Source organism: Pseudoalteromonas luteoviolacea NCIMB 1944 (assembly GCF_001625565.1).
GTDB lineage: Bacteria > Pseudomonadota > Gammaproteobacteria > Enterobacterales > Alteromonadaceae > Pseudoalteromonas > Pseudoalteromonas luteoviolacea_F.
This window is the reverse complement of the sequence record NZ_AUXS01000053.1, coordinates 57,672-115,342: the sequence shown is the minus strand read 5'-3', so window position 1 is coordinate 115,342 and position 57,671 is coordinate 57,672. Positions and strand designations below refer to the sequence as shown.

The window sequence follows — 57,671 nt, the reverse complement described above, 5'->3', positions numbered from 1 at the left end:
TTTGGATTAAGATTGTAGGGACTAGTACGATAGCAAACCCGATCACTAGGTGAAGTATTTTAGGGGGTAATTGTTGTCGACCTATATACCACGCAACCATCATAGGAACGGCTAACTTCATAATTTCTGATGGCTGAAAACGCGTAACACCAATATCTAGCCAACGCTTTGCACCATTGATGGTAATGCCAAAAAAGAATACCCCAATGAGCATAACCAACCCCACTGTGTACAGTGGAAAGACCAACCTTTTTAATGTGTTAGGGGAGATTTGGGCCATTACAAAAAGGGCGATAATGGCACCAAGCATCCGTGTTGCATGACGAGCCATCATGTCCATGTTTTGGCCGCTGGCACTGTAAACGACGGCTAAACTACCAATCATCATGACAAGCAGTGCAGCTAGCAGAGGAAAATCAATGTGAATTCGTTGCCAAAATGAACGGCGCTTTCTCAATTGGTTCATTTACCCTCCGTGTCGCTTGGGTAGGACTCAAAATAATAATCCATAAGTTTACGTGCGATTGGGGCCGCAATAGTTGAACCACCCCCTTGGTTTTCAACAATAACGGTGACGACAATTCTGGGGTCATTAAAAGGCGCAAATCCTACATAAATGCCATTATCTCGATGTTTTTCTTTTAAGCTTTCAGCATCATACTTTTCACCTTGCGCAATACTCACTATTTGTGCAGTACCTGTTTTACCAGCAGGATCATAGCTTGCTCCTTTAAATGCTTTGTGTGCTGTACCAGTCGCTTTTTTGACTGTGTTATGCATGGCATCAAGGGCAATTTGCCAATTATGGGGATCTTTTAACACGACAGGTGGTTTTTCCTCAGTATACATCTGCTCCACGTTGTTATTTTGTTTTGCAACTTGCACTAAGTGAGGCGGACGATGAATGCCTTTATTGACCAAAATAGAGACCGCATTGGTTATTTGCATTGGTGTCGCGGTCCAATACCCCTGGCCGATGCCGACAGAGATGGTATCTCCTGGCCACCAAGACTCTTTGAAGCGTTGTCTTTTCCATTCAGTGGTCGGCATGATCGCTGGGGTTTCTTCATGTATATCAATCCCCGATAAATCACCAAACCCAAACTGGCTCATAAAATTGCTAATTTTAGTGATGCCAAGTTTGTAAGCAGTTTCATAAAAGTACGTGTCACATGACTGCTCAATGGCTTCGTAAACATCCACATGGCCATGCCCCCAGCGCAACCAGTCACGCCAGCGGTGTTCTACATTGGGTATCTGGAAAAATCCAGGATCCCAAATTTTTGTGTTCTCTTTGACCACCCCTTCCTCTAAAGCCAAAATAGCAAGGTGAGGTTTGACAGTGGAAGCTGGTGCATATCGCCCCTGAGTTGCGCGATTGATTAGTGGCCTATCTGGATTAAGCAGCGCGCGATAATCTTTGCTACTGATACCATGAACAAATAAATTGGGGTCGTAACTAGGGTTTGAGTAGAGCGCTAGGATCCCACCATCTTTGGGATCCATAACGACAATGGCCCCACGCACGCCCTCAAGCACTTCTTGGGCAATTTTTTGTAGTCCAATGTCTAACGTCAATACCAAGTCTTCTCCAGGCTTTGGGTGCTCAATGCTCAACGAACGAATAATTCGGCCGCGATTATTGACTTCTACGCGTTGAGAGCCCACTTGGCCATGGAGGCGTTGCTCATAAAACTTTTCGATCCCGAGTTTGCCAAAGTCATGAGTGGCACGATAATTTTTGGCAAGCCCTTGAGATTCTAGTTCACTGAGTTCTTTTTTGTTGAGTCGAGATACATAGCCTAAGGCGTGGGTCAGTGCGTCACCATAGGGATAATGTCGGGCTAACCTCGCTTCAATACTAAAACCGGGAAAGCGATGCTGATTGACCGCGAAAATTGCGACCTCTTGTTCGTTGAGACGTGCCTTAAGAATTTGGCTTTTAAAGCGCCGAGAGCGTCGATTACTTTTTTTTACAGCTGCTTTTTGCGCTTCTGTAATATTGATAATTTCACCGAGTTGTTCCAGCGATAATGTCAGGTCGTCAACTTGCTCAGGAATTACTTCTAGATTATAAACTGGCCTGTTTTCGGCTAACAGGACGCCATTTCTATCGTAAATTAATCCGCGGTTAGGGGCGATAGGAATAACTTTAATGCGATTATCATTTGAGCGGGTTTGATAAGTTTCGTGCTTTTCAACTTGTAGCGTATAGATGTTGTTAAGCAGCACACCAATAAGAATAACGACAAAAACGAAGCCAACAAAAGCGCGTCGTGCAAACAGGTTGGCTTCAGCGCTATGGTCGCGGATCGTTGGCCGGTTTTTTATCATGGATGGCTTATTCTCTGTGATACGGGTGGTTGTTATTTAAGCTCCAACCTCGGTATAGACTTTCAGCAACGACAATTCTTACCAGAGGGTGGGGCAATGTTAGGTTGGAGAGCGACCATTTTTGCTCCGATGCGGCAATACATTCTGGTGCCAGCCCTTCAGGTCCACCGATCAGTAAACTGACGTCACGACCATCGAGCTGCCATTTTTCCATGTTAGTTGCTAGTTGGTGTGTATCCCAAGGTTTGCCAGTTACTTCTAATGTAACGATGCGATTTCCTTTCGGGATGGCCGCCAGTGTTTTTTCGCCTTCTTGTTGTAAAATGCGCTTGATATCTGCGTTTTTACCGCGCTTACCTGCGCTGATCTCGATCAAGTCTAAAGGCATATCTTTTGGAAAGCGACGTTGATACTCTTTGAAGCCAGTTTCCACCCACGCTGGCATTTTTGTACCAACCGCAATTAACTGAATCTTCACACTAGCCCCAAAGCTTTTCTAGATCATAAAAATCGCGAGTTTGGTCTTGCATGACATGCACAACAACGTCTCCCAAGTCAACAAGTACCCACTCACCTACATCTTGACCTTCGTGGCCTAGCGGTGTTTCACCGGCATGACGAGCTTCTTTGGCTACGTGGTCTGCAATTGATTGAACGTGGCGTTTCGAGTTGCCTGAACAAATGACTAAATAATCAGTGATTGAGGACGTTTCGCGGACATCTAACTTCACAATGTCACGGGCTTTCATATCATCGACTTTATCTAGGGCAAAGTCTAAAAGTTGTTTTGAATCCAAATCAGAATCTCTTTACTGTGTACACTACTAATAAGGGCGCAATTCTAACATGTTTTCTAGTAGAATTATCAAGTCGATCAGTGGCAGTTAAAGTGTGTACAGTTTATTTTTATTAATATAGGTTATGACCGACTCTGGCAGCCAAGGTTCAACGGACTGGCCGGATTTTATTACCGTACGAATTTCGCTCGATGCGGCGGAAAAAGGCTCGCCGCTCAAAAAGTAACATTTCCCTGCTTGAACTAGGTGCAATGAGTCTGGGCAGGTTATCTTGGCTTGCTCTAGGTACTGGGCGAGCTGCGAGCACGGCGTTAATTTATCGCCCGGCCTTGCATATACCACTATATGACATAGTTGCGTGATTGTTTGCCATTGATACCAGCTGCTAAGGCTATTAAAAGAGTCCATACCCATCAAAAAAGCGATGGGGGTATTGGGGTACTCAGCCCTTAGCTCTTGTAAAGTTAAGACGGTATACGAGGGCTCAGTGCGTGTAATTTCCCTAGTATCGATGTTAAACCTTGATTCCTCTTTAGTGGCCAATTTTAACATCGCCAAGCGGTGCTCGGTGGCTATGCTTGGGCCTTTTTTATGCACAGGTGTTGCGTTTGGCATAAAGGATACAGAAGTAAGGGATAATTCCTTTAAACACTGTTTGGCCATGTTGATGTGCCCTAAGTGGATCGGGTCAAAGGTACCGCCAAAAAGTGCAATCATCAGTGCTGAGCTCCTAGTTGGTTAGAATTGTCAGTAAAGGGCATAGGGAAGTTTATCGGCTGACAAAAACTTAATGCGATATGTGCAAGACCTTGGAATGGGGCGCTAAGCCCATTGCTTTTGAAGGCTGAATCAAACTGTGCGAGCAGCGATATAATATGTTCTAGCTGGGCGATCGTGAGTCTATCTAAAGCTTGTTGAGTCGACTGCTGCTGGTTTTTCCAAATATTATATTGCTTGTACAGTGGCGCAATGGCTTGGCCCTGTACCAATGCGCGCTTCATAGCGAGTAAAGTCTGCGCTTGGTTTTGTATTGTCCAAGCAACACTGGTTGGTTCAACATTGTCAGTCGCTAACTTATTGAGTATTTTCACGATATATTTTGCATTGCCCTTCAACAAGCCATCATTGAGATCGAAAATATCGAACTTGGCTTGATTGAGTAAGCCACTCATAAGTTGCTGTTGATCAATCAAAGCGTCTTTATAGAGCAGCGACAGCTTTTCAAGCTCTTGATATGTGGCAAGCAAGTTACCTTCTGTTGCCAAAAGTAAGCTGCGTTTGGCGTCGCTTTTTAAATTGACTTTTAAACGTTTGCATTCGTCATCTAACCACCTTTCTAAGTGGTAGCCTGTGAGGGCATAACAAGGTACAAACAAACCTTGTTTGTCGAGTGCTTTAAACCAGGCTGAGCGTTGAATATCTTGGCCCGCCTTTGCGCCCTTTATTATCAATATGACATCTGGGTTTATGTTTGCTGCCAGCTCTTTTAAGATGTTGACACCTTGCGTAGGAGGCTTTTGTTGGTTTAGATCAAGTTCGATAATTGTACGAGCACTAAAAAGCGACATACTGTTGTATTGGGCAATGAGTTCTTGCCAGTCGAAGCCGGGCAGCAGCGCAAACTTGATGACTTCATCAAACCCTTGCTTTTTAGCTACTTGACGGATATTTAAAACACAACTTCCTTCTTGGAAAGGCTCTTCACCAAAAACAAGGTAGAAAGGGTGCAGGCCTTTACTTAACTGGCCTGCTAGTTGATTTGCATAACAGCGCATTAGAGTTGTGACAGTTCGCGAATAATTCGTTTAGTGGCTAACTTGCGCATCTCAGATAGGATGATTTCCATTTCTTTGGATTTGGCAAGTGAGTTAGTTGGATCATCTTGGTAGTTGCGATAAAGCTCGAAACTTTGTTCAAAAGGCTCTTGATCCGGGCGAGATAGGCGGTAGGAAACTTTATATGCAAGCTCATACTGTGCAACTTGGCCATTTTGAAATAGGCTCAGTGGCTGCCTGCTCAGCGCATCTCTATATAAGTGAAGCTCCGCTGCATTTTTACTATCTTTACCTGCAATCTCATCGTTAATTTTGACTTGTGAGCGCTGCAACTCGTATTTCAGTTGCTCGTATAAAGCTGACTTTTGGTCCTCTCCTGTTAGATGCAACACCCTCAGATCTTCAGGGATATACGATGCTTGTTTTAGATGAAAGCCACAGCCTGTGACAGTCAAACAGACTAGCACAATTGCTAGCCCATTTTTTATGCCAGCAAGCGCGCGCATAGCAGCCAAGCCGGTAAGGCTTGCTGCTAAAATGACTCGCTTAACTAAGCCAATCATTAGTTGGCAACCACATTTAACAGCTTACCCGGCACATAAATCACTTTACGAATGGTTTTGCCATCTGTGAATTTAGTGACGTTTTCTTCTGCAAAGGCTTTTGCTTCAACTTGCTCTTGTGTTGCGTCGGAAGCAACAGTTAATTTTGCACGCAGTTTACCGTTTACTTGAACAACAATCAGTTTCTCATCTTCAACCAAAGCACTTTGGTCTACTGTTGGCCAAGCGGCATCCAATACTTCACCTTGGTGACCAAGTTGTTCCCACAACTCGTGACACATATGTGGTGTAATTGGTGCAAGCATGATGATAATTGCATTTAGCGCTTCATTTGCAAGCGCAATGTCTTGGTCGTTTTCTAGTGGCGCCTTTGTCAGTTTATTGGACAATTCCATAACTGCTGCAATCGCTGTATTGAATGTTTGACGACGTTCAACATCATCAGTGACTTTTGCAATGGCTTTGTGGATTTCACGGCGCAGTGTCTTTTGACTACTAGATAGTTTGCTTAGATCTAAATCTGCAGTACCTGCATTTTTAACATCAACTGCATACTTCCAAACACGACGTAGGAATCTTTGTGCTCCCTCAACACCTGAATCAGACCACTCAAGGGTTTGCTCTGGTGGGGCTGTAAACATCATGAATAAGCGTACTGTGTCGGCACCGTATTGTTTGATAACCGTTTGTGGGTCAATACCATTGTTTTTAGACTTTGACATTTTTCCCATACCAGCTGATATAACCGGTTCACCATCGTCTTTGTGCCAAGCTTTGATGATACGACCTTTGTCGTCTTTTTCGGTTTCGACATCCAGTGGAGAGATCCAAATATCACCGCCTTTCTCATCTTTACGATAATAAGTATCGGCAAGGACCATGCCTTGACAAAGCAGACGTTCAAACGGCTCGTCTGAGTTAACTAAACCGAAATCTCTTAACAGCTTGTGGAAGAAACGAGAGTATAGTAAGTGCAAGATAGCGTGTTCAATACCACCGATATATTGGTTTACAGGCAACCAATAGTTGGCAGCACCAGGTTCTAACATGCCTTCATCGTAGCGCGGGCTACAGTAACGAGCATAATACCAAGATGATTCCATGAAAGTATCAAAAGTATCAGTTTCGTGGAATGCAGCTTCGCCATTTACAGTGGCTTTAGCCCATTCAGGATCTGCTTTAATTGGAGAAGTTACACCATCCATTACAACGTCTTCAGGCAAACGTACTGGTAGCATTTCTTCAGTTGCAGCTAGTTCTGAACCATCTTCTTTACTTAGCATTGGAATTGGTGAACCCCAATAACGCTGACGGCTAACACCCCAGTCACGAAGGCGGAAGTTTACTTTGCGTTTGCCAGCATTGATGCTTTCTAACTTATTTGCAATCGCGTTGAAAGCGGCTTCAAAATCAAGGCCATCGAACTCACCTGAGTTGATTAGTACGCCCTTTTCAGTGAAGGCTTCAGAAGTTAGATCAGCTTGTTGTTCAGCATCAACCGCAGGGCTGATAACTTGTTTGATCTCTAGGCCATAAGCTGTCGCAAATTCATAGTCACGTTGATCATGGCCAGGTACTGCCATGACCGCACCTGAACCGTAGTCCATTAGGACAAAGTTAGCGATCCAAATTGGTACTTCTTTGCCTGTTAATGGGTGGATGGCGCTCAGGCCTGTTGCAATGCCTTTTTTGTCCATAGTAGCTAAATCAGCTTCAGCTACTTTGGTGTTTTTGCATTCTTCGACAAATGCAGCAACATCTTCATTACTTTTCGCCGCTTCTAAGGCAATTGGGTGGCCTGCTGCGACAGCAACATACGTTACGCCCATAAATGTGTCTGGGCGAGTTGTATAGACAGTAAAGTTTTCATTGTTGTCTGCGCGTTTGAAATCGATCTCTAAACCTTCAGAGCGGCCGATCCAGTTGCGTTGCATGGTCTTAACTTGCTCAGGCCAGTGATCTAACTTGTCTAAGTCATCAAGTAGCTCTTGAGCATAGTCAGTGATTTTAATGAACCACTGTGGAATTTCTTTTTGTTCAACAAGCGCACCTGAACGCCAGCCTCGGCCATCGATTACCTGCTCGTTCGCAAGTACAGTTTGGTCGACAGGGTCCCAGTTGACAGTTGACATCTTTTTATACACTAAGCCCTTTTCGTATAACTTAGTGAAGAACCATTGTTCCCATTTATAGTATTCTGGGTGGCATGTTGCGATTTCGCGATCCCAGTCATAACCAAAGCCGAGTTGCTTCAACTGACCACGCATGTAATCGATGTTTTCGTAGGTCCATTTTGCAGGTGCAGTATTATTTTTGATTGCTGCATTTTCAGCAGGTAGACCAAATGCATCCCAGCCCATTGGCTGCATGACATTTTTTCCTTGCAAGCGCTGGAAGCGCGAAACAACGTCACCGATTGTGTAATTACGGACATGTCCCATATGGAGCTTACCACTTGGGTAAGGGAACATAGACAAGCAATAGTATTTTTCTTTGCTTTCGTCTTCGACTACTTTAAATGTTTTATTTTCTTCCCAATAGGATTGAACCTTGGGTTCGATTTCTTGTGGGTTGTATTGCTCTTGCATTGACGTTTCCAGACTTCTTGCAAACTGATTGTAAAATTGGTCAATAGCATACCCGAAAACTTAGCCTGATCACAGCATATGATGGGCAATTTGCACGGAATAATCATATTTATGTCAATTTAAATTGCCCAACAATAAAAGACGTTGAAAATGTCTTTTATTGTTGGGCTCGTGGCCCTTTTGGCGGAGTGCTCTATACTCTGAATATGCAATGTGAAAGTGTTCAACAGGTGTTGTATCAGCGTCGGCAATCATGGGTTTCGTTTACGTGTTTGGCTGGACACGATAACGCAAATACGTGACGTAAGAGGTTGGGGCTTCCCGCTGTGACTAGATGTAGATGAACAGGAGGCAACATGGCAGATTATAAACATTGGCTTGATGATTTTTCCAAATGGTTTAAAGATGTGAAAGAGCACGAGCTGAAAAAGATGGCCGATGAATTTATTAAGGAAGAGCAGAGGTGGCGTGAATTTGGCAAAAACAAGCTCAATGACTACAAGCATTATTTCAAACGTGATCTACAGCATATTTCACAGCATCGCGATCATTACCAAGGTGTTGCTTGGGAAGAGTTTAAAGAATCAATATTATACGAGTTAGCTTATTTAGAAGACAGAACGCAGCTTGAGTGGCAAGCTTTGATGTCTGATTTTGCACACGATGGCGTTTATAAAGAAGGTGAATGGATAGCATTGGGGCAATTAGTGTGTAAGAATTGCGGGAATAAAACCGATGTTTATCACACTCTTGAGATAAAGGCTTGCAGCGAATGCGGACACGATACATTTTTGCGCAAGGCGCTGACACCTTAAACAACACAACATTGTATTTCGAAGTGTGAACAATAAAGAAACCAGGAATGACTAAAACAATTAAGCCACTGTGTTCGGAGCAGCTGACACCGACTGTTTCATTGCAACATATTCGATCATGTATGCAAAACCCTTATCCCGAGTCTTTACCTTTTATAGGACAACAACGTGCTCAAAGTGCGCTCGATTTTGCCCTTGGTATGGAACTGCCTGGATACAACGTATTTGTCATGGGCGAAGCAGCTACAGGCCGCTTTACTATGGTCAAGGACAAATTAGAAGCGCATAGCAACACACGTCCGACACCTAAAGAGTGGCTATACGTCAATAATTATGACGACCACAGAGAGCCTATCACTATGTTCATGCAGCCGGGCGAAAGCCGCCAACTTGCTGATGATATTGATGCGTTTTTGGACGAAGTTGTGGACACCTTTCCCGCTGCATTTGACAACCCTGGCTATCAGCGCAAGAAAAAGTCAATCGATAGAGATTTTGACAATAAGTACAATACGGCATTGACAGCGGTTGAGCAGCTGGCGATGAATAAAAGCGTGATTATGCTAGAGGAAAACGGGGCCGTCAGCTTTGTGCCTGTGGTCAACGGTAAACAGCTAGATGAAAATGAATTCGCAGGACTTGATGAACAAGTTCAGACGCAGTTTTACGAAGCCATTGACGAGTTAGAAGATGGCTTAATCGAAGCGCTTATCGAGCTACCTCGGTGGAAGCGAGAGTCCTCAGAAAAGCTCAGAAAATTGAAAAAGACCACGATTGAGCTTGCGACTAAGCCGCTGCTTAAAGCGCTTGAGCATAAATATGCCAGCCACATTGGAGTGATCCGTTACTTAAAAGATCTTCGTGTTGAAATAGTTGAAGCAGTTTTGGATTGGCTGGATGATGACTCGGCAGGCTCTGACGAGCAAAAAGAAGATTTCGATGCCAAAGGCATGCTGACGGATTTCTTTGCACCAAATATTTTAATTGAATACAAAGAAGGGGCGCCTGCACCGGTGGTGTATGAACCCAACCCAACATTTGGCAATATATTTGGTAAGATCGAATATGAAAGCGCACAGGGTTCGCTGATCACCAGCTATCGCTCTATTCAAGCCGGCGCTCTGCATCGGGCAAATGGCGGATATTTAATTATGGATGCGGATAAAGTATTAGCGTCTCCGCAAGTGTGGGACGGCCTCAAACTGTCATTAAAAACACATCAAATTAAAAATGATTTGCCATTTCAAGATAGCTCTGTGGGAAGTAGCTTTACCCTAAAACCTCAGTTGATCCCCATGGATGTGAAAATTATCTTACTGGGTTCTCGAGATCTGTACTACACCATTAGTGAGTATGATGAAGAGTTTGGAGAACTTTTTAGAGTGCTTGCTGACTTTGATTATTATTTGCCTTCTAGCGATAGGTTGCAGTACCAGTTTGTAACTAAAGTTCAAGAGTATTGCGAGCAAACTTTAAATTGCGGCCTGACAGCAGAAGCGCTAGTTAGACTCTTGAAGTTTAGCTATCGCCAAGCTGAGCACCGCAGCAAATTATCTGCACGCTTTGCAGATGTACTTGAGCTGGTGGCAGAAGCTAGCTATTACGCTAAACAAGATGGTGAAGAGATGATCGACGACCATCATATTACAGAGGCCTTACTGGGCAAACAATACCGCACCGGCCAACTTAGCGAAAATATGCTAAGTGATATAGAGGAAGGACACACATTAATCGCCACACAAGGTCAAGCGGTCGGTAAGGTAAATGGACTGACCGTATTGCACATAGGCGATACGGCATTTGGTACACCAGCACGGATCACGGCAACAGTTTATGCGGGCTCAGACGGTGTGATTGATGTTGAACGAGAAGCTGAACTTGGCAAATCAATTCATTCAAAGGGCGTTATGTTGCTGACAGGTTATCTGGGTAATAAGTATGCGCAGCAGTTTAGTTTAACTTTGAGTGCAAATATAGCGATTGAACAAAGCTATGGCTATATAGATGGGGACAGTGCCTCACTGGCTGAATTATGTGGCTTGATTTCTGCCATTACTCAGTTACCTATTGAGCAGTCTCTGGCGTTGACGGGCTCTATTAATCAGCATGGTGAAGTGCAGGCGGTCGGCGGTGTTAATGAAAAAGTAGAAGGCTTTTTTAAACTCTGTAAGATGCGAGGCCTGACGGGCAATCAAGGGGTGATAATTCCCCATTCTAATTTAATAAACTTAGTGTTAGAAGATGAAGTTGTTGAGGCAATTGCAAGCAACAAATTTAATTTGTTTGCGGTTAAAAGTGTTGACGAAGCGCTAGAGATTTTAATGAATGTGCCCGCTGGAAAGGTTAATCAGGGGAAATATCCTAAAGGAACCATCAATCAACTAGCATTAGCGAGACTTGAGCAGATAGCGCAGGTAGTAAACGGCGAAGAAAAAGAATCATCTGAAGACACTGAGTAGGAGTAGTTATGTCTATAACCAGTATTTTGGTCGCCATATTAGTCTTTGGACTGGCATGGTTTATTTTTAATAATAGTCAAAAGCAAAATCAAATTGCGCAAATAAATCGCTTGGATGCTGAGAAATTTTTAGTATCGAATGCAAAAAAAGAAGGTGTGATCACAACAGAAAGCGGTTTGCAATATGAAATATTAGAGAAGGGAGATGGAAATACTTTCCCGACAATCAATGATAGTGTACGTGTTCACTATCATGGAACTTTAATCAATGGAATGGTTTTTGACAGCTCTGTAGATCGAGGGCAAGCCATCAGCTTTAGCCCTAAACAAGTAATTGCGGGCTGGACTGAGGCACTGCAGCTTATGGTAGAGGGTGATAAGTTTCGACTCTTTATTCATCCTGATCTAGCCTATGGAAATAGAGCGACAGGTAATATTGGTGCGGGTTCGCTGTTGATTTTTGAAGTTGAACTTATTGCAATTAATTAGCACATAAAGGTTTAAGATTTGTGTAACTTGTATTATTTTTAGCTTGCATTTTATCTACATTGTGATTTAAATGGGAACAGGTATCGTCATGGCAAGGAGGTGGTACTTGGCATATCTGTTTCTAATAGTATGTAGTTTTGCTGGGGCATTATTTTGTAGAAGAGTGAGTAACAATAAACTCATGAGAATAGAAAGTTACGTTTCTTCTACTTACCCTGGATTTTATAAACAACTTTCACTTGATCGGTTTGATATCGGTAGACAAGCGGCGTTTGTGAACAATTTAGCAGCATTTTCGTCGTTAGGTGAATTGACGAAGTTAGAGGATGTAACATTAAGGGAGCTTCTATGTGATCGGTTTTTAGCTGATATGGGAGTAATTTTCTTCTCTTTGGGTACCGTGATTTTTTCAACTCTAATGATATTCGTTATTTAATTTAAACCCACTTTGTTCAACAAAGTGGGTTTTTTATAGGTGAAATTAGCTCCAGCCATCGTATCTTTTTCTACGCGACAAGAATAATGTCAGGAGTACACCCAAGATCAGTCCTGACAGCGCAATAATACCGCCATAAGACAGCAGGGTATGCTGCTCTGCTTTAATTTGGTTTTGGTTTTCTTGAGCTTGTTGTGTCAATTGTGTATTGAGATCTGCGATTGTTTTTTGTAACTCAGTATTTTGGGCTTCCAGTAAATCGTAGTCATTTTGTAATTGAGGGACCGACTCTTTTAGGGCGTTAAGCTGTTGCTCTGCTTGAGCTAAAGAGCTGCTTAAATCACCAACTTGCTGTTTGAGTCCAGCTTCAGCAGTGACAAATTTTGACTCGACCCAGCCACTTCTATTTTTACTATCTATTATACGGACAAAGTCGTTCTCTTGTTCATTGGTGATTTGCACTGCAGTACCGGCTTCTACGGAGCCTAAAATACGGTAATTTTTGCCAGGGCCTGAGTGTAAAAATAAGTAAAGGTTATCAACAATAAAGCCATTTGGCGTGTTCTGCTGTGCCGTTTGCTCCTGGGGTGCTGCATCATCGACTTCTTGTGCACAAAGCGTAAATGGTGCAAAAACAAACAAAAGCGGCAGTGCGAGGTGTCTTATCATTCGCGAGCCCTTATTTTTTTAAGGTTTATATGAATTTATCAAAATAGTATGGCTTTCAAAAGCGCTTGGCAAGAGCTTAAAGGACAATCGCGATTTTTTATTTGTTAGCATTCGTAACTACTGATTTCCCAGTCCCGAATGTTGCGTTTATCGCAGCGGTGGTTTGCCTTAATCGAATGGGGCGAAATAATGATCCAATTAACAGGTCGCTGAATAGAAAAGATTGAAGTATGTGATCAAAACATCGAAGTTTGCGCTTATTGGAGGTAAAAAGATTGCAAAATTAGGTGTCATTGTATATTTTGAACGTTCTCATTTTATAAAGGTAACCTACCCCCTAATGGACACTGAAATAGAACTGAAGTTTTTGGTTTCAGATAATGAAGTTCCGCTTATTCCAGCATTGATCACACAGTTTGCGAAGCGGGTTAATAATAAGCCGGCGAAAAATCTTGAAAATGCATACTACGATACGCCCAGCAGAGAGCTAAGAGCGCTTGATATTGGTTTGCGTACGCGATGTGTAAATGACGAATGTGAGCAAACAATCAAACTTTCGGGAGAAGTGTTGGGTGGTCTTCACCAGCGTCCAGAGTACAACCTTCCGCTAAATGGTAGAAAACCAGATATTTTTGCATTCGACACGGCTATTTGGCCGATGGGAATGCGTTTAGAGCCTATTTCAGAAAACCTCTTTCCTATTTTTACGACCAATTTTATTCGTCGAACGTGGCTAATCGAAACTGACGCTGGCAGTTTGATTGAGGTGGTATTGGATAAAGGAGAGGTCTCTGCAAGCGGTAAGTCAGAGCCTATTTCTGAACTTGAAATTGAACTGGTTGAAGGTGAGCGTACGGACCTCTTTTTATTGGCAGAGCAGCTTGTGTCACAAGTTGGTATGCGATTAGGTTTTTATTCGAAAGCGGCAAGAGGTTACAGGTTGGCAGATGATATGCCACTGCAACCAAACAGTGAAATTGGTTTTGTGCCTTTGTCTGGTGACATGAATCAAGAGCAAGCATTTATAAAAACAGTTAACTATGCCATTGAACTTGTGCAAAAACATGAGCAATGCTACGTCAACGAGCCGAGTTTAAAAACGTTGAAGCGCATTATTGATGGGGTACGTTTAGTCAGACATGCTTTTTGGCTGTTTGAGGAATTTGTAGCAAAGGAAACCACGGATAGTCTTCGCAAGGAATTAAAATGGCTGTTGGGTGAGCTTGAGTGGGTTGAGAGTGCTATTTATTTGAAAACATACACCTCTAAACGTCACGCTTATTATAAGCGCATCCATAATGCGCCTGAATTGTCGCAAATAATTGATGATTTAAAGAGCGTACAACCGACAAAAACTGATTTAGAAGATCTGTTTCACTGCCCGCGTTACAACAAATTGTTGCTGTCACTCACACGATGGCTGATAGAGAAAAGCTGGCGTCAAAACTGGGATCAAAATGCAATTAAGTCGGCCCAAAGCAGTGTTCGTGGTATGACCAAAAAAACATTTGACCAAGAGTGGAAAAAACTCAGGGGCATGTTTCCGGACAAACAAGCGATGGCAGTCGAACAATATGTACAAACAAGACCTCATATTGAGGAAATGTTGCTAAGTGGCAATTGCTTTGGTGCACTTTTTGAGGAAGGGGAGAGGCATAGCTTTAGAGCGCCTTGGATGGATATTCTTGCTGGTATCTATGAATTAGAAACGCTGCACTATTTGAAGCGTTTGTGTGAGGGCCAAGATGCTCAGTCATTTTCAGATATACTTACTTGGCTTCAGCAAAAGTCAGATTTTTTAATAAGTGCCATGGAGCAAAGTAGACAAGCATCTATCAATTGTGAACCCTATTGGTAGACTGTTAATTCCGTGATAAAGGTAGGGTGTGTTCTAGCACTCTACTTTCAAACTTACATGCTTAGTAAATTCGCAAGCGCTTTGATGTTTTTCTCGTGTGAATTTGCCCCCCTTTAAAAAAAGCGCGAATTTTCAAACCAATAGATAGTAATTTAAATTTTATCCCTGTGTATAAATACTGCATCAATAGTTGGTTAAATGGTTTGTAGCAAAGTGACTATCGGCCGTTAATCGGAGATTGTTGGAGTTTATTAAATAGTCGCGACAGGTCAAATTTCATCTACTACACTAAAATCAATGCCACCACATAGGTGACCTATGATAGATATTGATGACAAAGTCTTAGCTGACTTACGGTCTGGTTTCAATTTGCCTGCCAAACCGGAAATACTGCAAAGTTTACAAAATGAGCTGAATCAAGATGAACCTGAGTTAAGTCGTGTAGCAGAGATCATTACAGAAGATGTTGCGACTTCTGCTGCTGTATTGAAAGTCATTAATTCCCCAGCTTATGGCATGTCGAGGACGATAACAGATATAAAGCAAGCTGTGATGTTTTTAGGCATGAATTGCATTACACAAGTCGTGACAGGGCATCTACTCAAGAGTGCATTTGAGCAAGATGATTGCTGTATATCACTGCAGCGCTTTTGGGATAGTGCGTCCGACATATCACAAGTGGCCATGCTCATTGGAAAACAGACTAAAACACCTGTCCCCATCGAAGATTTACAGTTGCTTGGACTATTTCACGATGCAGGGATCCCTGCAATGGCTATGCGATTTCAGGATTACAATGACGTTTTAATGCGCGCAACACAGCGGCCTGAACACTCATTGATAGAATACGAATCAGAACAATACCCCACAAATCACACTGTTGTAGGGTATTACTTGGCGAGTTCGTGGCACCTGCCCAAAAGGGTATGTCAAATTATATTGCGTCATCATGATGCGCACTTCTTCCAAGATAGTGATTCTGATCTTGAAAAGAAAATCCTCGCTACATTAAAACTTGCAGAAAACTTCTCTTTTGAAATTAAACACTTTAGAAGTTGTGCAGACTGGCATGCTTTCAGAGATGATGTGATGTTGGCATTGGATTTGAGTGACGATGATTACACGGATATGAAAGAGGATGTTGAGGAATTTTTAATTGGTTAAGATATATAAAAGGCGCCTTAACAAGCGCCTTTTTACTAACATAGTTTAGACTATTAAAGTCCAGCAGCTGCTTTAAGTGCTTCTGCTTTGTCAGTTTTTTCCCAAGGGAACTCTTCACGACCAAAGTGACCATATGCAGCAGTAGGCTGATAAATTGGACGCTCTAGATCAAGCATTGTGATTAAGCCGTATGGACGAAGGTCAAAATGCTCACGAACTAGCTCAATTAGGCGTGTTTCTTCAAGTTTACCAGTACCAAAAGTATCAATGCTGATAGAAGTTGGTTCAGCTACACCGATAGCATAAGAAACTTGGATTTCACACTTATCAGCAAGGCCTGCCGCTACAATATTTTTAGCAACATAACGACCTGCATATGCAGCTGAGCGGTCTACTTTTGATGGATCTTTACCTGAGAAAGCACCACCACCGTGTCTTGCCATACCACCGTATGTATCTACGATGATTTTACGACCAGTTAGACCACAGTCACCCATTGGACCACCGATAACAAAGCGTCCAGTTGGGTTGATGAAGAATTTTGTCGCTTCGGTAATTAGCTCTTCAGGCAGTGTAGGCTTAATGATTGTTTCCATTACAGCTTCAATCAGATCATCTTGTGATACTGAATCACAGTGCTGAGTTGAAAGTACAACTGCGTCGATGCCAACTGGTTTACCATTTTCGTATGCAAAAGTTACTTGTGATTTTGCATCTGGGCGTAACCACGGCAGAGTGCCATCTTTACGTACAGCTGCTTGGCGCTGTACAAGACGGTGAGAATAGGTGATTGGTGCAGGCATTAAAACGTCTGTTTCATTACACGCATATCCAAACATCAGACCCTGGTCACCAGCGCCTTGCTCTTCTGGACGAGAGCGATCTACGCCTTGGTTGATGTCTGGAGACTGTTTACCAATGGTGTTTAAAATTGCGCAAGAGTCAGCATCAAAGCCCATATCAGAATGGGTATAACCAATTTCACGAACTGTTTTACGTGTTAATTCTTCAATGTCTACCCAAGCGCTTGTGGTTACTTCACCACCAACCATGACCATACCTGTTTTAACGTAGGTCTCACACGCTACGCGTGCCTTTGGGTCTTGCTCAAGAATTGCATCTAATACTGCATCTGAAATCTGATCCGCAATTTTATCCGGATGGCCTTCAGAAACTGACTCTGAAGTAAATAAGTGTTTCGCCATTATTTATACTCACAAAAAAAGCGCTTCGCGAACATGCGTAAAACAGCGCGAGAAAATTTTAGAAGAGATATTCTAACGAAAACAATTTTATATGCATAGTTTTTTTACGCCTAGACGTCTATTTTTAGATACTTGCAATTTACGCATTAAAAACAAAGTGAATTTATAACTTTTCTTGTGATTTTAATTGCAGTGGTAATTTTATTAGGTAAAAATGGGCCTTTAAAAACACTCGTGCAAACACTTAAAGGTAGGAGAATCCATGCCATCTCGCAAAGAACTTGCAAACGCAATTCGCGTTCTATCCATGGACGCTGTACAAAAGGCTAAATCAGGCCACCCAGGGGCACCAATGGGCATGGCAGACATCGCAGAGGTACTTTGGCGCGATTATTTAAAGCACAACCCAAACAATCCAGAATGGGTAGATAGAGATAGATTTGTATTATCAAATGGCCACGGTTCAATGTTAATTTATTCGTTATTACATTTGAGTGGCTATGACTTGTCTATTGACGATTTAAAGAACTTTCGTCAAATGCACTCTAAGACACCTGGCCACCCAGAGTATGGGTATGCGCCGGGCATTGAAACGACCACTGGTCCATTAGGCCAAGGCATTACTAATGCAGTAGGCATGGCAATTGCTGAGAAGGCATTAGCGGCGCAATTCAACCGCGATGAATATGACATTGTTGATCACTACACTTATGCGTTTTTAGGTGACGGCTGTCTTATGGAAGGTATTTCTCATGAGGCGTGTTCTTTAGCTGGTACATTAGGACTAGGCAAGCTAATCGCGTTTTGGGATGACAACGGTATTTCAATTGACGGCGAAGTGGAAGGCTGGTTTAGCGATGATACGCCACAGCGCTTTGAAGCATACGGCTGGCACGTAATTCCGGCGGTCGACGGTCATGACAGTGAAGCAATTAAAGCTGCGATTGAAGCTGCACGCGCAGAGACGGGTAAACCAACATTAATTTGTTGTAAAACTGTGATTGGCTACGGTTCACCAAATAAATCAGGAAGCCATGATTGTCACGGCGCACCTTTAGGTGATGACGAGATCAAAGCAGCTCGTGAATTCCTAGGCTGGGAGCATGGTGCTTTTGAGATCCCTGAAGGCGTTTATGCTAAATGGGATGGTTCGGCACACGGCCAGCAAATCCAAAGCGAATGGCTAGTTAAATTTACGGAATACCAAATGCACTACCCTGAATTGGCTGCTGAGTTCGAGCGCCGTACAAAGGGTGAATTGCCGACAAACTGGACTGAGCAAACAGAAGCTTATATTGCTGAATTGCAAGCAAACCCAGCAAACCCGGCAACGCGTAAAGCGTCACAAAATGCATTAAACGCATTTGGCCCAATTTTACCAGAGTTTATGGGCGGATCAGCAGACCTTGCAGGTTCAAACTTGACGCTGTGGGAAGGTTCAAAAGGCCTGACAGCAGATGATGCATCTGGTAACTATATCTTCTACGGCGTACGTGAATTTGGCATGTCAGCGATTATGAATGGTATTGCTTTACACAAAGGCTTTATCCCATACGGTGCGACTTTCCTGATGTTCATGGAATATGCACGTAACGCTGTACGTATGGCCGCGCTTATGAAGCAGCCTAGTATTTTCGTTTACACTCACGATTCCATTGGCCTAGGTGAAGATGGTCCAACGCACCAACCTGTAGAACAGCTTGCAAATATGCGCATGACACCAAACCTTGTTAGCTGGCGTCCATGTGATCAGGTTGAGTCTGCAGTTTCTTGGCAACAAGCAATCGAGCGTAAGGACGGTCCAACGTCGCTAGTTTTCACTCGACAGGGCCTTGCACAGCAAGCTCGTACAGAAGAGCAAGTAGCAGCAATTAAACGCGGCGGCTACGTGCTTAGCTGTGATTCAAACCCTGATGTGATTTTGATTGCAACAGGCTCAGAAGTGCAACTTGCGGTGGAAGCGGCTGAACAACTTCGTCAAGACGGTAAGAAAGTAAGAGTGGTATCTATGCCTTCTACTGATGTATTCGATGCACAATCTGCAGAGTACAAAGCGTCTGTTCTACCAGCTTCAGTAACACGCCGTGTGGCAATCGAAGCGGGCATTGAAGACTTCTGGTACAAGTATGTTGGCTTGAATGGTGCGATTGTAGGTATGAGCACATTTGGTGAGTCAGCGCCAGCAGGCGAGCTATTTAAACATTTTGGTTTCACAGTCGACAATGTGGTGGCGAAAGCTAATTCGCTATTTTAATTGACTGATAGCAGTTATAAAAAAATCGCCCATAAGGGCGATTTTTTTTGCCTGAAGATAAAGTTACAACAGGCAATTACAAGATTTGGGTTGACCTTGCAGTATTAAACTCTAAATTGAGACACTGACAGTCGTAGTTCCTCAGCAAGCTTAGCAACTTCAGAACTTGAAGTTGAGGTTTGATTAGCGCCCTCAGCAGTTTGTTCTGCAATTGCGACAATCGACTCCAGTCGCTCGCTGATCTCTTGAGAAACTTGTTGTTGCTCATTGGCTGCTGTGGCAATTTCTTCACTTACATCATGAGCTCTTGATACCGCATCGGTAATGCAATTCAATGCTTCATTGGCTATATCACTTTGTGACACACAAGACTCAGCTTGCTGTTGACCTTTGGACATAGCTGTTACGGCTTCTTCTGCACCAGCTTGCAATGATTCGATCATCGATTGGATTTCTTGCGTCGACTCTTGTGTTTTACTTGCAAGAGATCTTACTTCATCAGCAACTACCGCAAAGCCTCGACCTTGTTCACCTGCTCGGGCAGCTTCTATAGCCGCGTTCAGTGCAAGCAAGTTGGTTTGTTCAGCAATACCGCGAATAACATCCAAAATACCACCAATAGCGGAGCTATCTTGGTGCAGCTTATTGATCACGGTAGATACCTCTTCTACTTCGTGAGCTAGCTGTTCAATAGTGCGTTTATTGTCATGCGAAATCCCTTTGACACGCTCAGCTTCTTGATCCGCATTTTTAATTTCTTCAAGCGCTTGATGAGCACTATTGCTCACGCCATGTGCCGTGCTGCTCATTTCTGTAGTTGCAGTTGCCGCCTGTTCAACTTGAGACTGCTGGCTTTTAATTGCTTGGCTTGATTCAGCTGTGATAGCTGATGTTTGTTCTGAAGCCGCAGCAAGTTGAGTCGAACGAGACACAATACCTGTAATAAGCTCTTTCAGGCTAGTGATAAGTGTATTACAACTTTGCGCTAACTCACCAAATTCATCTTTTGCAGACGCATCTAAAGAGTGTGTCATGTCGCCTTTTGCAACGATATCAAGTACACGGTTTACTTCAGCCAGAGGTTTGGTAATGCGGCTGACTGTAAAATAGGCAATGCCGATGGCCAATAAGGTCGCAGCAATCATACCGGTCCATGTAGCGATGTTGGCAGATGACACGTCTTCAGTCACTTCATTTTGGATTTCAAAGGCCAATTGTTTGGATTGGGCTACCAGCGCACCAAGTTGGTCGAGTGCTTTCTTTGTTGCTTGCTCGGCGTTATTTAGCTCATTTTGAGTGCTAATACGTGCTGTAATTAACTTTTGGCGGTTGTTGGCAATGCTGTCACTACCCTGAAGCTGATCTTTCAACGCGCTGTAGTAAGCGTCCAGATCATTGAGTAAGTCTTCATCTAATTGGGCAACAGTACTGCGCATTAATTCTAGGTTGCGGTCAATGTCTTCAAACACATAGCTTTGTTCTTTTTTAACAATATCTAATGTACTGGCTTCATTAATTGTCAGTATGTCCGCGCTACTTGTAGCCAGAGAGCTAAATGAGTTCTCCAGTTTATTTGCCGCTTGATATGCGCGGGCATTTAATGACTCGAAACCTTCTAAATCAAGAATATCGACAACCACAGTCGCAGCATCATCTGCGGCAATTTCAGCTTCTTCAAGTTGAGCGACAAGCTGTTTGTTGAGGCTAAGTTCTAGTGATTTATCAGCGAACAAGGCGTTAACCGATTTGGAAAATGATCCAAAGCTTGCAGATACATCTTTGCTACTATCATAGAGAGTAGGCTCATCTCTGACAACTTGATTGAGCGCAGAGTAGCTTTTTTCAAAAGTACTTTGGCGAGTATTAAAAGTTGCCTTTAAGTTGTTTAGATCACTGCTAGATTGTGTGAAGTAACTCGCCTGAGCTATTTTACTCATCTGCGTAAACTCGATTTGCAATGCGGCACTTCGGTCTAGCGCTGGCAGTGATAAGTTGTTGACCAATTGAGTGGAACTATCAATATTTGCAATCCTAAGCAGTGAGTTCACTCCAATTAACAATAAAAGCAGGGTAATTATTATAAAGCCACCCCAAATACGTTGGCTAACGGTTAAATTCATACAGACATACCATCAAGTTAAAGCAGTACAACCACTTATCGGATTTATTGCGCATTAGTTAAGTATTTTATAGCAGATGTGAATATAAAATTCAGTAAAAACGGATGGTTTTTGACTATTTGCTGTAAATTTGTTCATTTGTGGACAGATTTATCATTGTCATTGGACCACCCCATACACATCCTGTATCCAAAGCAACGACATTGCTCACAGATGTTTTTCCTTCGAGTGCAGCCCAGTGACCAAATACGAAACGCGTGCTGCTCGTTTTAAATCTTGGGTGACTAAACCAAGGCTGTAAATGATCAACATCGTTTTGGCTGCCTTTACTCTCGAAATCTAGTTGCCAATCTTTAGTCAAAAATCGCATTCTAGAAAACACATTGACGATGGTGTTGAATTTAGTTTGCGGATTGTCGTGAGTAATTTCTATCGCAGGCTCTTTGCCATACATACCTGACAAAAAGTCTGCAGCATGTGGGCTCTGGTAACAAGATTGTGCCCATTTTGATAACTCAAGTGCTTGTTCTATATGCCAAAATGGGTGAATTCCAGCATGAGAGATAAAACTATCAAATTCTGGCAAATAGGTGCATAGGGGCTGAGATTGTAAAAAAGACAAATAGGTCGGTAATGCGCTACTTGCTAAAAGAGTGTCTAGTTTATCTTTGGGATTAGGCGCTCTTTTATTTAATACTGTCGACAGCAGGTGCAAATCGTGGTTACCAAGCGTTACAGTAACGGAGTTTTGCAAAGAGGTGACGTGTTCCATGCAAGCCAGTGAGTCTGGTCCACGAGCAACTAGATCACCTACCAAATACAAATGATCTTGGCTCGGGTTAAAATCAACGGCTTCAAGTAGTTTTTTAAAAGGGGTATAACACCCCTGTAAATCACCTATAGCGTAACTTGCCATGTTATCAGTGCAGAATATCTGGTCGGTTGAGCCTGAAGACTTTTATTGGAGCCTTGAACTCCGAACCAAACTCATTACGCATTAAATAATAGCCTTCCATTGTACCTACGGGAGTATCTAATACAGCACCACTGGTGTATTGATAGCTCTCACCAGGTCGGATTGTTGGCTGTTCACCCACAACACCGTCGCCTTCAACTTCAGTCTCTTTGCCATTGGCGTCGGTGATCAACCAATAGCGACTTTCCAATTTTGCACTACACAGGCTATGGTTCTTTATCGTAATAGTATAAGCAAAAACGTATTTGTCTTTTTCTGGTTGAGATTGAGCTTCAACATAAAATGTCTCAACAGATACCTTTATCGGTGATCCTAATTCACTGTTTGTTGTCATAAATCCAGTTGGCAATTTCGATAAATTGAGAAAGAGAGATATTTTCCGCACGAAGTGACGGGTCTATCCCAAGTTGAGTTATTTCTTCTACCGTTAGTAAATTTGATAGGCTGTTGCGCAGCGTTTTACGTCGCTGATTAAAGGCCTCTAAACAGACGGTATTTAGTATTTTCGTGCTTTTAGCGCTGCGTTGACTGGCATCCTTTGGGATCAATCGAACAACGGCTGAGTCCACTTTAGGAGCAGGTTTAAAGCAAGTTGGCGGAACTTCAATAACCGGCATCGCATGGCAGTAGTATTGCGTCATCACACTTAGTCTGCCATATGCCTTCGAACCAGGCCCTGCGACCATACGGTTAACTACCTCTTTTTGCAGCATAAAGTGCATGTGCTCAACTTGATCTGCAAACTCAAATAAATGAAAAAGCAGTGGAGTAGAGACATTATATGGTAGGTTACCAAATATTTTTAGCTTAGCTGTTTCACTGACTAGGTTAGCAAAATCAAACTTCATTGCATCGCCCTGATGGACTGTTAACTTGCTTCCCATCGTGGGATGCGCAATTAAGCGCTCTGCAAGATCTCTGTCCAGCTCAACAACTGTGAGTTTGCCACTTAGCTCAACTACGGGCTCTGTAATTGCCCCTAAGCCAGGTCCAATTTCCACTAAGTTGTCGTTCGGAGTAGGGTCAATCGCTGTGACAATTTTATCAATGATGCTATCGTCATTTAAAAAGTTTTGACCAAATCTTTTGCGGGCGCGGTGGCCCAAATGTACTTTATCTGTCATGAATTCTGTATTTTCTTGCTTGCAAGCTTGATTGCTTCGTGAATTGCTAATTCAAAGCTACCTACTTCCACATCACCAGATGCAGCGAGATCAAGTGCAGTGCCATGATCTACCGAGGTTCTTATAAACGGCAATCCCAAAGTAATATTAACTGAGTTTCCAAATCCTTTATATTTTAACACAGGTAATCCTTGATCGTGATACATTGCCAGTACTGCATCCGCATTATCTAGGTATTTGGCTTGAAAAAGTGTATCAGCAGGAAGAGGGCCTATGAAGTTCTTGCCTTCATTGTTGAGCTTTTCAAGTACTGGCGAAATTGTATCAATTTCTTCATTCCCTAAATGTCCGCCTTCTCCAGCGTGAGGGTTTAGGCCGCACACTAAGATCCTTGGGTCTTCAACACCAAATTTAGTTTGCAAGTCATGGTAGAGAATGTTTGCAACCTTAGTCAGGCGCTCTTGTGTTATTGCCTTTGAAACATAGGCCAGAGGTATGTGAGTAGTGGCTAAAGCAACTCTTAACCCTGTCGTAGCGAGCATCATTACCACATCTGGTGTGTTGGATTGATGAGCAAAATATTCGGTATGACCACTAAATGAGATACCTGCTCTATTAATTATCCCTTTGTGGACAGGCCCTGTGACAACAGCATCAAAGGTGCCATCCATATTTTTCTCGGAAGCTATACGCAGCGTATCTAGCACATATTGACCGTTTTGTTCATCAAGCTGTCCTGGAACAACGTCACATCCCTTGTCTACTTGAAGGTAGTACAGTTGTTTAGGTCCTGCGGGCGTTACATCTTGTTGAGGATCAAATGGGAGTAATTCAATCTCTAAACCTAGCTCACTGGCTCTTTGTTCCAGTATGGTACGGTCTACAACTGCAACAAGCTGGGCAGGCCAGCTTTGTTGCGCTAACTTAATCACTAAATCAGGGCCAATTCCAGCAGGCTCACCAGGAGTAATAGCTATTCTCAAGCTCATATACACTCTTCTTATTTGCTCTCTAGTACTTCAACGTGAGCTTGCTCTCGCATTTCTCTCATCCATTTGAAGCTTTCTTCTTTGAATTTTCTTCTAAACAATAGTTGGTGCGCTCTATTCATTTTTGCTTGTTCAGTTTTATCTGCAACGCGCTTATCTAGAAGCTGTACAATATGCCAACCAAATTTACTGCGAAATGGTTCACTGATCTCATCTTGCTCAAGGCTTAACAGCGTGTCTCTAAATGCTGGCACATACGTAGTTGGATCTGTCCAATCGTATTCACCGCCTTTGAGTGCTGAGCCTGGATCTTGAGAATGCTCTTTTGCAAGTTCGGCAAAATCCGCTGTGCCAGCTCTTAAATCTTTGACGAACCCTGCTAACATATCACGGGCTTTTTCTTCGCTTAGAATAATAGACGGTTCTAATAGAATGTGTCTTGAGCGAACTTCAACTGTTTCGACAACCTCACGCCCTCTGACATCCTGAACTTTAACTATGTGGAAGCCAGCTCCTGAACGCAATGGACCAACTAATTCGTCTTTCTTTTTACCTTTGATGGCTTCGGCAAATAGCGTTGGCATCTCATTGATACCCATCCAGCCTAGCTGACCACCGTCAAGTGCATTGGCGCCACCTGATGAGGCGATTGCAATGCGCTTAAACTCTTTTCCGTCGTTTAAGAACTTAATGACGTTTTCTGCACGCTCTCTGGCTTCTGCAATTTCTTCAGGGTTTGCTTTGCTTTCTACTTTTATCAGAATGTGGCCGATATTGTATTCCTCGCTTTGACCTGTTTGTTGTGCGAGGATTTTATTCAAGTTATCGATTTCTTGTGGACTTATGTAAACTCTTCTATCAACTGCGCTGCGCTTAACTTGTCCGACCGTGATCTCTTTTCGTATTTCCTCTCGATAAGCTTGGAAACTGTCACCAGCTTCTTCAATTGAGTTGCGAAGGTCAACAATGGTGCCACCTTGCTCTTTTGCGATATTTGCTAAAGTCTGATCTAAATGGGCGTCAGAGATAGTTAGACCCATTCTATTTGCAAGCTGCAAAATTAAGGTTTCATCAATCAATTTATCAGTTGCTTGAATACGCAATACTTTGTCCGATGGTAACTCTGTACCTTGTTGACTTGCTTGTTCTTTGACTCGATTTACGATTTGATCTACTTCACTTTGAAGTACAACACCATCATTAACAGTGGCAACTACTTTGTCTATTTGTATGCGTTCAGCTAGCGCCGGCTGACATAGTGCGGCACTTAGTACGGGAATGAGTAACAGCTTTTTGAAATTCATAAGAGTCTTTGTTGTTAATTATTTAAAAAATAAGGTCTTCTATAACCAAATATACCTTGTTTCAGTAATTGGCTTGCATCGTATCTCGACTTGCTCCCCAACCCTTTTAACACAAAATTGAAATTTATGCTCGAGTCGAAAACCGGGTCTTGAAAATTTGTAGACTGATTCAAGTCCGTTTCTATGGTCCGGTTGCCTGTAATTTGAACAGCCCAGCAACACGATTCGTATTGCACACCGGCAAATACTTCAATACTGCGCTTACTTGTCAAATCGCGGTGGTAACTTGCAACCACTTGCCAATTGTCATCAATTGGTAAGCTGGTGAAGATACCGACTTGATCTATCTCATTACCTGAGACATCGTTAGCATAGTGATGGTTCAACTGTACCAGCTTTTTATTGTTGCCTCGATAGTCAATTGTCATATGCGAACGGATCAGGTCCTTTTCGTCGGCATCATATTGTATACCACCTGAAAAGTACCATCTTGGGTGCCAGTGTATTTTGGTCTCCGCTGCAAAAAGTGCATTGTAGTTATTGTCACCAAAACGTCCATCAAGCGTATTTTTTGTTGGTTTGACCGAGTCACTTAGATAAATGATTTGACCCATGCTAAAACTGAATCGCTCAATATTTTTATTGTCAAGCAAGCGAGTAGTTGCACCTAGAGTAAATTGATTTGCTTCAGAGATATAGTCGACGCTGGAAAAGCGACGTTCTCTAAACAAACCAAAAAAGTCATCCTGCATCTTTACAGTATCGTACTGGCCGATTTTGCTTTGATCCTTTTTAGGTGTGTATAAATATTGGATCTGAGGTTCTAATGTTTGCGTACCATCGGCGAGTAAGAAATGTGTGCTTCGCTCCAAGTTTAATTGTCCGTGCAAACGGACCTTAGGTAACGTGCGTGAAGTTGATTCTGCGTATTCACTCTCACTAAAATGACCATTTTGTTCATAATGCGTATGCAGAAGAGCAAACTTTGAGTCGAATGACCAAGCGTAATCACTGAGGTTGTAGGTTACACTTGGCTCAAGGTGAAGACGGGTTGCGTCCGTGATTTGAGCATCACTGTTCTTAAAGTGACTCATTTGTCCAGTGAAACGCCAGTCAGCGCCTAGGTACTCTTCTGGAGTACGGTTTTTAATTGTGATTTCTGGAAACGCAGAGTAGGATTCTACGTGGTTACCCAATACTTCAAAATTTTGTACCTGCAAATCGACAAGCCAATCTTCTCCAAGATAGCTTAGTTGGCCTTTTCGCGCCAAATGAGTATCCGTTTGATTTGCGTAGTTTGATCCTAAGTCTGTTAAGTAATTGTCATCACTCACATTCGTTACATCAATATTTGCACGCCAAAAATCGTTAAAATAACTTTTTTGCTGCCAATGAACTAAATAACGTTCATCTAAATTTGCTTCTGATTTGTCGTTGCTCAATATCTCAGCTGCGATAGTTCCGGTATGTTGTTCTGTTAAATAGCGGAATTCGCCCTGCAATTGCAGCCCTTTGTTTGACATATACCTAGGAGTCAGTAATGCGTCATAATTTTCTGCAAGGTTGAAATAATAAGGCGTGACGATTTCTAGACCATATCTATTTGAACTAGATAGCGTCGGGGTGAGTAATCCAGACTTTCTTTTATCGTCAATTGGAAATGTGAAATAAGGGATATAAACAACAGGCGTATCGAGTATCTTTAAAACGGAGTTATATGTTTCTCCCCAGCCTTTTTCTTTGTCCAGAGAAATTGTACTTGCTTCGAGTTCCCAAAAAGGGTTGTCGCTTGGGCAGGTTGTGAAGCTTGAGTTGAACAGGTCGACTTGGGTTGATGTTGCACGAAGTTTTTCAGCTTTCCCTTTACCTTGTTGTTGAGTCAATTGATACTGTGCGCCGAGCAAGCTAAATTCACTTTGACTGAGATCGGCATACATACCTGAACTATTGACCATGGTGTAGTCATCTTGAAAGAGCAAGGGGCCCGAAGCATGCAGAAGCCCTTTCTGCTTATCTATCAGTGCGCTCTCGGCTGTGACGGTCATGGTGTTGGTACTAACAGCAACATCCCCTGAAAACTCAGCACTTTCTTTACCCTGAAGTTCGACTTTATTGGCTTGAATATCGATGGTGTCGGGTAGCAAACCGGTCATAGGTTGCCAGTTTTTTGGCTGAAGATAGTCTTTACAGAGCCCGCTAACAGTGTTCGAATTAGCTATAGCCTGTGTACTAATAAGGGGTAGGACTAAAATGCCCCAGTTTTTGTTCATTTATCGACCTTGTCTACCTAGCACCACGATTCAGCCAGACATAATAAATGAAAACAGTGTTAAATACAGTAATTAAGATCAGTAATTGGTGAAAATATGGCGAGCCCAACTCTAACACTTGCATTGCAACGAAAAGAACAAAGAATACGCTTTGTCGAGACACATATTAAACAACTTAAACAAGATGATGATGAATTGAACATCTCTGCTATTACAGGAGATGCAAGCTTTAGATTATATTTTCGCGTTCGCACAACACAGTCTGAGCATATCTTAATGGATGTACCACCAGAAAAAGGCTCGATTGAAGCATTTGTTCACCTCAATCATGTTTTTTCTCAAGGTGGATTGGCTGTACCAGAGATATTGGCTTTCGATATCGAGCTTGGGTTTGTGCTGTTGGAAGATTTGGGGTCGGTCCATCTTGCAGATATTATTGCTCAGCAAGGGGATTACAGTTGTTACAGTGAGTTACTTGCTTGGTTGCCGCAAATTGCAACGCTTGAAGTATCTAAATGGATGAACACTTATGACGCAGCGTTTATCGAGCAGGAGATAAACATTTTTAAATCTTGGTTACTGGAATCTTGGCTGAATTATAGGTGCACCGCTGAGGTAACGCACAATTGGCAACTATTAGTTACCCGCCTTAGCGAGTCTATGGTAGCGCAGCCTCAAGTTGTAATGCATCGAGACTTCCACAGCCGCAATATTATGTATAGCCAAGCCCGTGGGCGTCTTATTGACTATCAAGACGCAGTAGTGGGCCCTGTTTGTTATGATGCTGTTTCGCTGCTAAAGGATTGCTATCTTAAGTTGCCGTCACAACAGTTTGAGCAATTGAAGAGAGAAAGTTATCAGCACCTTTCAGACGCCGGATTACTCCCTGATATGTCTTTTGCACAATATGAAGAGTATTTTAATTTAACAGGACTACAAAGGCATTTAAAAGCGGCAGGTATTTTCGCTCGGTTACATTTGCGAGATGACAAACCTGGCTACTTACCAAGCATATTACCAACTATAAATTACATCGTGGAAACTGCGGAGATGTTTACTGAGTTTCAATGGCTTGCAACTTGGTTACAATCCGAGATAATACCTATGATAGAAAAGAAATTAACAGAATCATTATGAAAGCAATGATCTTAGCCGCTGGTCGCGGGCAGCGTATGATGCCCTTGACCGCAGATATGCCAAAACCTTTATTAGAAGTTGGCAATAAGCCATTAATTGAATACCACCTCGAAAGATTAAAGTTGGCAGGTATTACGCAAGTGGTGATCAATTTAGCGTGGCAAGGCGACAAAATAGAACGCTATTTTGGTGATGGCAAGCGTTTGGGTATGCAAATTGACTACAGTTACGAGCCCGAGGGGGGGCTGGAAACCGCCGGTGGAATTGTTAAAGCAATGCCGATGTTGTGCAAAGATCATGATACTTTTATTGTGATTAATGGTGATATCTTTACCGATTATGATGTGCATGCGTTAAGTCAGTTACAACTTATGCCCGCAGAAGCACACCTAGTTTTGGTGGAAAACCCACCTCACAACCCCGCTGGAGATTTTCGTTTAAGTCACCAACCAGCCAATGAGCAAACTTATACATTTTCTGGTATCGGGCTGTATCATAGGGCATTTTTTGACAACCTTTCAGTAGAAAAAATTCCACTTGGACCAATGTTAAGATCTGGAATAGAGGAAGGGGTGGTTTCTTGTGAATTGTACGTCGGGGTATGGCATGATATAGGTACACCAGAGCGACTGTCTGAGATCAACGCAGCCTTGGAGGCTAGTAATGTGGGGTAAAATTCTAGGTACTGGGTTTGGTTTTTTGTTTGGGAAATGGCTTGGAGCTGCCCTTGGATTTTATTTGGGCCATTTGTTTGATAAAAGCTTAAAGCAAGACTTTGACAAGGCTGGTGGGTTTCAAGGTTTTTTTAGTGGCGATGACCTAAATGAACGTCAAGCACTGTTCTTTTCTAGCTGCTTTGCGGTTATGGGCCATATCGCGAAATCTAACGGTAGAGTGAGCGAGGTGCATATCCGTGCCGCTTCAGCTTTTATGGATGAGATGGCTCTACATGGTGACGACCGCAAAGAAGCACAAAGTGCCTTCAACTCTGGTAAGCAAAGTGACTTTTCTATTAAAGAAGCTGTAGGGGACTTTAAAGAGGCATTTGCACGACGCTATGATTTATTGCAGCTGTTTTTAGAGATTCAAATTCAAATGGCGTTTTCAGACGGCCACCTTTCCAGCAAGGAGTTGGAACTGCTGAAATTGGTCAGTAAATTTTTAGGTATTGGTAACAAGCACTTTAATTTCGTATTAAAACGCTATCAAGCAGAATTTAAGTTCAGACAGCAGCGGGCTCAATGGCAATCGCAGCAGCAAAGTCGTCATTCACAAAGTAGTTTTAGGCAAGAGCGTGAACAGTCGGGTAACTACCGCCAAAACACAGCCGCTAGCACTGATGTATCCAAGGAGCATGCATTAGCCGTGTTAGGACTTGAGCAAGGTGCAAGTGATAAAGAGATTAAACGTGCATACCGTAAATTGATGGCACAGCATCATCCAGACAAATTGGTATCTCAAGGGTTACCTGAACATATGATGGAAGTTGCAAAAGCCAAATCGCAAAGTATTCAAGCGGCCTACGAAGTGCTTAAAAAATAGCACGTCTAGAGCTGTCTTAAAAAACCAGAAAGTTCTTTTCGCAATCTATAATGTTGGTTTTGTTGGGAGTTTTGGCCGAAAAGCTCCCTTTGACGATAATCGTATTTACTATTTCTTTTTGCCCATCGACGTCTATCTTTGATTGTGTGAAGCACAGCAGGGTTATCGTATGAATAAAAAACGTCTAGCAGTGCTGGGCTTACCAGCGATAAACTTGCTGCGAGGTGCTTGTTTCTATTTGGGTTTGCAAGTTGAGCGCTGACAGTGACCAAAGCATCCACACGTATTTTGGGCAGCGTAGCTAGATACTCGGCAAATAACCCCGCACTGTTGCCAAACGCAACAATGGCAATGTGCTCATGTTCACGTAGCGCCAAAGTTTTATATAGCGCATCAAAGCGTGCCACAAGTTCAGTTTTGTAATCATTTAGGGCGGATTCGCTTATCGCAGAGATAACAGTTTGTCGCGGTGCGTTTGATTCGCTTTTGGCTGTATTTGCAATGGCGTCTTGCATTAAGTCGGCGTTGGCATTGAAACCGGGCGAGGGGATCACATAGGTGTCGTAGCCATCATCATTGAGTGCCTCACGCAAGTAACTCAGACCGTTTCCTTGTAAAGGCGACTGCTCTATGCCTGGCAGCATGACAATAATACCTCGCTTGCTACCACTCATATATTCGGAGAAAAGCACAGGGATCTCTCTGTCATCGTCTTTGATAGTAATGAAAGAGTCGCTGGGCAACCAGTAACTCAAATCGGCTTCTATTACTTCGACTTTGGCTACAGGTGCAATGTGCTCTATTGCTAAACTCTGGTTTTTGAATGCGGCGATAGTGCATAAAAAAATAATTAAATGTGAAATTATCGTATGTTTCATCGAGTATTCGTCAAATCCGCTGCGGCTAACTTAAGTATCGACTAAAAACCAGCGAGCTTTAGTATTTTAATTCGGGAATTTGATACACTGTGCGGGTATCAAATTATGGAGGTTCAAAAGTGTCTAAAGTGGCAGATAGCAAACGTGATTATATTTGGCTGTTTTTTAAAGGTGCAGGTATGGGCGCTGCGGACGTTGTTCCAGGTGTTTCCGGGGGGACAATTGCTTTTATTACCGGTATCTATGCACGCCTTTTAGCCGCAATTAAAAATGTCAACGTAGCCGCTTTACAGATGGTTTTGAAGGGGAAAATAAAAGATGCGTGGGCACATGTTGACGGAAACTTTTTGCTAGCTGTATTTGGAGGGCTATTTACCAGTGCTTTATCACTGGCAAAAATTATTACCTATCTGCTAGACAATCATCAGCAGCTGGTTTGGTCATTCTTTTTTGGGTTGATCATCGCCTCATTTGTGTACATTGCAAAACAGGTGGAGCGCTGGCAGCTTAAGCACATTGCAAGTTGTGTTGTTGGAGCGCTGATAGCACTGGTGATTACATCATTGAGTCCAGCGGAAGCTCAGGCACAACCTTGGTTTTATTTCGTTGCTGGAAGCATTGCAATTTGCGCGATGATTTTGCCCGGTATTTCTGGGAGCTTTATTTTGCTTTTGTTGGGAATGTATGGACATGTCTTAAATGCGGTGAATGATCGTGACTTTGCTCTGGTTGGCTTGTTCTTGATTGGATGTGTGTGTGGGCTGATGATGTTTTCAAGATTTTTATCGTGGCTCTTGGCACGATTTGAACAAGTTACATTTGCTTTGTTGTCTGGTTTTCTCATCGGCTCATTAAACATGTTGTGGCCATGGAAAAAGGTCGTGACAACCTATGTCAATTCGAGCGGCGTTGAAAAGCCTCTAATGCAAAAAAATATTTCACCGATGGAGTTTACGCAAGTCACGGGTCAAGATGCCCAGTTACTACTTTGCTCAGTACTGGCTGTTGTAGGACTGATGTTAATACTAGCGCTAGATAAGCTTAGCCATCAGGACTAACCTAATTGCTAAATCGAGCCACTTTCTATGTGGCTCATTTTTTGTCGTTTGAGCTTCCCATTGCTCTTTTTACCTGAGCCAACAAAATCAAGTTAACGAAATAATCATAATTCCGCGATATCATAAGGTTCGCCATGTTAGCTCATGCTTTCACCTGTTTTTTCGTAAACCAGCTGTAAAAATTAGACTAGAGTACAATGCCACAAGTGTAAAAAGTGTGTTACTTTCTGGCGAAGATGTACTCACTAAACAAGGAAACACCTTGAAATGAAACTTGTAGGGATAAGTTGCCTGCTATTGTTCTGTTTGCTGGGGATCAATTTTTCAGCGTTTGCTTCTACTACTCAACTCGATTTGACCGCTAACACTTTGGGTTTTATATGCATAGCCATTTTTGTGGTTGCCTATACCCTTGTAATGCTGGAAGAAAAATTACATATGCGAAAGTCAAAACCGGTTTTGGTTGCCGCTGGGTTAATTTGGATTTTAATTGGCGCTTATTATATTGAGCAAGGCATGCCAGATGCAACTGAGCATGCTTTTCGCCATAACCTACTCGAGTTTGCAGAACTCATGCTGTTTTTGTTAGTGGCAATGACGTATATCAATGCACTGGAAGAGCGCAGGTTATTCGACTCGCTTCGCGCATGGATGGTAAGAAAAGAATTCAACTACAAAACCCTGTTTTGGCTAACGGGCTTTTTGTCATTTTTTATTTCACCTATTGCCGATAATTTAACTACAGCTTTGTTAATGTGCGCCGTGATCATGAAAGTAGCGGAAGGAGACAAAAAGTTTATCAATCTAAGTTGTATCAATATCGTTGTCGCTGCAAACGCAGGTGGAGCCTTTAGCCCATTTGGTGATATCACTACACTGATGGTGTGGCAGGCCGGGATGGTTAAGTTTAATGAGTTTTTTGTATTGCTCGTGCCGTCAATTGCAAACTATGTGGTACCGGCGGCGATAATGAGTCTGTTTGTTCCAAATAAGAAACCCTCCGCGAGCTGTGAAAGCGTTGAGCTTAAACGCGGTGCGCTGCGAATTTTGACTTTGTTTTTATTAACCGTTGCTACAGCCGTAATGTGCCACAGTTTACTACATTTACCACCGGTGCTTGGCATGATGATGGGGTTGGGTTATTTACAGTTTTTTGGTTATTTCTTACGAGTCACACTGCCTGGATCTTTAGCGCGCAAAATGGCGATGGCAGAGCGCGAAGGAGACAAAGAGCGACTCAAGAAGTTGGGTAGTGTGGTGCCATTTGATGTGTTTAGTAAAGTGTCCCGTGCGGAATGGGATACGTTGTTGTTCTTTTATGGCATTGTTATGTGCGTTGGTGGACTTGGCTTTTTGGGATATCTCAATTTAATGTCTCATATTTTATATGGTGGCTGGTCTGCAACTGGGGCAAACGTATTCTTAGGGGTGATATCTGCGGTGATCGATAATATTCCGGTGATGTTCGCCGTTTTGTCAATGCAGCCTGAAATGTCCCATGGACAATGGCTACTGATCACGTTAACAGCTGGTGTCGGGGGCAGTTTACTGTCAATCGGTTCCGCAGCGGGTGTTGCCTTGATGGGACAAGCCAGAGGAAACTATACGTTTTTTGGTCACTTGAAGTGGACACCTGTGATTGCATTGGGATATGCCGCAAGTATTTTGGTTCACCTTTGGTTGAATGCTGATCTTTTTGATATTTATGGCTAAATCATCGTCTTTAAAGAGCGAGTTAGGGCGTTAAGTTAGTTGGCAGATCTGATGGTAGGCCAAACGTAATGCTTGGTCTACCGGTTTACTTTGCTCTGTTGCTCGGATAATGCAGTTTGTTGAGATTTGTCCATGTACTTTGCCGACCATAATACCCGATCTATTTTTAGCAGCCCTTACCGCTTCAATGCCTAGCTCCGTCGCTAGAATGCGATCTTCTGGACATGGGTTGCCGCCTCGTTGAATGTAGCCTAAAACGCATACTGCGCTCTCAATATTTGCGGTTTCTCGCAGCGCAGCTTGTAGGCCATGGGGTCCCCCAGGCCATAAATTCTCTGCCAGAACAATAACAAAGCCACTGTGGTTGTGTTGCCGCTGAGATTGGATCTGGTTTATTAAGTCAGCTTTTACTTGCTCTAAATTTGTACTGTCGCAATTTTCGAACGATAATATGGCTTCAGCACCTGTAGCTAGCCCGACATTGAACGCAATATGGCCACTGTGGCGTCCCATGACCTCAACAATAAATACGCGTTCAAAGGCATTTGCAGTGTCACGAATTTTGTCGATTGCATGTGTTGCCGTGCTCACAGCAGTCGCAAAGCCAATGGTTTTGTCAGTACACGCCAAGTCGTTATCTATTGTTGCTGGTATGCCAATTAGGTGTCCATGCCAATATGGTTGTAATGCCATCATTCCCCGAAATGAACCGTCCCCACCAACCACAATCAGCGCATCAATATTGTGTCGCGTAAGTGTACCGGCCACTTGTTCAACACCTTCATTGTTATGCATTTCTTTACAGCGTGCGCTTTTTAAAATGGTGCCACCCAATTGAATAATAGGCGCCACCAAATCAACGGTTAGTTCTTTGAATTCATCGAGCATTAGGCCATTGTATCCATGAAAAAAGCCCAAGCATTGGATGTTTTGTTCGTGACAGGCGAGTACAATCGAGCGAATGGCAGCATTCATGCCTGGCGCATCGCCGCCGCTGGTGATAAGTGCTATGCGTTTCATAAAACCCCCTCAGTATTTAAGGTGCGATGCTAGCTTTATCCTAGACAGCGATGCTCAAATGTCAAAAATGTTACTGACTCGACAATGACCAAATAGAAATGCTGCCAGAGATCTCGTTACCTACAACTAACAAAGCTTCACCTGTCGGGCTTTGCGCTTGGTCAATAAAAACCATTCCTTCGGGAGCAAGATCGCCACTTATCTCAGCATCGGCTTCCAAGCCTCGGTTGATCATGTAAGTATTCATGGTGACATTGAAAGGGTTGGTCACGTCATAAATGAGAATTCCACCCATGCGTTCTAGGCCAATAAAGGCGTAAGTACGGTCATTTATCTGTCCGATGGCAAGTGCTTCGGGTTCAGCTCCTTTGGCATCTGAGCGTGTATCTCCCTTGTTTTCATCTTCATCATTATTGAATGCTGAGCCGTGAATTGCGGCTGTAATCTTGCCAATCTCATCCCCAGAATCATAGACTCTATAGCCGTTGTGGTCCCAAATCGAGAAAGATCGCGCGCCGTAAGTATAGAGTGCTTCGTATTGGTTATCTTTGTCAGCATCTCCTAATACTGTACTGACCTTTAATCTGCCAATATCTTGGTCGTCATTATTCACATAGTCAAAGTTGTTACCCAGCGTTAAATCTTCCGCCCTGACCTCATCGGTATACGCTAAGCAGCCATCGTCTTTGTCGTATTCAAGGCCGCCATCCGCTAAACAAGTGTTTTCATCAGGAGAGTCAAAGAAGTACTCTCTGCCATCTCCTTCGTTGGCAGAAATGATAAAGTTTGCGCCTTGCCATTGATAAGCCGATATTGAATCCGGCTGATACATACCGTAGAGCCCTGGGTATGATGAAAAGTTAATTGCGTTGTCTTTATCAGAGGCGTCTAACGTCCACTTCCCCCAGTCTTTAAAACCGAGACCATGAATAGATAGACTGTTGTCTTTGAGGTCAACTTTTGCGATGGCATTATTTTCTTGTAATGAAATATAGGCATAGCGGCTATCTTTGCTGATTGTGACGTATTCTGGCTCAAGATCCATAGAAACAGTGGTCTTTATCTCTTTGCCTTTAATGGTTCTACCAGTCGGATTGGCAAATACAACCCCTTGTTTGGATAGTGTTGCCATTTGATCATCAAACTGGTTGAAGTTTAGGATCGTAGCATTATCTTCAACTTGGCCGTTATTGATCGCGATTACGGCTATGCTACCTTCGGGATCAATACTGTAGTCACCTTTGGGCTCGCCTTCATTGGCGACAATGACTTTGGCGCCATCTGGTGTAAATGTTACCATATCTGGTAAATAACCAACGCTAACAGATTTGATAAATACAGGCTTAGAAGCCGAAATGTCAAAAAATGCGATTTTACCAGCTTGACCAGTTTCTTTGGCTATCGCAACAGCAAGCAAGTTCCCGTGAATTGCTAAACTATTCGCATCTCCGCTTTCATGCTCGTTTAAGTTTACTGTCTCTTTGCTTTGCAGGTTTGTGCCTGTGATAACTCCGCGTGCGTTTTTGGTGAGCGAATCTGTATCCATTTGCCCAATCTCGATAATTTCAACTGTCGCAGGGGTTGCAGAGCTATTAAGTGCAAAGATACGTTGGCTAGGGGCATGGTAACCGACAATTTCAGCAGCCCCTTCAGGGCTTTGTGCGTTAAGAACTGCACGGCCAACCAGTACTGGCGTTAATTGCGCATGAGCATTAACTCCAGGCTGTCCTGCTGCACCTGGCGTGCCTTGATCGCCTTTTTCCCCCGCTGGCCCGGTCTCGCCAATTTTCCCCTCAGCGCCATCAATTCCATTTGTGCCATTATTACCATCGTCGCCATCAAGTGAACAACCGGTAAAGAGGGCTGAAAGGACAAAGGGAAGTAAGATTTTTTTCATAGTCGTCTGTTCCTAAAACATCTGTATTTTGATGCGCATAATTAACCACAACAAATTTACAGCAGGGTGACAGAACCATCAGAAAGGAGAAAAGTAGTGCTAAAGGGTAAGGGGTTTAAGCAGGGGAGGGTTAAATGGCCCTCGCACACAGTGCGAGGGAGGCCAATTAATTACCACCAGAAGTGATACGGTTTAACTCTTCACGTTGTGCTGTAGGCAGGTTATCCACAACAATGTTGTAAGAGTCATCAATTAACTTTTGCAATTCGTCTTCAGGAATGCTGCCATCAAGCACAATGGTATTCCAAAGACGCTTGTTCATATGGTATCCAGGTACAATCGATGAATATTTGTCACGAAGTAACAAGGCTTCATCAGGGTCGCATTTTAAATTTAGCCACCACACTGGTTCACCATTTTCATTTGTTTGGCCTTCTTTACCTTCATAAAGCGTTGCAAACATTTTATGTTGCACTTTATACACATCTACTTCTTGTGCAAACGGCTTGGTAATAAAGGTCCCAGGCTTTGCCTGTAAATAATTATGTACACTCTTCTGATCCATAGCCCGTGTCCTTGAAAAAACTATATTAATTAAAACAACATGGGGCTAATTTTAGCAGCTATTGAGAGAATTCTGTAATGAGTAAGGCCTGTTATGCAAAATGTCATGAAATAACAAACATACTTGACATATTCAAGCTGAACAGTATTCGTCTAATTACATAAATTAAATTTACAATCCATTGAAATTTATTAAATTAGATTAGATAAGTTCAAAAAATATGCCTATTCGGTCTTTCTCATTCTAAAACCATCTCAAGTAGTGCTTAATAAGCACTACTGTGGAGTAGCTGCAAACTACACCATGACCAAATGATCTATCAAGTACCGCCTAAACTACTTAATACTAACTTTAGCCTAGTATTCGTAAATTCACTATTACGTTTTACCAAACTCGATATTACGCTAAGCAAGAATCCAAAATTAGCATCACTTTTCTCACCTTAAATGAGCCGATAATGTGGCAAAATTCACATTTTCAGCATTCAAACGGAGAGAATTTATCAGCTAAACCCAATAATATTTTGTTTATTAAGGAATTTTTCCTCTTACGTTAGCGAATTACCGATTTTTAGTACTAAAGAATTGGCAATCACTTGTATCTTCAAGGCTGGTATTAAATTAAATAATGCAATATTTTGCAACAATTTTGTGTTTTTGATTGGTTTTTATCCGTAAAAAGTGGGTATAGGGGGCTTAAGTGGTGGTTGTAGGCTTGTCTACTAAAAGGGATTTATGAACTCATGACACTAAAAAAGAGTTAGTTTACAAGTTGCAGATTTGGCTTTTCACCTGTCTCCGCTTGTAAAAAGCGTTCAAACTCTTCGCTAGAAAGGGGCTTTGAGTAGTAATACCCCTGGATTGTTTGGCATTCAAGCTGTTTCAAAAGCGTTAATTGCTCTTCTTCTTCGACACCTTCGGCCACTACGTGCAGGTCGAGGTTATGGGCAATGGTGACGATAGAGTCGACCATGTTTCGACCTCGCTCACTTTCCATATCGTCGATAAATGCTTTGTCTACTTTCAGCGTATTAAGTGGAAATTGCTTTAAGTAAGCTAAAGACGAATAACCTGTACCAAAATCATCCATCGCAAGGTGTATCCCGCGAGAGCTCAGCGAGCGCATAATTGAAATCGCTTCTTGTGGATCGTCCATAACCGTACCTTCGGTGATTTCAAGCTCCAAGAAATACGAAGGAAGTTGATTTTTTTGCAAGATAATATCTATACGGGCTGTTAAATCAGGGAGGCTAAATTGTTTTGCTGATAAATTGACTGCAACTCGGCCATTAAACAAGCCTTTGTCAACCCAGCGTTTAACATCTTTACAGGCTTTATCTAGCACCACTTCACCGATTTCAATAATTTGCCCTGTTTCTTCGGCGATAGGAATAAATACGCCTGGGCTAATAATGCCTTTCTTCGGTGTGATAAATCGTACTAATGCCTCCATTCCAACCAATTTACCTGTGCGGATATCCATTTTAGGTTGGTAATAAACAACAAAATGGTCTTCTTTCAAACCGAAGCGCATTAAGTTTTCTATTTGCAACCTTTTGACTGCTTGCTCATTCATTGAGTCATTGAAAAACAGGTAATGGTTACCTTTTTGCTTTGCATGATACATCGCGGTATCGGCATTTTTTAACAGGATCTCAGGGGTATTACCGTCTTCTGGAAACAATACAATACCTACAGAAGACGTAATAACCAGTTCGTGATTTGCCATCTTAAATGGGGTGGCAATGGCTGCTAAGAATTGTTTTGCGACTTTTGTGATGGTGTGTATGTCGTTGGTACCAGACATCACCAGTGCAAATTCGTCACCGCCTAAACGATAGAAGGTATCCTGCTGGCGACACAGTTTGTTAAGCCTCATAGCCAATTTCGAAAGTAAGCTATCACCTAGCTGGTGGCCAAGTGAATCATTGATCTTTTTAAAGTTATCAAGGTCAAACACCAAAAGGGCATGATGTGTGCCCTGTTGTGAGAGCTTTTTTAAATTAGTAAAGAATAAGTTTCTGTTTGGCAGGCCTGTTATGCGATCTCGGTTTGAAAGGTTATGCAATTGTGATTCTGCTTTCTTTCTTTCTGTTAAATCTGAAAAAACAACCACATAGTTAGTGACATGACCATGGCTATTTTTGATTTCGTCGATGGTCACCTCGATTGGTAACATATTGCCTTTTTGGTCGTATATCTTCAGTTCTTCCTGCCAGTGCTCAGTCTCTTTCAGTGCCGACTTTATTTGCCTGATAAAACGACTGTCATACCCTGGTAGTTGAAAGTCTGATTCTATGTATTGTGCACGCTTGCCACCAAACACCCGAATGTAGCTGGGGTTTAAATCTACTAGCTTAAAATTATGATCATAGATAGCGATGGCGTCGGTAAGGGACTCAACACACTTAGCGAATAAGTTGAGGCGCTCCTCAGTACTTTTTAAATGGTTGATATCACGTACGGTCCCTGTCATTCTCAGCGGATTAAGGTTATCGTCTTTACTGATAACCTTGCCCTTGTCTAAGACCCAGTGATACTGATTTAAATTATCTCTCAACCGGTATGAAGCTTCAAAAAAGGCGGTCTTTTCGGCGAAGTGCAGTTTAAGCTGTTTTTCAACAAGTGGAATGTCTTGTGGATGTATTCGCTTAGCGTTAGGTATAAAGTGATTACTTTTTTCTTCGTTTAACGCATATTTATCATTGATACGTATGATATCACCAGATTGGATATTCCAATCCCACAGGGTATCACCACTTCCTTCTACGGTACTTTTTAACCATTTTTCCGACATGCGTAAGTTGTCGAGATTTTTTGCTGCTTTGCGGTTAATAATGAGCATCACAAAAAATGGCGTCAAGCACAACATGACAACAGCCAAAAAAAGCAAAGGGTTGTTCGACAGCGGCTCTAAAATGACATGTGCGTGTACAGGGGTACTCAGAGCTAAAAGATAAATAAGAGCCAATAAGTTTCTTATATTGTTTTTATATACCATAGTGTACAAGATTAATACATTCATCGTTAATCTAATCGAAACAGCTATCCTGAGTCAAAGCATAATTGATGAAATGTGGAAAGAGTCGGTTAGAATTTAGGATTTTTGTACCTTTTTAACCAAAATGTCAAATATGAAGCTCGCTGGCAAGGTATATAACTACCTTGATAAGCGAGCATTCACTAGTTTATACGGAGTGTGATGCTGGGGAAGGATGTATCGGTAACGGTCGAAATAAAAGCCTTTATTTCTGCAAATGACAATTGATTCAGTGCATCTAATAACTTCGACTGCATAGAAAATGTATGATCCTCGTTGCCGATGGCAATCCAAAAGCGCTGCGAGCGCAAGCGCAAATTTTTGTCTTTTTCAGCAATTTGTGATTTTAAACTGGTCTTGACGTCTGACCATTGCAAATGCTCTAAACTGTCAATGTTGTCTACAAACTCTTGCAAAAACAGTTGGTGATAGTTGAGAAGTTCTGAGCTTTCGTAATTTGGCGACTGAATGTAAAAGGCAATGCCAGCTCTAGTATTGAATGGTGCGTAGCCTGCGCCAACAAGGTAACCTAGCTGTTGTTCGGTACGAAGCTTTTCAAAATAATGTTGGCTAATTAACTGGTTGAACGCCATGATTTTTATTTTATCTTGTACGCTATTACTGGGCGCTTGAATATAGTGAACAAAAGCGTGTTCACTGTGTTCATTGGCAATTGTCTCACTAAGATGTTTGTCAATTGTATTAAGTGGCTTTTTTAAGTCATCTAAAATTTCACTCTTGGCAAAATTGCACAAAAGCTGCTGCTGTATTGCAATTGCGTGTTTAGTTTGCCAATTGCCATGCAAGAATGCCTTAGCGTGAATAGACGTAAAGAAAGAGTCGCGAAAGGCATTGAACTCATTGAAACACACATTTTTGAGTGCAGCAGCTAGTTCATTCGGTGTTGGGTTCCAGGGCATTAACTTGGCACCTAGGATACTAAAAAGCTCACTTACTGGTTTATTTTTATTGTGATTTTGCCAATGCCTGATGAGTTGCTTTTTGTACTCTGCGAATCGGGTTGCGCTAATCGGCTGCTTTTGAAGTGCCTCAACAAGCTGCGAAGCTAATTTCAACTGACAAGATGAAAGCCCCGCAGTATGCAGTGTCAAACCTCCTTGGTGTGAAGTGAGGTGGTAGCTAAGCCCCGCCAGTTCAGCTGAATAAAACTGTTCGGCGACACTGTCCATAAATAAATCAGCAAACAGCCGTGTTAGCGCCATTGCTTTGTGATTTGAGATTGAGGCTTCGGAATCTAATTCAAGGTAAAAATGCCCTTTAGTGACTCTAAATGTGGCATCTTGTTTAAACCAAAACGCAAACCCCGGTCTGTCTTTAAGTTGGACAGGCGTATGTGTTGTCGACTCAATATCATAGAGAATGTTTTCTTGGCTGAGATATGGATTGACGTTCGGTAGTCGCATTTCAGGCAAAGGTTGATCGATTCGAGCAAGCGCATTGAGCCATTCTTTATTGAGCTGGGCAATTTGATAGGGTGTGTTATACCACTGGGCAATTTTATTGATTGCTCCGGGTTCATCGGTGGTCTCTGGGTGGATCAATACCAATCGCATATTGTGAGGCGATAAGTAATTTAACAGTTCGGTATGCAGTGTTTGGTTAAAGCGTTCCATGCAGTAATCGCCATACAATGTGTTTTCTTCACTGTAATGATGCATGTTGACGCTGACATTGCTCACCCAGTCTATCAACTTGTTGACTTCCTGGTTGTCAAATGCAAGCTCCATTAAGCGTTTTTTGTCAGCGTATAACGCGGGTAGAATATGGTGTTGTTCTGTGATCAAACTAATGTATTCGAACAACATCTCCACGATGTCTTCGTAAAATTCAATACCAATATCGGTCAGTGCGAAGCTTACATTAAAATCCTTGAAGTTACTGCCATTGACGCCTCCGCCTGCTGAAAGTGCATTTATCCAACCGTTCTTCTTCAATATTGCGTACAGTGAACCTTCACCTTCGTAGCCCAATAGGTGGGCAATAAAGCTCAAGCTTTTGTATCGATATAGCTCATTTATATTAGGCATGGCAAAGCTGACAATCAGTTTTTGTAAATGTTTGCGAGGTTTTATGTGAAGTTTTAAGCCGAGATCTTCATCACGATAAAAAGGAACGTCAACCTTTGGTTTTTGATACGTTTTGTCGCCTTTAATCCTTTGAAAGTGACTTGTGGCCATTTGCTTCAGTTCATCAAGATGTTGCGGACCAGCTAGAACTAAGGTCATCCATTGGGCTTGGTAATTGTTGTTAAAAAAGTCGATGATTTCTTGGCGAATATCACCATGGCTATCACCCAAAGTATCGTGATTGCCGACAGAGAACTTAGTAAAGGGGTGAGCTGGGTTTGCAGTTTCTTTGTGCGCTTGAATGATCCGTCTATTGTCATCTTTCACTTTTAGGTTAAATTCGGCATCGATGGCATTGCGCTCATCATTTAAAGCACTTTGCTCAAAAAGCGGCGCAATGAAAAAATCCGCGAAACGAGACAGTAAAGAATCGAATTTATTCGCTAGGCAATCGAAGAAATAGCATGTATGTTCAGTACCAGTCCAAGCGTTGCTGTTTCCACCACTTTGACTTACGACCTGAGAGAACTCTCCTTTAATTGGGTATTGCTCTGTACCCAAAAACAGCATATGCTCAATAAAGTGAGCCATACCTTGGCGACCTACGGGATCGTCAAAGTGACCAATGTTAATAGCTAAAGAGGCTGCAGACTTCTCACAGCTCGAGTCGGTAATTAGTAAAACTCTTAGACCATTGTCCAGTGTTATGTGCTTATATTGTTTATTATCATTGTTGCTTAATTTCAAGTTTACGCCGCCGATATAATAAGTGAGACAGTCTTAAAAGTAGTAAACCACTTACCAGTTCTAAGTATTTTGTTTTAATATAGCGGACATACAACTAGGTTTACTACTGAATCGAGATAAAAATACAATACTTTTCGGAGTGCTATGAAAACCATATTGATCATGCGCCATGGTGAAGCTGGTCCAATGCAGGCAAATGATGCTGCTCGTTTATTGACAAACAGAGGCCAATTGCAGGCTTTGGAAATGGGGCAGTGGGTGTCTCAATCCTACCAACCTAGAGCATTACTTGTGAGCCCGTATGCCCGAGCGCAACAAACAGCGGATGCCGTAAGGCAGAGTAACCAGTTTTCTTTTGAAGAAACCTGCTCAGATATAATCCCCAGTGGTAGCGCTTCCTTTGCGGTGGATTACTTAGAAACTTTGATTAGTATGAACGAAGACATAAGTACTTGGCTTATCGTAGCGCATATGCCAATAGTCAGTTATATGGTCGATCAGTTAGTTCCGGGAGAAATGCCTATTTTCCCAACAGCTGGCATCGCAGTGATAGAATACTGCCCAAAAACCCATAAAGCACAATACAAGGGGTTACACGCTCCAAAAGTATAATTTAACCCAACGAAACATTGCTGTTTTGTCTCAATTGCCATCATATTGTATGGCACATGACTTAGCTCATACCTCTCTCATAATTTTAGATCTCAAAAAAGTACAATAATTTTTAGTGCGCTGCGGAACTATTGTTAGATCATATGTTCTTATAAATGTCTTTCGCAATGTGACTTATGAGGTCTAATGTCCTCTTATCTTGTTTTACATTTCGATAGGATACGCACGCTTTCATGACACCGGTTACCATTTTGGGCGATGGTATCCAGTGGAGCTTAATTTTGTTTCGGTTTATTGACCAAAGTATTAATCATTCTGATTTTGCTTTATCAATGAAAGATTGATGTTTTGTATATCAAATGGGTAAAAAATTATTTCTTGAACATAGTATTGATCAGTTTATAAGGACAAATGTCCGCTTTTTGTAGCTAAAAGTTGTTAAATTTGACCTAACGTCGTCGAACGTTGTAAAAATGTGTGTAATTTATGTGTTTATTAGAAGCATTTTAAAAATATGCTGCTATAATTACGCCCGTTGCGTTCAGCCTCGTTTTGTCGTTATGCACTCTCGAATTCGAGGTCCGCGTTGTTTGTCATTGACGCGCAAAATTGAACGCCATAGCCATTGTGATACGGCGCCCAATTAAACCGTTGAACTTAAAGAGTGCATTAAAAAGGTCAAAAACCAACATGAAAGCAATGAAAAGATCTACGTTAGCAACTCTAATTAATGCAACGTTGTTCTCTGCTGTGGCAGGTACTTCATTCACTACGCTTGCGGAAGAAGAGCAAGCAAAAAGCAATCAACTGGAAGTGATTCAAATCACCGCACGTAAACGTGTTGAAAACGCACAAGAAGTGCCAGTTTCAGTTTCTGCCTTACAAGGTGACAATTTAGACGCCTATAGTTCTGCTGGTATGGATATCCGCTTTATGAACGCTAAGATCCCGAGCTTGTCGGTTGAATCTTCGTTTGGACGTACATTCCCGCGCTTTTATGTCCGCGGTCTTGGTAACACCGATTTCGATTTGAACGCATCTCAGCCAGTTTCATTGGTCGTTGATGAAGTTGTTCAAGAAAACCCTATTTTGAAAGGCTTTCCGGTATTCGATATTGAGCGTATCGAAGTACTGCGTGGCCCACAAGGCACATTATTTGGCCGTAACACTCCGGCAGGTCTAGTTAAATTTGACTCTGTAAAACCAAGCCAAGAGTTTGATGGTTATGCTTCTGTAGCATACGGCAGCCGTGAATCTGTGGATTTTGAAGGTGCCGTAGGTACTGGTTTAACTGACAAAATTTCTACTCGTGTGTCAGTATTATGGCAAGAGCAGCCAGATTATATTGATGTTCGCTCACCTGAAGGCGTTACCAATCAGTTTGCTAAAGATGACTCATTAGGTGGTTACAGTGAAAAAGCGGCTCGTATCCAGTTTTTATACGAAGGTGATGACTTCACAGGTCTTTTAAACTATCACGTTCGTGACCTAGACGGTCGTCCAATTCCTTTCCGCGCAAACTTAATTGAGAAAGGCTCGAACAACATTAACCCTATTTACGATAATGATGTTGTTTTTCATGATGCGTCATCACGCGCAACACAGCAGGTTGAAACGCAAGGCCTTAGCTTAAAATTAGAGTGGGATCTCGCTGAGCATACTGTGACCTCTATTTCTGCATGGGAAAGTGCTGAAATCTACTCGCGTGCAGACGTAGATGGTGGTTATGGTGCTGCATTCTTGCCTGTACAAGGTCCTGGTGTGATCTTCTTCCCTTCTGAAACAGCAGATGCATTACCTGATCACGATCAGTACACGCAAGAACTGCGTTTATCAAGCAACTATTCTGGTGACTTTAACTACCAGGTTGGTGTGTTCTTGTTTGATGAAGAAATGACTATTGAAAGCTACAGCTTCGACACGTTAGCATTTGACGCTGCTGCAGGTAATTATGGCTTGCAAAATGGTTATGCAGTTCAAAACCAAGAGACATCTGCATGGGCTGTGTTTGGCTCTTTTGACTACACAGTATCAGATAAACTTGATGTTACTTTAGGTCTTCGTTACTCAGACGATGAGAAAGAATTCCGCGCTGAACGTACTAAGAGCCCTGTGGGTGCTGCTGACTCAATTGTAGGTACTGCTAACCCGAGTGATAGCCACGTAAGTTGGGATTTAAGTGCAACTTACAAGTTGACTGACGATGTTAATCTATTTGGCCGTCTAGCAAATGGTTTCCGTGCTCCAAGTGTTCAAGGGCGTATCTTATTTGGTGATGAAGTAACAGTAGCTGAGTCAGAAACAACGAATTCAATTGAGTTTGGTGTTAAGTCAGATGTGCTTGATGGTCAAGGTCGTGTAAATGGTACTGTGTTCTACTACCAAATGAATGATCAGCAGCTTACAGCTGTTGGTGGTGGTGCAAACTTCAACCGTCTAGTTAACGCTGACAAAACTACAGGTTATGGTTTTGAGCTAGATACGGAGTGGGTGCTAACTGATGAGCTAAATGCAACCTTTAACTTGAGTTATAACAAGACAGAAATCGATGATCCAAGTCTTGCTATCCAAGGTTGTGCACAGTGTACTATCACAAATACAAAGAACGCGGCTGGTTTGTATCAGTTAGATGGCAACAGCCTACCGCACGCTCCTGAATGGATTGCAAATGCAACGCTTCGTTATACGAAAGAGCTTGAAGGCGGTGATTTCTTTGTATACGCAGATACATCATACCGTAGCAAAATCAACTTCTTCTTGTATGAGTCGGTTGAATTTGAAGGTGAAGCCTTATTCGAAACAGGTGTAAGAGCTGGTTATGCTTGGGCATCTGGTGACTATGAGTATGAAACGTCAGTATTTGTACGTAACTTATTCGATGAGCAGGTTGTGATTGGTGGCGTAGACTTCAACAACAATACTGGTATGTTGAATGAAGAGCGTTTCATCGGTGCTGAGTTCAAGGTTCGCTTCTTTTAATCATTAATTGATGTGAATCATTCGCTTTTTAAACCCGTGTTATTGCAAAAGTAACACGGGTTTTTTATTTCTTTAATGCAACTGTATGAATTAGCTGATACAGTCGCATCGTAGTTTAAGTTAGAGGAGTCAAACATGTCTGGATTTTGGAACTATCGCGTGATTTTTTGCGAAGGTAAAGATAGTGAATCACCGCTATACCAAATTCACGAAGTTGAATACAACATTAATGGTAAGGTGACAAACTGGTCAGAGACAGGGGCCGCTCCTTTTGGTCATACGGTTGAAGACTTACAGGCAGATGCTGAAAGGCTACAGTCTGCTTTTGAAAAGCCGGTGTTAAAAGTTGTGCGCAAGCAGCGTGGCTATGAATTAGTTGAAGTTGAGACTGGTGAAGAAGCTTACGCGGAGCCGCCAGCTGCACTTAAAGGCTAATTATCTAAATGGGGAGCGTTTATGAGTTTAAAGGCAATATTATTCGATTTTGATGGTACCTTAGTAGACTCCGAGGCTCTCCATTATATGAGCTGGTGTGAAGTATTAGCGCCTTTGGGTGTATCTATTAGCGAGGCTGTGTTTTGCGATGAGTTTTCGGGAGTTCCGACCGTAAAAACTGGCCATATTCTGCAGCAGCGTTTCAACTTACCACATACTGGCGATGAGCTAGCCCTCCAGAAAAACACACAATTTGTCGAAACCGCTTCATGGCAAAAGCCTAAACTAATGCCGCACGCAATTGACGTGCTCTCTCTATGTGCAAAACATTATAAGTTGGCTTTGGTGACAGGTAGTACACGTGAAGAGGCATTGCCTGTTTTAGCACATTATCAATTGCTCGAATTCTTTGATTGTATCGTCTGCAAAAACGATGTAGCCAATCCAAAGCCACACCCTGAGCCATACTGTATGGCGATGGCAAAATTAGATGTAAATGCGCAACAGGTTATTGCTGTGGAAGACTCCCTAACGGGTTTGACATCGGCCGTAGCAGCAGGAATAAATACAGTTGTGATCCCGCATCAGCACTCCGCAGATCAAGACTTTTCAAAGGCGACGTGGCAGTGCGAGAGTTTGGACGCCATGTGGCAGCAAATCGTCAAGCCGAGATAGACTGTACAAGTTTAGTAGAAGTGCTACTTTAAATAAGTGTCATTAAAGTTGTAAACATGAAGTTTGCGCTCTGAAGATACTTATTAAGCGTTTTAATCTGCAAAGGAAAGTAGCATGAAACAAGTTGTCTTATGGCTTTTAACAGCCACTATTATTATTTTTAGCCCCATTACTTTTTCAAAGTATAGTCCTGAGGTTCAACTGGCGAAGGTGTACACAGAGCAAAAGCCTGTTGATCATTATCTGGTGAGTGAAAAGTATGATGGTGTTCGTGCCGTTTGGGATGGAGAATCGCTTAAAACGCGATCGGGAAATATTATACATGCGCCTAAGTGGTTTACTGCGGTACTACCAAATCGTTGGTTGGATGGTGAATTGTGGGCGGGCTACAATAACTTTTCTTTTGTCAGCAGCTTAGTACGTAGAAAAGTACCAAACCACGAAAATTGGCAACAAGTACACTACCTCATTTTTGATGCACCTGATCCGCAACTGAGTTTTGAACAGCGTTTTGGGAAATATCAACGAATAGTCAATGGGCTCCACAGTGTTCATATTAAGCCAATTCCTCAATATCAGTTTTCGACCAAGGTAGAGTTAGACGCCTTTTTTAATCAAGTATTAGCACGCGGTGGAGAAGGGGTTATCTTGCATGAAAAAAATGCAAGCCATCGTGCTGGCCGCACTGCTCAAGTATTAAAATATAAACCTATATTTGATGCAGAAGCCATTGTGATTGCCCATGTTCCAGGCAAGGGAAAATATCAAGGTATGATGGGCTCGATCACCGTCAAAACCATGGAAGGCGTTACATTTAATATTGGCACTGGGTTTAGTGATGAACAAAGACAGTCACCTCCTCCAATAGGAAGCACCATTACTTTTCAATATCAGGGTTTTACTAAATATGGCAAGCCGAGGTTTGCAAGCTTTTTGAGAATTAGATCGCAAATCTAGCAAGCAAACGCACTTTCAAATCAATTTGAGCTATGGTAAATTTCGTCCTTTTTTCTATTGGATGTGAGGTAAAAATGGTCGTCGGGTTTGATTACGGTAGCTCAAATTGTGCGATGGGTATAATGCAAGATGGCTCGGTAAACTTAGTGCCTTTAGAAAACGGAAAACATTATTTACCTTCAACGTTATATGCATTGCACAACTCTCTGATCTCAGATTATGTAGCGAAGGGACTTCATCAAGATGGATTACTTGATTATAAGGCCCAAAGAAATGGTATTTTGAAGAGTGCGCAGTTTGCTCGCAATGACTTAGACCTTTTACCACAAGAAAGCGGTGTGTTTGTTGGTCAATCCGCGATAGAAGAGTACATTTCTATGCCCGAGGAAGGTTATTTCGTTAAATCTCCTAAATCATTCTTCGGTGCTATCGGCTTGAAAGTTGAGCAAATTGCTTTTTTTGAAGACATCGCGACAGCGATGATAATGGAATTGAAAAAGCGAGCAGAGCAACATCTGGGTACTTCATTGACCCACACAGTTATTGGTCGTCCAGTGAACTTTCAAGCTGTAGGTGGGACCGAAAGCAATCGTCAAGCTTTGTCAATTTTAACTACGGCTGCGAAAAGGGCAGGGTTTACAGACGTAGAGTTTTTATTTGAGCCCCTAGCGGCGGGGATTGACTTTGAATCTGGCCTGCAAAACGACCAAAAAATACTGGTTGTTGATATTGGTGGTGGTACCAGCGACTGTTCATTTGTACAAATGGGGCCAAGCTACAGAGACTGTGCTGATCGTAGTTCTCACTTTTTATCCCATACCGGGAAACGAATTGGTGGGAATGACTTAGATATTGCACTGGCGTTTCACAAGTTGATGCCCGTATGTGGGTTAGGTGGAGAGTTCAAATCAGGGCTACCACTGCCAAAACAAATATTTTGGCAAGCCTGCAAAATCAATGATATTCAATTACAAAGTGACTTTTATAGCAGTGCATTTGGTAGAGAGCTAAGTACCATGCTGCGTGATGTTTGTGAACCAGGTAAGCTAAAGCGCCTGCAAGTACTGCAAGAAAATAAGATGACGCACCAATTTGTGAGGCAGGCAGAGCTTGCGAAAATAGCATTGAGCGAGTGCGAGGCACATCAGTCGGATCTGTCCTTTATTGAGCCAGAGCTTGTGCAAAGTATCAACCTCGCTCAGCTAACGGAATCAGTGCACAACAGTTTGCAACAAGTGGTGACGCTTGCAGAGCAAGCTATTGCAGATGCCGGGGCGAAACCTGATACGATTTATCTGACAGGTGGCAGCGCTCAATCCCCATTACTTAAAAAAGCATTACAAACTGCACTTGGGGATATTCCAATGCTCAATGGTGACAACTTCGGTAGTGTTACTGCCGGATTGACTAAGTGGGCTCATCGCATCTATCGTTAAGGCAACCGAGTTGCAAGGTAATCTGGATAATCGGGCTGCATTCTAGGTAGCTCAATATCCATATACTTAGAAGTCAGTAGCATATCTGCGCTGGCTTCATTACAGGCTACAGGTATATTCCAAACCGCGGCGAGGCGCAACAGCGCTTTGACATCGGGATCATGAGGCTGTGAAGACAAGGGATCCCAAAAAAATACCAGCATATCAATTTTTTGTTCAGCAATTTGAGCACCAATTTGCTGATCTCCACCCATGGGGCCGCTGAGTAGCTTTTGCACTTCTAACCCTGTATCCCGCTCAATCAGGTTTCCCGTTGTACCTGTCGCACTAAGTGAGTGCTTACATAGCTTGGTCTTGTGCGTCTTACACCATGTTACTAATTCAGATTTTTTCCCATCGTGTGCGACTAGTGCAATGTGTTTCTTAGCTGGAATATTGGCGCGAGTATATTTCATAACAATCCTTACAGGAGTAGGTTAATCGCGAGAGCGACAAAAATGGCCGCGGAAATCCTATCTATCCAAATAGGGGCTTGTGGGTGAGCACGAAAATAGCCCGCTATTTTGTCCCCTCCATATACGTAAACGCAATCGACCGGAAACGCCAATATTGGGTAGAGTAACCCAAATAAAGCCAATTGAACTGTGGTGGAGGTATCTAGACTGGTGTCAACAAATTGTGGAATAAAAGCGATGAAAAACAATGCCACTTTTGGGTTGAGTACTTCGGTCATCATGGCTTGAATCGTAACATTTTTATTTGGTTGGCTCAGGTCTCCAGTATCTTGCTGTGCACCTTGGTCTGTTTTACTTAAAGTGGCTTTGAACGTCATTACGCCCAAATAAGCTAAGTAACCTGCACCGAGGTACTGAACTGTGGTATAGGCCGCTTCTGAGGCTTTTAAAATGGCCGATAAACCAATAACGGCAAAGATGGTGTGGACGATACCACCTAATGCAAAACCAAATGCGCTTTGCATACCCGCAGTTTTACCATGGGTGAAAGTCTGTGCCATTAAAAATGCATTTGAGGGGCCAGGGGCGATTGCAATAATAAAGCTTGCAAACAAAAATGAGAGCAAAAATTCTGGATTAAGCATAATCAAGTAGATGTAATTAAGTTAGCGGTTAGTTTAAACATTCGGAAAATGATTGGAAATGGTTTATTGCAATTTTTGAAAACTATGCGGGTATTGTAAAACCCGCATAAAAAGGTTGGGGGATATTGATTAAATATAAATGCTAAAAAGAAGTTGTGAGTCTTCTTAAACAACAGCCTGTGTAGCTATTAGGTAAATTATGCCTTGCTCATATGACAGTTTTACGACTTCTACGCAAATTCCTGCATATTAGCTGGCGCTGTGTAAAGCTTCTCTATGCTTTGTAAACAATAAAACTAAAAATGGTGTTGCCAAGCACAAATGCAGTGCCAATTGCCATGGCGCGATAAGTGCCAGAGGCTGTGTCATGGCCATTAATAGCCCAGCTCCGCTCATTTGCATTAGGCCAATTAATGCTGAAGCCGTTCCCGCTTGTCTTGGGAATTCAGCCAGTGCATTCCCAGCGGCAGCACCGAGTGTAAAAGCAAAGCCAATCGATGCCATGTACATTGGAAGCATGTAATTGGAAGGGCTGATCTGAGGCAATAATAAGGTGATGAAACCAGCGCCACAAAATAGGCTCAGGCCAAATTGCAGTGCACGACGGCTATGACGTTTAATAAATTGTGGAGCAATGAAACTAGATACGATACTAATGGCGGCATTGATGGCAAACCACAAGGTAAAATCTGCCATTGGCAAGCTTAGATGGGACATTATCCATCCAGGCGCACCGACTACAAACACCAACATGGCTGACATACAGACCATAGTGATAGCCGCATTGAACATAAATTTTGTACTGCTCAACATAGGCGAAAAACGGCGTAGATCTAAAATATGGCCTTGATATATCGAGTCTTCAGGCTTGGTTTCTTTAAAAATGACGCATAGTAAAGCAAGGCCTACAACGGCAAACACAAATAGAAAAGCAAAGTTGCTTCGCCAGCCAAATTCAACGGTAAGCCATGCGCCCAGAATAGGTGCTAGTGCGGGAATAAAGCATACAATACCATTTAGGTAAGTGATCATTTGGCCACTGCCTTTGTGCCCAAAGCTGTCCCGTACGATGGCAAATGCGGCAACAAAGGTAGCACATGCGCCAAGGCCTTGCAGGACTCTCGCTAACATCACCGATCCCCAGGTATCAGACAAAGTGGCCAATGCTGCGCCGATCATAAATAATGCTACACCGGACAATGCAATCGGTTTTCGCCCATACTTGTCTGCAAGTGGTCCCGCAATTAACTGCCCAAGCCCAACTGCAAGCATATAAATGCTGACGGTTTGTTGGATCTTCGCTTCGCTTACGGCGAGCGCATTTTGCATGTCTACAAAAGCGGGTAAATATAAATCGATGCCAAGAGGGCAAAAAACAACCAAAAGGGCAAGGATAAAAATAAGTGATTTGCTGGTTCGGTGTTGCATGGTGTCTCCTTTTCGTCGCTATTGTATTGCGCGGTGAGAAAAAAGACAGGACAAATCGCCGCCATGGTGAAATATTTTATTAATTTAAAGGAATAAATAAGAAATATGTATATCAATTAAGCGGTGAGACAATTTAATTAGATAATTTTATAGCGCACTACGATTACTCAGGCCATAGCAAGCTGTGGCGCGGTTGTTCGATTAGATAAAAATGGAGCCTGTTTAACACTAGAGTTAACTGGTCTGATGTGTTAGTTTGAGTCAAAACAATCTGCGGGATAGAATATGGCCAGTTCACTACTAAAAATATATAAACGAATTAAATGGCTGCCGTTTGGCAATTGGCTTTTCAGTAAGGCTGTTTGTAGAAGGGCGCCGTACTTTGCAACAATCAAACCCAAGATCACGCATTTAAGTAGCGGTAGAATATGCGCCCAAATGCCAAATCGACGTGCGGTTCACAATCACATAGGCACTGTCCATGCCATTGCCCAGTGCAACCTCGCCGAGTTGTGCGCCGGTGTGGTCACAGATGCGACTGTGCCTGTACACACTCATAGGTGGATCCCAAAAGGAATGACAGTGCAATATTTGAAAAAAGCGGATACTGACCTAAAAGCAGAAGCGGTTATTCCATTGCCTCATGTGTGGCAAGACAAAGAAGATATTATTGTGCCTGTTGAAGTATTTAATTCCGAAGGCGTGAAAGTCTTTCACGCCGATGTCACTATGTATATTACAGCGAAAAGTTAAGCCTGATCTTGCTTTTCGATTGGAGTGACATTAGTTAGGTCCGTTTTATGCGTGAGCTTGCCTTCAATGTGTGCTCCAGCTTCGATGCTCAGCGTATCATGAATGATATCTCCATGGACTTTTGCTGTAGGTTCTAAACGAACTTGCTGTGCTGAAATACAGCCATTGACTGTACCTTTGACATGAACTTGAGTCGCCTTGATATTGCCCTCTATTGTGCCTTGTTCTCCGATAACCAAATGTTCGACCTCAAGGTTACCAGATACAACACCATCGACTTGAATTTCACCATCGCACTGGATATCTCCAATGACTTTGGTATTCGGCGATATCATGGCCACATAGAGCGTATGGGGTTTATTATTCTTTAGTTTATTGAACACGTTCGAGTACTCTTGCAAGTTTAACAGGATTAATATGCTTTTTATCCTGTAATACTTCGTAGTGCAAGTGCGTACTGGTACTTCTTCCTGTGCTGCCCATCAAAGCAATAACATCAGATTGACGAACTTGCTGCCCTTTTTTCACTTTAATTGTATGTAAATGACCATATCGCGTCGTAACGCCATTCGCGTGCTGGATTTCGACAAATTTACCGTAGCCACCATATTTACCCGCTCGAACAACTTGTCCATCTGCAGGTGCTAAAATTTCTGTTTTGTGCCACCCAGCTAGGTCTACTCCTTTGTGGTATGCACGTCGACCTGTGATCGGATCCTTGCGGTATCCAAATGCACTGGAAATATAATATTTATCTTCTTTAACGGGCATGCTCGCAGGTAGGTTTTGTACTAAGCTTTCGAGCTGGTTGAGTCTCACCGAGCTGTCAATTGCTTGTAAGTATGCCGCTGGCAATTTATCACTTTGCACCTGATGGTATGGACCACCTTGTGCTTGGCTTGAGGTATTAGCTTCAATTCCCGCTTCTTGCATACTAGCCAAAAGCACTTCATTCCGATTAGCAATTAAATGGTGGAGCTGCTTGAGCAACTGAGTTTGTGCATCGTTAAGCTCAGTGGCATGGTGATGGAAAGCGTCACTGTGTTCCTGATGTAGCTCAATATCCTTTAAGTGTTCGTCTGTTTTTGAATCTATCTCTGAGGCATTGACTTCATTTGAGTTAGCCTCGCCTTCGGTGATGGTATGCGGCAATGAAGCCATCAACTCATTGAGTACGGCATGCTGTGCGTCAAGTTGTGCAATACGTGTTTGTTGTTGAGCCAGCTTTGCTTGTAGCGCTGCGTGTTTATCAAGCCATGCTTTTTCTTTATGGGAAACTTCACTAGTCAGTTGCGATAAGTGTGTTTTTTGCGAGAAATATTGCGATGTTGAAAACCCAAGCCAAGCTAAAATCGTCATTACACTTACTACAAGTGCTATTTGTAACCAAGAAGGTACAGTCAACAGACTTACTTCGCCATTTTGACGCAACATCAATTGTTTTGGTTGAAATAGCTTAAAAACTAGGCTTTTGATAACGCTTAACATAACACTCAAAAATTTAGATAACGCCTAACTCTAACAATTTTTATACAAAAAGCCAGTATAAAAATACAAAAAAAAGGCGTGTTTATGCACGCCTTTGATTTGAATGAAATTATTTTATTCAATTACTTTGCTGGAAGTACAGTGCCCTCTACTGAGCCAAAGCCAATGCGGTTGAAGCCGTCTGCTTCACACCAACCACGCATGATTACCTTGTCACCATCTTCAAGGAATTTGCGCTCTTCGCCGTTGCTCAGAGTAATAGACTCTTTACCACCACGAGAAAGCTCAAGTAGTGAACCCGCTTCTTCGTGCTCAGGGCCAGACTGAGTACCAGAACCTAGCATGTCTCCAGGTAGGAAGTTACAGCCATTTACTGTGTGGTGTGTAACCATTTGCGCAACTGTCCAATAGCTGTGCTTAAAGCTTGACTCTGAAACCTTGCTTGGCGCTTCATTCGCACTACGCATCTTGTCTGTTTCGATTAATACATCCATTTGAATATCAAACGCACCCGCTTCACGGTTTTGTGCAGACTCAAGGTAGCTCATTGGTTGCGGGTCGTTCTCATCGCGATGCCATGCAGTACGGTATGGTGCTAATGCTTCAGTTGTTACAACCCAAGGTGAAACAGTTGATGCGAAGTTTTTCGCAAGGAATGGACCCAGAGGCTGGTATTCCCACGCTTGTAAATCACGTGCAGACCAGTCATTGAATAGGCAGAAACCAAATACGTGGTCTTCCGCATCAGCAATGCTAATTGCATCGCCAAGCTCATTGCCTTTGCCTAGGTAGATACCAAGCTCTAGCTCATAGTCAAGACGTTTACATGGACCGAATGAAGGCGCATCTGCATCAGGTGCTTTCGTTTGGCCTTTAGGACGTGGGAAAGTTTGACCTGACACGTCGATTGATGAAGCACGGCCATGATAACCGATTGGTACCCATTTGTAGTTAGGCAGAAGTGGGTTATCAGGGCGGAACAAGCTACCTACTGCAGTTGCGTGATAGATTGATGTGTAGAAATCAGTGTAGTCACCGATGTGACACGGAAGAGCATATTCAACGTCATCTTGAGCAACTAGTGCGCCTTCAAGTGTACTTTGGTGCTCAGACCCTTCGCGTAAAGCACGTGAAAGTGCAAGGCGCAAGCCTGACCAATGTGCTTTACCAAGACCCATAAATTCATTTAGCGCTTGTGCGTTTGCCGCTTCAACAGCTTCTTGTGCTACACCGTCAAAAATGTTTGCAGCAGCAACCGCTGCTAGGTCCAATACCTGGTTACCAATTGCTACACCACCGCGAAACTCTTCGCTGCTGCCTTTACGACGAAATGAGGCAAATGGTAGGTTTTGAATTGGGAAATCAGTACCTGCTTGGTTTGCACTTGCAACCCAGCTCTTTAAATTAATATCGTGTGTTTCATTGATAAAAGACATGGTCTTTCCTTTTTTATACAAGCTGCATATGACTATGCATTTTAATTTGTGCTTTCGCCAGAATATGGCCAAGTTTAAATAGCAAAAGCAGCTTAGAAAAGCTGCTTTTTAATTTGTCTTTGCTGGTGGATGATTAAATCACACCACGACGCTCTTGGTCACGTTCAATTGACTCGAATAGAGCCTGGAAGTTACCTTCACCGAAACCACCGTCATCAACACGTTGGATCATCTCGATAAAGATAGGACCGAATAGGTTTTTAGTGAAAATCTGTAGTAGGTAGCAGTTTTCGCTCTGGCTATCTACTAGGATCTGGTGCTCTTTGATCTTTTGCTTATCTTCAGCAACCCAAGGAACACGGTCGAAAATTGTATCGTAGTAGTGATCAACAATATCTAAAGTTGCGATGTTTGTTTTGTCTAGCTTATCTAGAGAGCCAACAAGGTCGTTTGTCAAAAACGCAAGGTGCTGTACGCCCGGACCATTGTACTCGTCTAGGTA

At 42.6% G+C, this 57,671-nt stretch carries 48 protein-coding genes (2 of these 48 cut by a window edge); 18 read left to right on the top strand and 30 right to left on the bottom strand.

Annotation, left to right across the window (positions count from 1 at the left end; genetic code table 11):
- From rodA to leuS, 8 genes are all read right to left on the bottom strand, one after another.
- Positions 1 to 466, bottom strand: partial view of a rod shape-determining protein RodA gene (rodA, locus tag N483_RS19830; RefSeq protein ID WP_023398557.1) — the start only. It extends 641 nt beyond the left edge of the window; 466 of the gene's 1,107 nt are visible here — the first part of the coding sequence; the start codon lies at positions 464 to 466; its stop codon lies beyond the left edge, outside the window.
- Positions 463 to 2,334, bottom strand: a complete 1,872-nt coding sequence (gene mrdA / locus N483_RS19825) for a penicillin-binding protein 2 (protein WP_023398558.1) — start codon at positions 2,332 to 2,334, stop codon at positions 463 to 465. Before mrdA ends, rodA begins: the two co-directional genes overlap by 4 nt.
- A gap of 7 nt (positions 2,335 to 2,341) precedes the next feature.
- Positions 2,342 to 2,812 carry a 23S rRNA (pseudouridine(1915)-N(3))-methyltransferase RlmH gene (rlmH, locus tag N483_RS19820; protein WP_036975605.1) on the bottom strand — a complete coding sequence of 157 codons (471 nt, stop codon included), beginning with the start codon at positions 2,810 to 2,812 and terminating at the stop codon, positions 2,342 to 2,344.
- Position 2,813: 1 nt separating this feature from the next.
- Positions 2,814 to 3,131 (bottom strand): ribosome silencing factor, encoded by a 318-nt coding sequence (rsfS, locus tag N483_RS19815; protein WP_023398560.1) that lies wholly within the window; start codon positions 3,129 to 3,131, stop codon positions 2,814 to 2,816.
- Positions 3,132 to 3,218: 87 nt separating this feature from the next.
- Positions 3,219 to 3,848 carry a nicotinate-nucleotide adenylyltransferase gene (gene nadD / locus N483_RS19810; protein ID WP_023398561.1) on the bottom strand — a complete coding sequence of 210 codons (630 nt, stop codon included), beginning with the start codon at positions 3,846 to 3,848 and terminating at the stop codon, positions 3,219 to 3,221.
- The gene (gene holA / locus N483_RS19805) at positions 3,848 to 4,906 is read right to left on the bottom strand and encodes a DNA polymerase III subunit delta (RefSeq protein ID WP_023398562.1); all 1,059 of its coding nucleotides are present in this window, start codon (positions 4,904 to 4,906) and stop codon (positions 3,848 to 3,850) included. The genes nadD and holA overlap by 1 nt, the downstream gene beginning before the upstream one ends.
- Positions 4,906 to 5,412 (bottom strand): LPS assembly lipoprotein LptE, encoded by a 507-nt coding sequence (lptE, locus tag N483_RS19800; RefSeq protein WP_036975634.1) that lies wholly within the window; start codon positions 5,410 to 5,412, stop codon positions 4,906 to 4,908. Before lptE ends, holA begins: the two co-directional genes overlap by 1 nt.
- A gap of 56 nt (positions 5,413 to 5,468) precedes the next feature.
- The gene (gene leuS, locus N483_RS19795) at positions 5,469 to 8,057 is read right to left on the bottom strand and encodes a leucine--tRNA ligase (protein WP_023398564.1); all 2,589 of its coding nucleotides are present in this window, start codon (positions 8,055 to 8,057) and stop codon (positions 5,469 to 5,471) included.
- 356 nt (positions 8,058 to 8,413) lie between these two features.
- Here leuS and N483_RS19790 point away from each other — a divergent pair, with 356 nt between their 5' ends.
- The 3 genes from N483_RS19790 to N483_RS19780 are packed head-to-tail and all read left to right on the top strand — an operon-like array spanning position 8,414 to position 11,819.
- The gene (locus tag N483_RS19790) at positions 8,414 to 8,872 is read left to right on the top strand and encodes a zinc ribbon-containing protein (RefSeq protein ID WP_023398565.1); all 459 of its coding nucleotides are present in this window, start codon (positions 8,414 to 8,416) and stop codon (positions 8,870 to 8,872) included.
- A gap of 47 nt (positions 8,873 to 8,919) precedes the next feature.
- Positions 8,920 to 11,331, top strand: coding sequence for a Lon protease family protein (locus N483_RS19785; RefSeq protein ID WP_023398566.1), 2,412 nt, complete (start codon positions 8,920 to 8,922; stop codon positions 11,329 to 11,331).
- Between the two features lie 8 nt (positions 11,332 to 11,339).
- On the top strand, positions 11,340 to 11,819 hold the full coding sequence (locus N483_RS19780) for an FKBP-type peptidyl-prolyl cis-trans isomerase (RefSeq protein WP_023398567.1): 480 nt from the start codon (positions 11,340 to 11,342) through the stop codon (positions 11,817 to 11,819).
- A gap of 481 nt (positions 11,820 to 12,300) precedes the next feature.
- Here the strand turns inward: N483_RS19780 and N483_RS19770 are convergent, their stop codons facing one another.
- Positions 12,301 to 12,924: a TIGR04211 family SH3 domain-containing protein gene (locus N483_RS19770; RefSeq protein WP_023398569.1), complete on the bottom strand. Its 624-nt coding sequence runs from the start codon at positions 12,922 to 12,924 to the stop codon at positions 12,301 to 12,303.
- Positions 12,925 to 13,264: 340 nt separating this feature from the next.
- Here N483_RS19770 and N483_RS19765 point away from each other — a divergent pair, with 340 nt between their 5' ends.
- Entirely contained in the window at positions 13,265 to 14,782 is a 1,518-nt protein-coding gene (locus N483_RS19765) for a CYTH and CHAD domain-containing protein (RefSeq protein WP_036975637.1), read from the top strand.
- Between the two features lie 318 nt (positions 14,783 to 15,100).
- On the top strand, positions 15,101 to 15,946 hold the full coding sequence (locus tag N483_RS19760; protein WP_023398571.1) for an HDOD domain-containing protein: 846 nt from the start codon (positions 15,101 to 15,103) through the stop codon (positions 15,944 to 15,946).
- Positions 15,947 to 15,999: 53 nt separating this feature from the next.
- Here the strand turns inward: N483_RS19760 and metK are convergent, their stop codons facing one another.
- A complete protein-coding gene (metK, locus tag N483_RS19755; protein WP_023398572.1) occupies positions 16,000 to 17,151 on the bottom strand; it encodes a methionine adenosyltransferase in 1,152 nt (383 codons plus the stop codon).
- 262 nt (positions 17,152 to 17,413) lie between these two features.
- On the opposite strand from metK, the gene tkt reads away from it, so the two are divergent.
- Entirely contained in the window at positions 17,414 to 19,405 is a 1,992-nt protein-coding gene (gene tkt / locus N483_RS19750) for a transketolase (RefSeq protein ID WP_023398573.1), read from the top strand.
- Between the two features lie 104 nt (positions 19,406 to 19,509).
- Here tkt and N483_RS19745 read toward each other — a convergent pair whose 3' ends face one another.
- The 7 genes from N483_RS19745 to lptD form a co-directional block, all read right to left on the bottom strand.
- Positions 19,510 to 21,525 (bottom strand): methyl-accepting chemotaxis protein, encoded by a 2,016-nt coding sequence (locus tag N483_RS19745; RefSeq protein ID WP_023397609.1) that lies wholly within the window; start codon positions 21,523 to 21,525, stop codon positions 19,510 to 19,512.
- A 115-nt stretch (positions 21,526 to 21,640) separates the two neighbouring features.
- A complete protein-coding gene (locus N483_RS19740; RefSeq protein WP_023397610.1) occupies positions 21,641 to 22,441 on the bottom strand; it encodes a symmetrical bis(5'-nucleosyl)-tetraphosphatase in 801 nt (266 codons plus the stop codon).
- Positions 22,442 to 22,445: 4 nt separating this feature from the next.
- Positions 22,446 to 22,835, bottom strand: coding sequence for a Co2+/Mg2+ efflux protein ApaG (gene apaG / locus N483_RS19735; RefSeq protein WP_023397611.1), 390 nt, complete (start codon positions 22,833 to 22,835; stop codon positions 22,446 to 22,448).
- Complete coding sequence (gene rsmA / locus N483_RS19730) at positions 22,819 to 23,625, bottom strand: 16S rRNA (adenine(1518)-N(6)/adenine(1519)-N(6))-dimethyltransferase RsmA (protein ID WP_023397612.1); 807 nt, start codon at positions 23,623 to 23,625, stop codon at positions 22,819 to 22,821. The genes apaG and rsmA overlap by 17 nt, the downstream gene beginning before the upstream one ends.
- Entirely contained in the window at positions 23,622 to 24,614 is a 993-nt protein-coding gene (pdxA, locus tag N483_RS19725) for a 4-hydroxythreonine-4-phosphate dehydrogenase PdxA (RefSeq protein ID WP_023397613.1), read from the bottom strand. The genes rsmA and pdxA overlap by 4 nt, the downstream gene beginning before the upstream one ends.
- Positions 24,615 to 24,625: 11 nt before the next feature.
- Positions 24,626 to 25,918 carry a peptidylprolyl isomerase SurA gene (gene surA, locus N483_RS19720; RefSeq protein ID WP_023397614.1) on the bottom strand — a complete coding sequence of 431 codons (1,293 nt, stop codon included), beginning with the start codon at positions 25,916 to 25,918 and terminating at the stop codon, positions 24,626 to 24,628.
- Positions 25,919 to 25,932: 14 nt separating this feature from the next.
- The gene (lptD, locus tag N483_RS19715) at positions 25,933 to 28,188 is read right to left on the bottom strand and encodes an LPS assembly protein LptD (protein ID WP_023397615.1); all 2,256 of its coding nucleotides are present in this window, start codon (positions 28,186 to 28,188) and stop codon (positions 25,933 to 25,935) included.
- Positions 28,189 to 28,284: 96 nt separating this feature from the next.
- On the opposite strand from lptD, the gene N483_RS19710 reads away from it, so the two are divergent.
- Genes N483_RS19710 through djlA form a run of 3 tightly spaced genes read left to right on the top strand, consistent with a single transcriptional unit; the run spans position 28,285 to position 30,867 of the window.
- The gene (locus tag N483_RS19710; RefSeq protein WP_023397616.1) at positions 28,285 to 29,325 is read left to right on the top strand and encodes an aminoglycoside phosphotransferase family protein; all 1,041 of its coding nucleotides are present in this window, start codon (positions 28,285 to 28,287) and stop codon (positions 29,323 to 29,325) included.
- Positions 29,322 to 29,999 carry an N-acetylmuramate alpha-1-phosphate uridylyltransferase MurU gene (murU, locus tag N483_RS19705; RefSeq protein ID WP_023397617.1) on the top strand — a complete coding sequence of 226 codons (678 nt, stop codon included), beginning with the start codon at positions 29,322 to 29,324 and terminating at the stop codon, positions 29,997 to 29,999. The genes N483_RS19710 and murU overlap by 4 nt, the downstream gene beginning before the upstream one ends.
- Positions 29,989 to 30,867, top strand: coding sequence for a co-chaperone DjlA (gene djlA, locus N483_RS19700; RefSeq protein WP_023397618.1), 879 nt, complete (start codon positions 29,989 to 29,991; stop codon positions 30,865 to 30,867). The genes murU and djlA overlap by 11 nt, the downstream gene beginning before the upstream one ends.
- A 5-nt stretch (positions 30,868 to 30,872) precedes the next feature.
- Here the strand turns inward: djlA and N483_RS19695 are convergent, their stop codons facing one another.
- Positions 30,873 to 31,745: a DUF3530 family protein gene (locus N483_RS19695; RefSeq protein WP_023397619.1), complete on the bottom strand. Its 873-nt coding sequence runs from the start codon at positions 31,743 to 31,745 to the stop codon at positions 30,873 to 30,875.
- Positions 31,746 to 31,864: 119 nt separating this feature from the next.
- Here N483_RS19695 and N483_RS19690 point away from each other — a divergent pair, with 119 nt between their 5' ends.
- Positions 31,865 to 32,803, top strand: coding sequence for a DUF368 domain-containing protein (locus N483_RS19690; RefSeq protein WP_023397620.1), 939 nt, complete (start codon positions 31,865 to 31,867; stop codon positions 32,801 to 32,803).
- 267 nt (positions 32,804 to 33,070) lie between these two features.
- Positions 33,071 to 34,516, top strand: a complete 1,446-nt coding sequence (gene nhaD, locus N483_RS19685; RefSeq protein WP_023397621.1) for a sodium:proton antiporter NhaD — start codon at positions 33,071 to 33,073, stop codon at positions 34,514 to 34,516.
- 30 nt (positions 34,517 to 34,546) lie between these two features.
- Here nhaD and N483_RS19680 read toward each other — a convergent pair whose 3' ends face one another.
- The 5 genes from N483_RS19680 to N483_RS19660 form a co-directional block, all read right to left on the bottom strand.
- On the bottom strand, positions 34,547 to 35,536 hold the full coding sequence (locus N483_RS19680) for a 6-phosphofructokinase (protein WP_023397622.1): 990 nt from the start codon (positions 35,534 to 35,536) through the stop codon (positions 34,547 to 34,549).
- 70 nt (positions 35,537 to 35,606) lie between these two features.
- Positions 35,607 to 37,433 (bottom strand): collagen-like protein, encoded by a 1,827-nt coding sequence (locus N483_RS19675; protein WP_023397623.1) that lies wholly within the window; start codon positions 37,431 to 37,433, stop codon positions 35,607 to 35,609.
- 166 nt (positions 37,434 to 37,599) lie between these two features.
- On the bottom strand, positions 37,600 to 37,998 hold the full coding sequence (locus N483_RS19670) for an MmcQ/YjbR family DNA-binding protein (protein WP_023397624.1): 399 nt from the start codon (positions 37,996 to 37,998) through the stop codon (positions 37,600 to 37,602).
- A 759-nt stretch (positions 37,999 to 38,757) separates the two neighbouring features.
- Positions 38,758 to 40,842, bottom strand: coding sequence for an EAL domain-containing protein (locus tag N483_RS19665; RefSeq protein ID WP_419555116.1), 2,085 nt, complete (start codon positions 40,840 to 40,842; stop codon positions 38,758 to 38,760).
- A 338-nt stretch (positions 40,843 to 41,180) separates the two neighbouring features.
- The gene (locus N483_RS19660) at positions 41,181 to 43,871 is read right to left on the bottom strand and encodes an insulinase family protein (protein ID WP_023397626.1); all 2,691 of its coding nucleotides are present in this window, start codon (positions 43,869 to 43,871) and stop codon (positions 41,181 to 41,183) included.
- A 144-nt stretch (positions 43,872 to 44,015) separates the two neighbouring features.
- On the opposite strand from N483_RS19660, the gene sixA reads away from it, so the two are divergent.
- The 6 genes from sixA (at position 44,016) to yegD (ending at position 50,965) form a co-directional block, all read left to right on the top strand.
- Entirely contained in the window at positions 44,016 to 44,483 is a 468-nt protein-coding gene (gene sixA / locus N483_RS19655) for a phosphohistidine phosphatase SixA (protein WP_023397627.1), read from the top strand.
- A gap of 690 nt (positions 44,484 to 45,173) precedes the next feature.
- Positions 45,174 to 47,462: a TonB-dependent receptor gene (locus tag N483_RS19650; protein ID WP_023397628.1), complete on the top strand. Its 2,289-nt coding sequence runs from the start codon at positions 45,174 to 45,176 to the stop codon at positions 47,460 to 47,462.
- Positions 47,463 to 47,597: 135 nt separating this feature from the next.
- Entirely contained in the window at positions 47,598 to 47,897 is a 300-nt protein-coding gene (locus N483_RS19645) for a hypothetical protein (RefSeq protein WP_023397629.1), read from the top strand.
- 21 nt (positions 47,898 to 47,918) lie between these two features.
- On the top strand, positions 47,919 to 48,572 hold the full coding sequence (locus N483_RS19640) for an HAD family hydrolase (protein ID WP_023397630.1): 654 nt from the start codon (positions 47,919 to 47,921) through the stop codon (positions 48,570 to 48,572).
- A 114-nt stretch (positions 48,573 to 48,686) separates the two neighbouring features.
- Entirely contained in the window at positions 48,687 to 49,529 is an 843-nt protein-coding gene (locus tag N483_RS19635) for a DNA ligase (protein WP_023397631.1), read from the top strand.
- Positions 49,530 to 49,603: 74 nt separating this feature from the next.
- The gene (yegD, locus tag N483_RS19630) at positions 49,604 to 50,965 is read left to right on the top strand and encodes a molecular chaperone (protein WP_023397632.1); all 1,362 of its coding nucleotides are present in this window, start codon (positions 49,604 to 49,606) and stop codon (positions 50,963 to 50,965) included.
- Here the strand turns inward: yegD and N483_RS19625 are convergent.
- From N483_RS19625 to N483_RS19615, 3 genes are all read right to left on the bottom strand, one after another.
- Entirely contained in the window at positions 50,962 to 51,420 is a 459-nt protein-coding gene (locus N483_RS19625; RefSeq protein ID WP_023397633.1) for a methylglyoxal synthase, read from the bottom strand. The two genes, yegD and N483_RS19625, sit on opposite strands and share 4 nt — an antisense overlap.
- Before the next feature lie 8 nt (positions 51,421 to 51,428).
- On the bottom strand, positions 51,429 to 52,064 hold the full coding sequence (locus N483_RS19620; RefSeq protein ID WP_023397634.1) for a LysE family translocator: 636 nt from the start codon (positions 52,062 to 52,064) through the stop codon (positions 51,429 to 51,431).
- A gap of 249 nt (positions 52,065 to 52,313) precedes the next feature.
- On the bottom strand, positions 52,314 to 53,492 hold the full coding sequence (locus N483_RS19615) for a multidrug effflux MFS transporter (protein ID WP_023397635.1): 1,179 nt from the start codon (positions 53,490 to 53,492) through the stop codon (positions 52,314 to 52,316).
- Between the two features lie 285 nt (positions 53,493 to 53,777).
- Here N483_RS19615 and N483_RS19610 point away from each other — a divergent pair, with 285 nt between their 5' ends.
- On the top strand, positions 53,778 to 54,245 hold the full coding sequence (locus N483_RS19610; protein ID WP_023397636.1) for a hotdog fold domain-containing protein: 468 nt from the start codon (positions 53,778 to 53,780) through the stop codon (positions 54,243 to 54,245).
- On the opposite strand, the gene N483_RS19605 is transcribed toward N483_RS19610, so the two are convergent.
- The 4 genes from N483_RS19605 to hppD form a co-directional block, all read right to left on the bottom strand.
- Positions 54,242 to 54,628 carry a bactofilin family protein gene (locus tag N483_RS19605; RefSeq protein ID WP_023397637.1) on the bottom strand — a complete coding sequence of 129 codons (387 nt, stop codon included), beginning with the start codon at positions 54,626 to 54,628 and terminating at the stop codon, positions 54,242 to 54,244. The genes N483_RS19610 and N483_RS19605 overlap by 4 nt on opposite strands.
- Positions 54,618 to 55,733, bottom strand: coding sequence for a peptidoglycan DD-metalloendopeptidase family protein (locus N483_RS19600; protein WP_023397638.1), 1,116 nt, complete (start codon positions 55,731 to 55,733; stop codon positions 54,618 to 54,620). Before N483_RS19600 ends, N483_RS19605 begins: the two co-directional genes overlap by 11 nt.
- A 122-nt stretch (positions 55,734 to 55,855) precedes the next feature.
- A complete protein-coding gene (fahA, locus tag N483_RS19595) occupies positions 55,856 to 57,169 on the bottom strand; it encodes a fumarylacetoacetase (RefSeq protein ID WP_023397639.1) in 1,314 nt (437 codons plus the stop codon).
- 133 nt (positions 57,170 to 57,302) lie between these two features.
- On the bottom strand, positions 57,303 to 57,671 hold the end of the coding sequence (hppD, locus tag N483_RS19590) for a 4-hydroxyphenylpyruvate dioxygenase (RefSeq protein WP_023397640.1). The gene runs 678 nt beyond the window's last position; 369 of the gene's 1,047 nt are visible here — the last part of the coding sequence; the start codon falls outside the window, past its right edge — the gene reads right to left on this strand; its stop codon occupies positions 57,303 to 57,305.

Coding starts and splice junctions, on each gene's coding strand:
- djlA (WP_023397618.1), top strand. CDS start 29,989: ATGTGGGGTAAAATTCTAGGTACTGGGTTTGGTTTTTTGTTTGGGAAA.
- N483_RS19790 (WP_023398565.1), top strand. CDS start 8,414: ATGGCAGATTATAAACATTGGCTTGATGATTTTTCCAAATGGTTTAAA.
- N483_RS19785 (WP_023398566.1), top strand. CDS start 8,920: ATGACTAAAACAATTAAGCCACTGTGTTCGGAGCAGCTGACACCGACT.
- N483_RS19635 (WP_023397631.1), top strand. CDS start 48,687: ATGAAACAAGTTGTCTTATGGCTTTTAACAGCCACTATTATTATTTTT.
- N483_RS19625 (WP_023397633.1), bottom strand. CDS start 51,420: ATGAAATATACTCGCGCCAATATTCCAGCTAAGAAACACATTGCACTA.
- lptD (WP_023397615.1), bottom strand. CDS start 28,188: ATGAACAAAAACTGGGGCATTTTAGTCCTACCCCTTATTAGTACACAG.
- N483_RS19615 (WP_023397635.1), bottom strand. CDS start 53,492: ATGCAACACCGAACCAGCAAATCACTTATTTTTATCCTTGCCCTTTTG.
- N483_RS19740 (WP_023397610.1), bottom strand. CDS start 22,441: ATGGCAAGTTACGCTATAGGTGATTTACAGGGGTGTTATACCCCTTTT.
- N483_RS19745 (WP_023397609.1), bottom strand. CDS start 21,525: ATGAATTTAACCGTTAGCCAACGTATTTGGGGTGGCTTTATAATAATT.
- N483_RS19760 (WP_023398571.1), top strand. CDS start 15,101: ATGATAGATATTGATGACAAAGTCTTAGCTGACTTACGGTCTGGTTTC.
- N483_RS19695 (WP_023397619.1), bottom strand. CDS start 31,745: ATGAAACATACGATAATTTCACATTTAATTATTTTTTTATGCACTATC.
- N483_RS19640 (WP_023397630.1), top strand. CDS start 47,919: ATGAGTTTAAAGGCAATATTATTCGATTTTGATGGTACCTTAGTAGAC.
- N483_RS19670 (WP_023397624.1), bottom strand. CDS start 37,998: ATGGATCAGAAGAGTGTACATAATTATTTACAGGCAAAGCCTGGGACC.
- rsmA (WP_023397612.1), bottom strand. CDS start 23,625: ATGACAGATAAAGTACATTTGGGCCACCGCGCCCGCAAAAGATTTGGT.
- N483_RS19780 (WP_023398567.1), top strand. CDS start 11,340: ATGTCTATAACCAGTATTTTGGTCGCCATATTAGTCTTTGGACTGGCA.
- N483_RS19680 (WP_023397622.1), bottom strand. CDS start 35,536: ATGAAACGCATAGCACTTATCACCAGCGGCGGCGATGCGCCAGGCATG.
- holA (WP_023398562.1), bottom strand. CDS start 4,906: ATGCGCTGTTATGCAAATCAACTAGCAGGCCAGTTAAGTAAAGGCCTG.
- N483_RS19675 (WP_023397623.1), bottom strand. CDS start 37,433: ATGAAAAAAATCTTACTTCCCTTTGTCCTTTCAGCCCTCTTTACCGGT.
- tkt (WP_023398573.1), top strand. CDS start 17,414: ATGCCATCTCGCAAAGAACTTGCAAACGCAATTCGCGTTCTATCCATG.
- fahA (WP_023397639.1), bottom strand. CDS start 57,169: ATGTCTTTTATCAATGAAACACACGATATTAATTTAAAGAGCTGGGTT.
- pdxA (WP_023397613.1), bottom strand. CDS start 24,614: ATGAGCTTGAGAATAGCTATTACTCCTGGTGAGCCTGCTGGAATTGGC.
- apaG (WP_023397611.1), bottom strand. CDS start 22,835: ATGACAACAAACAGTGAATTAGGATCACCGATAAAGGTATCTGTTGAG.
- N483_RS19765 (WP_036975637.1), top strand. CDS start 13,265: ATGGACACTGAAATAGAACTGAAGTTTTTGGTTTCAGATAATGAAGTT.
- surA (WP_023397614.1), bottom strand. CDS start 25,918: ATGAATTTCAAAAAGCTGTTACTCATTCCCGTACTAAGTGCCGCACTA.
- N483_RS19610 (WP_023397636.1), top strand. CDS start 53,778: ATGGCCAGTTCACTACTAAAAATATATAAACGAATTAAATGGCTGCCG.
- N483_RS19710 (WP_023397616.1), top strand. CDS start 28,285: ATGGCGAGCCCAACTCTAACACTTGCATTGCAACGAAAAGAACAAAGA.
- lptE (WP_036975634.1), bottom strand. CDS start 5,412: ATGCGCGCGCTTGCTGGCATAAAAAATGGGCTAGCAATTGTGCTAGTC.
- leuS (WP_023398564.1), bottom strand. CDS start 8,057: ATGCAAGAGCAATACAACCCACAAGAAATCGAACCCAAGGTTCAATCC.
- N483_RS19645 (WP_023397629.1), top strand. CDS start 47,598: ATGTCTGGATTTTGGAACTATCGCGTGATTTTTTGCGAAGGTAAAGAT.
- N483_RS19770 (WP_023398569.1), bottom strand. CDS start 12,924: ATGATAAGACACCTCGCACTGCCGCTTTTGTTTGTTTTTGCACCATTT.
- mrdA (WP_023398558.1), bottom strand. CDS start 2,334: ATGATAAAAAACCGGCCAACGATCCGCGACCATAGCGCTGAAGCCAAC.
- N483_RS19620 (WP_023397634.1), bottom strand. CDS start 52,064: ATGCTTAATCCAGAATTTTTGCTCTCATTTTTGTTTGCAAGCTTTATT.
- N483_RS19665 (WP_419555116.1), bottom strand. CDS start 40,842: ATGCTCATTATTAACCGCAAAGCAGCAAAAAATCTCGACAACTTACGC.
- N483_RS19600 (WP_023397638.1), bottom strand. CDS start 55,733: ATGTTAAGCGTTATCAAAAGCCTAGTTTTTAAGCTATTTCAACCAAAA.
- N483_RS19650 (WP_023397628.1), top strand. CDS start 45,174: ATGAAAGCAATGAAAAGATCTACGTTAGCAACTCTAATTAATGCAACG.
- nhaD (WP_023397621.1), top strand. CDS start 33,071: ATGAAACTTGTAGGGATAAGTTGCCTGCTATTGTTCTGTTTGCTGGGG.
- yegD (WP_023397632.1), top strand. CDS start 49,604: ATGGTCGTCGGGTTTGATTACGGTAGCTCAAATTGTGCGATGGGTATA.
- murU (WP_023397617.1), top strand. CDS start 29,322: ATGAAAGCAATGATCTTAGCCGCTGGTCGCGGGCAGCGTATGATGCCC.
- metK (WP_023398572.1), bottom strand. CDS start 17,151: ATGGCGAAACACTTATTTACTTCAGAGTCAGTTTCTGAAGGCCATCCG.
- nadD (WP_023398561.1), bottom strand. CDS start 3,848: ATGATTGCACTTTTTGGCGGTACCTTTGACCCGATCCACTTAGGGCAC.
- sixA (WP_023397627.1), top strand. CDS start 44,016: ATGAAAACCATATTGATCATGCGCCATGGTGAAGCTGGTCCAATGCAG.